The sequence below is a fragment of the Arenibacter flavimaris genome, from assembly GCF_030291335.1.
GTDB lineage: Bacteria > Bacteroidota > Bacteroidia > Flavobacteriales > Flavobacteriaceae > Arenibacter.
This window is the reverse complement of record NZ_JASWIM010000014.1, coordinates 1-57,671: the sequence shown is the minus strand read 5'-3', so window position 1 is coordinate 57,671 and position 57,671 is coordinate 1. Positions and strand designations below refer to the sequence as shown.

At 41.1% G+C, this 57,671-nt stretch carries 37 protein-coding genes (1 of these 37 running past the window's edge); 4 read left to right on the top strand and 33 right to left on the bottom strand.

Annotated elements, in window-relative coordinates; genetic code table 11:
- From xylA to QSE00_RS12075, 26 genes are all read right to left on the bottom strand, one after another.
- Nucleotides 1-1,253, bottom strand: the 5' portion of a protein-coding gene (gene xylA / locus QSE00_RS12200; protein WP_110357021.1) for a xylose isomerase. 73 nt of this gene lie to the left of the window's left edge; only the first 1,253 of its 1,326 coding nucleotides appear in the window; its start codon is at nucleotides 1,251-1,253; its stop codon lies beyond the left edge, outside the window.
- Nucleotides 1,254-1,263: 10 nt separating this feature from the next.
- Complete coding sequence (locus QSE00_RS12195) at nucleotides 1,264-2,742, bottom strand: xylulokinase (protein ID WP_286106186.1); 1,479 nt, start codon at nucleotides 2,740-2,742, stop codon at nucleotides 1,264-1,266.
- 295 nt (nucleotides 2,743-3,037) lie between these two features.
- A complete protein-coding gene (locus tag QSE00_RS12190; RefSeq protein ID WP_110357022.1) occupies nucleotides 3,038-3,622 on the bottom strand; it encodes a precorrin-2 dehydrogenase/sirohydrochlorin ferrochelatase family protein in 585 nt (194 codons plus the stop codon).
- A gap of 364 nt (nucleotides 3,623-3,986) precedes the next feature.
- Nucleotides 3,987-5,189 carry a glutamate-5-semialdehyde dehydrogenase gene (locus QSE00_RS12185; RefSeq protein WP_286106185.1) on the bottom strand — a complete coding sequence of 401 codons (1,203 nt, stop codon included), beginning with the start codon at nucleotides 5,187-5,189 and terminating at the stop codon, nucleotides 3,987-3,989.
- A 25-nt stretch (nucleotides 5,190-5,214) separates the two neighbouring features.
- Nucleotides 5,215-5,985 (bottom strand): glutamate 5-kinase, encoded by a 771-nt coding sequence (gene proB, locus QSE00_RS12180; RefSeq protein ID WP_110357024.1) that lies wholly within the window; start codon nucleotides 5,983-5,985, stop codon nucleotides 5,215-5,217.
- Nucleotides 5,986-5,988: 3 nt separating this feature from the next.
- Complete coding sequence (gene proC, locus QSE00_RS12175; protein ID WP_286106184.1) at nucleotides 5,989-6,795, bottom strand: pyrroline-5-carboxylate reductase; 807 nt, start codon at nucleotides 6,793-6,795, stop codon at nucleotides 5,989-5,991.
- A gap of 374 nt (nucleotides 6,796-7,169) precedes the next feature.
- On the bottom strand, nucleotides 7,170-7,727 hold the full coding sequence (locus tag QSE00_RS12170; protein ID WP_110357026.1) for a helix-turn-helix domain-containing protein: 558 nt from the start codon (nucleotides 7,725-7,727) through the stop codon (nucleotides 7,170-7,172).
- 417 nt (nucleotides 7,728-8,144) lie between these two features.
- Complete coding sequence (locus QSE00_RS12165) at nucleotides 8,145-9,149, bottom strand: metallophosphoesterase family protein (RefSeq protein WP_286106183.1); 1,005 nt, start codon at nucleotides 9,147-9,149, stop codon at nucleotides 8,145-8,147.
- Nucleotides 9,150-9,173: 24 nt separating this feature from the next.
- Nucleotides 9,174-10,448: an NAD(P)/FAD-dependent oxidoreductase gene (locus QSE00_RS12160; protein WP_286106182.1), complete on the bottom strand. Its 1,275-nt coding sequence runs from the start codon at nucleotides 10,446-10,448 to the stop codon at nucleotides 9,174-9,176.
- Nucleotides 10,449-10,491: 43 nt separating this feature from the next.
- Entirely contained in the window at nucleotides 10,492-11,436 is a 945-nt protein-coding gene (locus QSE00_RS12155) for an alkaline phosphatase (RefSeq protein ID WP_286106181.1), read from the bottom strand.
- Between the two features lie 71 nt (nucleotides 11,437-11,507).
- Nucleotides 11,508-12,752 carry an MFS transporter gene (locus tag QSE00_RS12150; protein ID WP_220020915.1) on the bottom strand — a complete coding sequence of 415 codons (1,245 nt, stop codon included), beginning with the start codon at nucleotides 12,750-12,752 and terminating at the stop codon, nucleotides 11,508-11,510.
- Nucleotides 12,753-13,832: a zinc-binding dehydrogenase gene (locus tag QSE00_RS12145; RefSeq protein WP_286106180.1), complete on the bottom strand. Its 1,080-nt coding sequence runs from the start codon at nucleotides 13,830-13,832 to the stop codon at nucleotides 12,753-12,755.
- A gap of 169 nt (nucleotides 13,833-14,001) precedes the next feature.
- Complete coding sequence (locus tag QSE00_RS12140; RefSeq protein ID WP_286106179.1) at nucleotides 14,002-15,264, bottom strand: MFS transporter; 1,263 nt, start codon at nucleotides 15,262-15,264, stop codon at nucleotides 14,002-14,004.
- Nucleotides 15,265-15,472: 208 nt separating this feature from the next.
- Nucleotides 15,473-16,582 (bottom strand): 2-aminoethylphosphonate aminotransferase, encoded by a 1,110-nt coding sequence (locus QSE00_RS12135; protein WP_286106178.1) that lies wholly within the window; start codon nucleotides 16,580-16,582, stop codon nucleotides 15,473-15,475.
- Nucleotides 16,583-16,643: 61 nt separating this feature from the next.
- Nucleotides 16,644-18,071, bottom strand: a complete 1,428-nt coding sequence (locus QSE00_RS12130; RefSeq protein ID WP_286106177.1) for an aldehyde dehydrogenase family protein — start codon at nucleotides 18,069-18,071, stop codon at nucleotides 16,644-16,646.
- An 18-nt stretch (nucleotides 18,072-18,089) separates the two neighbouring features.
- A complete protein-coding gene (phnA, locus tag QSE00_RS12125; RefSeq protein WP_110357034.1) occupies nucleotides 18,090-19,307 on the bottom strand; it encodes a phosphonoacetate hydrolase in 1,218 nt (405 codons plus the stop codon).
- A gap of 318 nt (nucleotides 19,308-19,625) precedes the next feature.
- The gene (locus QSE00_RS12120) at nucleotides 19,626-20,936 is read right to left on the bottom strand and encodes a TRAP transporter large permease (protein WP_181422903.1); all 1,311 of its coding nucleotides are present in this window, start codon (nucleotides 20,934-20,936) and stop codon (nucleotides 19,626-19,628) included.
- Nucleotides 20,926-21,414: a TRAP transporter small permease gene (locus QSE00_RS12115; protein ID WP_110357035.1), complete on the bottom strand. Its 489-nt coding sequence runs from the start codon at nucleotides 21,412-21,414 to the stop codon at nucleotides 20,926-20,928. The genes QSE00_RS12120 and QSE00_RS12115 overlap by 11 nt, the downstream gene beginning before the upstream one ends.
- The gene (locus tag QSE00_RS12110) at nucleotides 21,414-22,409 is read right to left on the bottom strand and encodes a TRAP transporter substrate-binding protein (protein WP_286106176.1); all 996 of its coding nucleotides are present in this window, start codon (nucleotides 22,407-22,409) and stop codon (nucleotides 21,414-21,416) included. The genes QSE00_RS12115 and QSE00_RS12110 overlap by 1 nt, the downstream gene beginning before the upstream one ends.
- Nucleotides 22,410-22,581: 172 nt before the next feature.
- A complete protein-coding gene (gene uxuA / locus QSE00_RS12105) occupies nucleotides 22,582-23,775 on the bottom strand; it encodes a mannonate dehydratase (protein WP_286106175.1) in 1,194 nt (397 codons plus the stop codon).
- A gap of 219 nt (nucleotides 23,776-23,994) precedes the next feature.
- A complete protein-coding gene (locus QSE00_RS12100) occupies nucleotides 23,995-24,813 on the bottom strand; it encodes an SDR family oxidoreductase (protein WP_286106174.1) in 819 nt (272 codons plus the stop codon).
- A 168-nt stretch (nucleotides 24,814-24,981) separates the two neighbouring features.
- Nucleotides 24,982-26,358, bottom strand: coding sequence for a putative oxidoreductase C-terminal domain-containing protein (locus tag QSE00_RS12095; protein ID WP_286106173.1), 1,377 nt, complete (start codon nucleotides 26,356-26,358; stop codon nucleotides 24,982-24,984).
- 101 nt (nucleotides 26,359-26,459) lie between these two features.
- Complete coding sequence (locus QSE00_RS12090; protein WP_286106172.1) at nucleotides 26,460-27,836, bottom strand: Gfo/Idh/MocA family protein; 1,377 nt, start codon at nucleotides 27,834-27,836, stop codon at nucleotides 26,460-26,462.
- Nucleotides 27,837-27,906: 70 nt separating this feature from the next.
- The gene (locus QSE00_RS12085; protein ID WP_286106171.1) at nucleotides 27,907-29,133 is read right to left on the bottom strand and encodes a DUF6807 domain-containing protein; all 1,227 of its coding nucleotides are present in this window, start codon (nucleotides 29,131-29,133) and stop codon (nucleotides 27,907-27,909) included.
- Nucleotides 29,134-29,189: 56 nt separating this feature from the next.
- Nucleotides 29,190-31,040: a RagB/SusD family nutrient uptake outer membrane protein gene (locus QSE00_RS12080; protein WP_286106170.1), complete on the bottom strand. Its 1,851-nt coding sequence runs from the start codon at nucleotides 31,038-31,040 to the stop codon at nucleotides 29,190-29,192.
- A 13-nt stretch (nucleotides 31,041-31,053) separates the two neighbouring features.
- Nucleotides 31,054-34,194, bottom strand: a complete 3,141-nt coding sequence (locus QSE00_RS12075; RefSeq protein ID WP_286106169.1) for a SusC/RagA family TonB-linked outer membrane protein — start codon at nucleotides 34,192-34,194, stop codon at nucleotides 31,054-31,056.
- Nucleotides 34,195-34,469: 275 nt separating this feature from the next.
- Here QSE00_RS12075 and QSE00_RS12070 point away from each other — a divergent pair, with 275 nt between their 5' ends.
- On the top strand, nucleotides 34,470-35,483 hold the full coding sequence (locus QSE00_RS12070; RefSeq protein ID WP_110357043.1) for a LacI family DNA-binding transcriptional regulator: 1,014 nt from the start codon (nucleotides 34,470-34,472) through the stop codon (nucleotides 35,481-35,483).
- Between the two features lie 12 nt (nucleotides 35,484-35,495).
- Nucleotides 35,496-36,413 (top strand): ThuA domain-containing protein, encoded by a 918-nt coding sequence (locus tag QSE00_RS12065; RefSeq protein ID WP_286106168.1) that lies wholly within the window; start codon nucleotides 35,496-35,498, stop codon nucleotides 36,411-36,413.
- Between the two features lie 113 nt (nucleotides 36,414-36,526).
- Here the strand turns inward: QSE00_RS12065 and uxaC are convergent, their stop codons facing one another.
- The 5 genes from uxaC to QSE00_RS12040 form a co-directional block, all read right to left on the bottom strand.
- Complete coding sequence (gene uxaC, locus QSE00_RS12060) at nucleotides 36,527-37,933, bottom strand: glucuronate isomerase (protein WP_286106167.1); 1,407 nt, start codon at nucleotides 37,931-37,933, stop codon at nucleotides 36,527-36,529.
- A gap of 71 nt (nucleotides 37,934-38,004) precedes the next feature.
- On the bottom strand, nucleotides 38,005-40,239 hold the full coding sequence (locus QSE00_RS12055) for a DUF7133 domain-containing protein (protein WP_286106166.1): 2,235 nt from the start codon (nucleotides 40,237-40,239) through the stop codon (nucleotides 38,005-38,007).
- Nucleotides 40,240-40,482: 243 nt separating this feature from the next.
- Nucleotides 40,483-40,878 carry a response regulator gene (locus QSE00_RS12050; protein ID WP_286106165.1) on the bottom strand — a complete coding sequence of 132 codons (396 nt, stop codon included), beginning with the start codon at nucleotides 40,876-40,878 and terminating at the stop codon, nucleotides 40,483-40,485.
- Between the two features lie 196 nt (nucleotides 40,879-41,074).
- A complete protein-coding gene (locus QSE00_RS12045) occupies nucleotides 41,075-44,089 on the bottom strand; it encodes a PAS domain S-box protein (RefSeq protein WP_286106164.1) in 3,015 nt (1,004 codons plus the stop codon).
- A gap of 531 nt (nucleotides 44,090-44,620) precedes the next feature.
- Nucleotides 44,621-47,167, bottom strand: coding sequence for a phosphoenolpyruvate carboxylase (locus tag QSE00_RS12040; protein WP_286106163.1), 2,547 nt, complete (start codon nucleotides 47,165-47,167; stop codon nucleotides 44,621-44,623).
- Nucleotides 47,168-47,781: 614 nt separating this feature from the next.
- On the opposite strand from QSE00_RS12040, the gene QSE00_RS12035 reads away from it, so the two are divergent.
- Nucleotides 47,782-49,689, top strand: a complete 1,908-nt coding sequence (locus tag QSE00_RS12035) for a tetratricopeptide repeat protein (RefSeq protein WP_286106162.1) — start codon at nucleotides 47,782-47,784, stop codon at nucleotides 49,687-49,689.
- 345 nt (nucleotides 49,690-50,034) lie between these two features.
- Here QSE00_RS12035 and QSE00_RS12030 read toward each other — a convergent pair whose 3' ends face one another.
- Together QSE00_RS12030 and QSE00_RS12025 are read right to left on the bottom strand one after the other, a co-directional pair.
- A complete protein-coding gene (locus QSE00_RS12030) occupies nucleotides 50,035-51,576 on the bottom strand; it encodes a RagB/SusD family nutrient uptake outer membrane protein (protein ID WP_286106161.1) in 1,542 nt (513 codons plus the stop codon).
- A 25-nt stretch (nucleotides 51,577-51,601) separates the two neighbouring features.
- A complete protein-coding gene (locus tag QSE00_RS12025) occupies nucleotides 51,602-54,748 on the bottom strand; it encodes a SusC/RagA family TonB-linked outer membrane protein (RefSeq protein WP_286106160.1) in 3,147 nt (1,048 codons plus the stop codon).
- 469 nt (nucleotides 54,749-55,217) lie between these two features.
- Here QSE00_RS12025 and QSE00_RS12020 point away from each other — a divergent pair, with 469 nt between their 5' ends.
- The gene (locus QSE00_RS12020) at nucleotides 55,218-57,479 is read left to right on the top strand and encodes a GH92 family glycosyl hydrolase (RefSeq protein WP_286106159.1); all 2,262 of its coding nucleotides are present in this window, start codon (nucleotides 55,218-55,220) and stop codon (nucleotides 57,477-57,479) included.
- Nucleotides 57,480-57,671: the final 192 nt, after the last annotated feature.

The following is a 57,671-nucleotide window of genomic DNA, read 5'->3' as shown; positions in this document are numbered from 1 at the left end:
TGGGCTATTTTGTAAAGGGCTTCCAGATTCAATTTACCATTCTCAAAGTCCTTCCCTTTCCCTGAATCGAAGGAGCTATATCTTTCCTCTAGCATTTTTCCATAGGCAGAGGAAGAAATAATCCTATCCGCCGTAATCAAAGCACGGGCGAAGGTGTCGGCCCCTCCGATATGGGCATGGAAAACATCATCCAAATCAGTGGAATTCCTTCTTATTTTGGCATCAAAGTTTACACCACCACCTTGCAGTCCACCAGCTTTAAGGAATACCAACATTGCCTCGGTAGTTTCCTGTATATTGTTTGGGAACTGATCGGTATCCCACCCATTTTGGTAATCCCCCCTATTGGCATCTATACTTCCCAACATTCCGGCTTTGGCCGCTACTGCCAATTCGTGTTGAAAAGTATGTTGGGCCAAGGTAGCATGATTTACCTCTATGTTTATTTTAAAATCTTTCTCCAATCCGTATTCACGCAGGAATCCTATAGCAGTTGCTGTGTCAAAGTCGTATTGATGCTTGGAAGGTTCCATAGGTTTGGGTTCTATAAAAAAGGTTCCCTTAAAACCTTGGGCCCTTGCATAATCCCTTGCCATCCCCAAGAATTGCGCCATATGATCCAACTCACGTCCCATATCGGTATTTAAAAGGGACATATAACCTTCCCTTCCGCCCCAGAAAACATAATTCTCGCCACCAAGGGCAATAGTTGCATCCAAGGCCAGTTTAATCTGTCCCCCTGCCCTGGCCACTACATTAAAATCAGGGTTGGTAGCCGCACCGTTCATATAACGGGGATTGGAGAAACAATTGGCGGTTCCCCACAATAATTTAATTCCAGAATTTGCTTTTTTCTCCTTCAGGTAATCGGTTATTATAGATAATCGTTTCTCTGATTCGGCAAAAGTGGCTCCTTCCTGTATAAGATCGAAATCATGGAAACAGAAATAATCGAATCCCATTTTACTGATAAACTCAAAAGCTGCATCTGCCTTGTCCTTTGCCGCCTGTACTGGATCGGAGGACTGGTCCCATGCAAAATTCTGGGTTCCTGGGCCAAACGGATCCGCTCCCTGCCCACAGAAGGTATGCCAATAGGCTATGGCAAACTTAAAATGCTCCCGCATGGTTTTCCCAGCAACCACTTGTTCTGGATTGTAATATTTGAAAGCCAAAGGATTATCAGATTCCTTCCCCTCAAATTTAATGTCCCCAATTCCCTTAAAGTATTCTTTGTTTCCAATTATTGCCATCTCTATTTTGTTATTTAATGATTAGTTCCAATTCTTTTTTCCAATTTTCATAGGCCAATTGATAAGCACTTTTATCGCTCAAAGGCTTAAAGGTCCTTACATGGTCGTTATTGGTGATATAGGTTCCAAATTTTTCAAAACCTCCTTCATTGATACCGGCGGCCCTTGCTGCGCCAATGGCCCCAGTGGTATTGTAAATCTCAATGTCCTGCGACACCAAGGTGGATATAGTATTTGAAAAAATGTCCGATCTAAACAGATTATCGTTCCCGGCACGCATTACTCCAATGTTTATGCCGTCGGACTTCAGGATTTCCATCCCATAGACAAAGGATAAGGCTATCCCTTCCAAAGCTGCCCTACAAACATGTGCCTTGGTGTGATTATTCAGGTTGATGTTGACCAGCCTGGTTCCAATATCCATATTGTTAAGCATACGCTCTGCCCCATTTCCAAACGGAATTAGACATACCCCGTCCGAACCTACAGGAATACCCGAAGCCAGGGAATTCATTTCCTCATAGGAATCCACATCCAGATTATTCAAAAGCCAGCGATATTGAATTCCGGCACCATTGATATTCAGCAACTTTCCTACTCTTGGCGTCTGTTTGCTATAATTAACATGGGCAAAATTGTTAACCCTGGTACTTTCCTTACCCGATAAACTATCCGTAACCGCATAGACCACCCCAGAGGTACCTCCCGTAGCAGCGACTTCTCCGGGATTAAAAACATTAAGAGCCAAGGCATTATTGGGCTGGTCACCCGCCCTATACAGTATTGGTGTACCAATTGCCAAGCCACTTTCTCGGGCCCCTTTGGCATCTACTTTGGACTGAAGTCCAAAAGTATTCACAATATCCGGAATAAAAGACTTGGGAATACCATAATGCCCTAGGAGCAGGTCTGCTACCGCATCTTCCTTGAAATCCCAAAGGGTACCCTCTGACAACCCGGAAATAGTGGTATTTAAAACATTGGAAAAACGAAAGGCTATATAGTCTCCTGGCAGCATTAATTTATCGGCGGCCCGGTAAAGTTCCGGTTCGTTTTCCTTTACCCATTTCAATTTGGAAGCTGTAAAGTTTGCAGGGGAATTCAATAAATGGGCCTTGCAAATGTCCTCCCCAATGTCGTCATAAGCCTTCCTTCCTATTTCCACTGCACGACTATCGCACCAAATAATGGATTTCCTTACCGGCTCGCCCAGTTTATCCACCAATACCAGTCCGTGCATCTGATAGGCAATGCCCACTCCCTCTATTTGATTTTCCGCTACACCGTACTTTTGCTTAATTTTCTTTATGCCCCTACATACGTATCCCCACCATTCCTTGGGATCTTGTTCTGCCCAACCATTTTTCAAGGCCAGCATTTCCATTTCCGTTTCCGGTTCCTGAACAACCCCAACACTTTTCCCTGTGGCCACTTCCACCAAAGCCACCTTAATTGAAGAGCTTCCAATATCCAATCCCAAATAATACATATGCCTTAAATTTTTATGGGATAAATTCCCAATATGAAAATTCTCGAAGAACCAATCAAATATATTAAAATCTATATCACGATAAGCATTTTGGGGTATAGGGCATAAAAAAATACAAGCAAAGTAAGCATCCAATAGCAAATCAAAATACACATAAGCATCTGAAAATTAAATAAATACATGCTTTTGGTATATTTACGAAACTTTTCGAAAACGCTTTCGTAGAATTAGGCACCTATATCTTTAGGCCGTCCTAAAAGAGACTACGATATATGGCCATAACCCTTGTTTTAATCTACTTCTCTTTCTTGCTAACCAGACCTTTGGTAAACTCGTTCAAGGTCTCCACTTTTTCCTCAAAATCCCCTTTTATGGTTTTTCGGAATTCGTTTAGATTTTTAACCAGATCATCTATATTCTCCGGAATTACATCTTCAAAAAACTGTCTTAGGCGTTTTGCGGTAGTAGGCGATTTCCCATTGGTAGATATGGCCACCTTTACATTGCCCTTGGTAACGATACCTCCCATATAAAAGTCGCAAAAAGGTGGATTATCGGCTACATTTACAAGTAAGTGCTTTTCCCTGCAGTCGTGATAAATCTGTTCGTTTACGGCCACTTTATCCGTTGTGGCAATAACCATATGACGCCCTTCCAAATAACTCTTCCTATAGCTATCCTGCGTTATTTTTACCTGATACTTTTTGGCAAGTTCCAAGGTTGCATCCAAGAATTCGGGTGCCACCATTTCTACTTGGGCATTGGGGCTGGACTTAAGCATGAACGTTAGTTTTTCCAAACCAACATTGCCACCCCCCACTATTAAAATATTGAGCTGGGATACCTTTAAAAAAACAGGATATAATTCATTCCTTTCCATAATGACTCTTGTTTTGTTCCACTACACATACGCGTTACAACAATTGCCTTTCCTTAAAGGATATCACCATTTATCCAAAAAAAACAATCCATTCAAAGATAAGGCACAAAATGCTAGGCCCTCTTTCATTTTGGCTAGATTTTTTCCATACACCATCTCCTTTATGACAATTCTATGGAAAATGGTGCCCACCTTTTTATGGCCATGACAAAAAACACTACTTATAACGCCCTAGCCCCTAATAATAGCTAGGACTTGTTGTGATAAATAACTGTTTTCTAACCTATAGTGACCGTCCTTGTAAACCCGTAAAAACTTGCCTTTGGAACAGCACAGTTGCCCGTTCCTTTAAGGGCCTATGAAATTAAGACATTCTTACTTGCCCATCTCCGTATATGTAATACTTGTTGGTTACCAACTGCTCCAGTCCCAGCGGCCCCCTATGGTGCAGCTTGTCCGTACTGATTGCCAATTCGGCACCAACTCCCATTTGTCCACCATCCGTAAACCTGGTCGAGGCATTGTGGTATACTGCGGCAGTATCCACCTGATTCATGAATTCCATGGCCAGCTCCTTATTCTGGGTCATAATGGTCGCGGAATGCCCTCCGGAATAGTTATTTATCTTTTGTACCGCTGATTCCAAATCATCAACCGCTCCAATAACACATTTCATGGCGAGGAATTCTTCATACCAAATAGACTCGGTTTTAATGGTAGTATTTGCGGGTAGTACCTCGGCCACTTTCCTATCGACCACAACGGTGACCCCATGGTTATTCAGGATAGTATTGAGCTCTGTTAACTTGTTGTAATAGTCATCCATTTTAGTATGGATCAGGATTTTATCAAGGGCATTACAGGCCGATATCTTTTGGGTCTTTGCATTTAAGATTACCTCCATACTTTGTGCCCAATCCGCTTCCTTGTCCACAAAGAGAAAATTATTGCCTCTTCCACTGACCAGTACTGCGCATTTGGCATGTTCCTTTACAAAAGCTATTAAACGCTCCCCGCCTCGTGGAACGATCAGGTCTAACTTCTCGGAAGGATTCCTCAAAAACTCTTGGGTCTCTTCCCTGTTCATATGAAGTAATTGTATCCACTGCGTATCCAAACCATTTTCCTCTAGTGCCAGGTGCCAACATTTCTCCAAAATAACATTACTGTGAACCGCTTCCTTTCCTCCCTTCAACAAAATTTTATTATTGGCTTTGAAGGCCAAAACAGCGGCTTCTATGATAACATCCGGCCTGGATTCGTAAATGATCATTATAGTCCCAAAAGGCGCCGTTTTATTTTCAATTTTCAAACCGTTTTCCAAGGCCTGTTCCGATTTTATTCTGCCCACTGGATCCTGCTGTTGTAGCACTTCTTGGATAGCCACAATCATTTCGTCCACCTTTTTATCATCCACAACAAGCCTATCGTACATAGCCCTGTCCCCTTTTTCGAAAAGTTTAAGGTCTTTCCGATTGGCGGCAATTATGCGGTTCCTATTGCTATCCAATATTCGCATCATGGATCTCAATACTTTATTTTTAATATCTGTATTTAACAATTTCATTCTTTCTATTTTTAGCTTACTTATATTATGCGGAAATCTTGGTTCCCACACTCTTCCCTTCCACAATATCCAGTATAACCCGTTTTCTTTTGCCATTGGCAATATAAGTCGGGATATTCTTGGAGGCGGTCTGTTTGGCAATATTCAACTTGGAGCCCATTCCACCTCTCCCTTCAGCTTCACCTTTATCTATGGTCTTTATATACTTTTCAACATTCTGGTCCACGCTCACATTCTTTATTACCTCAGTATCTTTATCATCAGGATGTCCTGTAAATAATCCATCCGTGTCCGTAAGGATAATCAATTTATCGGCTTTGGTAAGTTCTGCTACTAGACTTGCCAACTCGTCATTGTCCGAAAACATGGATTTGGTCAAGGAAACAGCATCATCCTCATTGGCAATTGGCACCACACCCTCTGACAAAAGGCCTTCATAGCAATTGATCATATTATCCCTGTGGTTTCCAGGGTTAAAGTCCCTTTTGGTTGCCAACACTTGGGCGCATTTCATTCCATAATCCTGAAATATATTGTAGTAATGCCGCATCATTCTTGGTTGTCCTATAGCCGAATACACCTGTCTCCTTGTGGCCTTATCCGTAATATGGCTCTCTCCCATCACTTCCATACCGGCAATAACCGATCCCGACGAAACCAAAACCGACATTATATTCCGTTCATACAATTCCGCTATCTGTTGTACCAGGTGATCAAGAACAGGTTTTACGATCCTATTGTCCTTATTGGTCATTACATTGGTACCTACTTTAATAACTACTCTTTGTTTATACATATTCTATTTATCTTGTCCCAATTCAACAGCGCGATTAAAAGCAGAGTACGCGGCCTCCTTAATAAGCTCCTTAACGTTATTATCGTCCATGGAATCCAATGCCGCCCTTGTTGTACCCCCTTTGGATGCCACCCTTTCCATCCATGAATTGGGGGAAAGATCGGATTGATTGAACAAATCCACAGCACCTTCAAAGGTCTGGCTAACCAACATTTTACTGTCATTACCAGAAAAGCCCATTTTTAAAGCTGCTTCCATCATACTTTGCATAAAATAAAAAACATAGGCCGGGCCGCTACCCGAAATACCTGTGGAAGCATCTATGAATTTTTCCGAGCTTACCAAAATCGATTTCCCTGTTGTATCCAATAAATTTTCTATGGTCAATAATTCTATTCTTGACACCTCCTTGGAAGCCGTATATGAGGTGACCCCTTTCCCTATCTGAGCAGGTAAATTTGGCATAGCCCGGACTATTTTTTGAAGCCCCAATTGGTCTTGAATGGACTTTATAGTGACTCCGGCCATAATTGAAATAACGATTTGCCCCTTATTGACCAAGTGTGTCATCTTCTTAAATAAGTCCCCGCTATGGCACGGTTTAACGGCAATAAAAATTAGATCGGCCTTGGGCACACATCCCTCCAAATTTTCATGTACTTCAAAATGTGCAATCTTTTTTAAGGACAAGGTCTTTTCCTGGGAACTGTCCAAGATCATTAAATTTTTTTTCTTTAATAATTTTGATTTTGACATGGACTCCGCGTAGGTCAATCCCATATTCCCTGCCCCAATTACTAATACTTTCATGTATTGTTTTTAAGTTTATACTTTAATTTACAACCCTATTCGCACAAGAACCGTGCGATATGCCCATTGCCATTATAGAGTTTATCTGTAGACCTCACCTTAGAATAGAAAAAACTTATACTAAAGCCCTACCCCTTGCTATGACAGGATTTGGGATTTTAATGAAATAATAGAAAATTATAGGTTTTGGCCCATTGCCAAAAGAGGAACCTGACAAAATAGTGTCAAATTGGATAAATAAGTTGCAATCCCAACTCAAAATTGATATAAGTAAAAGCCATCACCTACTGGCCACTGTATTCTGGTTGTAAAATATGAAAGTAGGATTGAGGTCAGGACCTGTCCAGGAGCATCTAGCCTGCCAGCAATACCCTTTAATGCAGGAAGTAAATTTTCAACATGGTAGCCTGTTCATTGAACTCATTGGATACACCATGGGGTATAGAGCCATCAAAATATAGAAGATCCCCTTTTTCCAAAAGCACCTTGTCTTTTTTGAGCAAATAGTTCACCTTGCCTCCAAGTACATAGATCAGTTCATTGGCATTGGTGGAAATTGGCTTTCTATACGCACCGGCTGCAACACTAACAATATATACCCTTATACTACTATCCGAAGAGGAACTGGACAACAGGTGCGTATACTCAAGGTTAACGGAATCTTCCCGGTCTTCCTTGGTCCCCGTTCCATTTTTGATTACTATATAATCCCCGGTAACATTAGAGGAAAGGTCCAGCTCTGACAAATCTATACTCAGGGTCTGCATTATTTTTAAAAGCACTGGGAGGGACGGAGTAGTCCTTAAATTTTCAATTTTAGAAATAAGCCCAGCACTAACACCAGTCCTTTTTGCCACTTGTTGAAGGGTCAAGTCCCGTTTTTGACGGGCCAATTTCAATTGTCGCCCTATATTGATAAGAATGTCATCCATTTAGCTACTATTGGTCATGTGTTGCAAAGGCTTGCTGCACAGACATTATTACAGCAAAAATAGACATTTATTTTAATTGAAATAAACTAAAACCTCAGTATGATTTAAATGGAGCTTTATACTTAGGCAATCGATTGGATAAATTACTATTTAAAAGTCTCCAGTCTATATAAAAGGTATAAACCTCAGGGCAGGCCTGCCTTTGTCGGCAGACAGGCCTGTCTGTCCATAAAGGCAGGTCCTGAACCCAATAATAGGAATCGACCCTATGGTCGAGGTATTGAACCTAGATCCCGCCGATTAAGGCGGGATTAGTTCAACTTGCAATTTTAAGTGCGTCTTACTGACTTCTCAAAATTGAGTTTCACTAATAAAATGGGTAAATATACGTTCTCCTTAAAAGACCGTGCTTTACCATTACCCTTTCTGATTAAAATCTACCGTTCTATCGCTGATGGACGCAGAAAGCCTAGGGGCATCGGGATGATTCTTTTCGGAAGGGGTGGGATGCACAAACTGACTTTGCCTCCCTTCAATTGAAATTTGACCGGAGGGATCCAAAGTTAAAAATGCAAATATGGAATCCTTGTACATGGCCCTACTGCCGTCGGAGCCATAACCCTCCCCCACATAAAAATAGGAAGCGCTGTTCATTTGAAAATAATGCACCTTGTTTATAAAACTGTGATCATCCACATGATGGTGCCCACAGAAACAAGCTATTACTTTTTGATAGTCCGTTCTATTGTTGGCATCATCAATAACCTTTCTAACTGCAAACCTGCTGGGAGAGGACCACCCATCCCAAATCTCATCAAAAGCCTGATGGGAAAAAATTATTGTCTGTTTATCCGTTTTTTCCAAATCCTCTTTTAACCATTCTATTTGTTCAGGGTTGACCAAACTTCTATTTTGTTGTTCTATATAAAAATTGGCATTGCCGTAATCCTCGTAGTTCCCTTCCTTCTTAATAAAATTTCCATCCATAACCACAAAGTGAAAGTCGCCCTTATCAAAGGAATAGTAGTTCTTCTCCATCCCAAAAAAATCCATGGCATCTTTCTTGGTAACCTTGTCCATATCATGGTTTCCCAACACATGATATTTTTCCCCCTTGTAGGTGTTCCAAAGATCCATACACTCTTGGGCTTCTTCCGTTGCATAGCAAAAATCCCCACCTTGAATTATAAAGTCCAATTCGCGGGAAGAAGCTTCCTTTATAAAAACCTCCAATCGCTCCAAGGCATCTGAACAATAGCCATGGTGGATATCGGTTATAAAACCTATATTGACCTTCTTTTTTTTGGTCATTTCCAATTTTGGTACGAAGGCATAAGCCCCAATATTACCTAACCCAAAGGCCAAGGTTCCCATGCCCATCTTGGCCATAAACCTACGACGTCCCCTTTCTTTATTTTGCATGTTGTTCTATCTTAATTACTTAACTTAACCACTTACTTTGTTAGATCTCGAAGATGCGCATTTGTTGAGCCATTCTTCACTAAAGGGATCTATATCTCCAAACCGCGAAATTTCAAACGCTGAGAAATCCAAAGGATTGGGTCTCCCCGATGCCATTTCGGCAATTCCAAGCCCTACCCCACCGGCAACAGAAATTCCGGCACCACAACATCCTGAGGCCACCAGGAAACCCTTGGTTCCTGGGACATCTCCCAAAACCAATTGGGAGTCTGGAGTATAGCCCGAAAATCCTGCCACGTAATATTTGATCCCCATATCATAAATAGCAGGAAAGAAACGTGCGAGTCGCTCTCCATTTTCAAAAAGATCCTCCATGCCTTCATCGGCACTAAAAACGAAATCGGAAATATCCCTGGGCACATCTTTTGGGGAAGCAACCAACGATTTCCCCTCGCGTATCCCAAACAGCAGCCCCCCTCCTTCAGGTCGGGCATAGGCCTGGGCGTCCGGTAACAGGACCATGGGTGAATTTGCGGGAAATATATCGGCCCGTTCCGTTATCCAATACTGACTTCGTACCGGGGCCATGGGAAGTCCCACCCCCATTTCCTTCGCGAGCAAGGGCGCCCAAACACCCGCTGCATCCACAACGGTTTCTGCCATTATTACAGCTTCCGAAGTCTTTACCCCTTTTACTGTTCCCCCATCATGAATAAGTCCAATGACTTCAACACCCAAACGAATTTTAGCCCCTCTATTTTTGGCACACCTGGCAAAGAAAGTCCCCAACATATAGGGATCACAATAGGCCTCATTGGGAACAAATCCAATTTTCAAAGCCTCGTCCACCTTCAGCCAAGGGGTTTTATTTTGGGCCTCCTCTTTGGTTAGATAGTAGGCTTCCTGGTTGTATTCCTTGGCGATTTCCATAAGTTTCGCCAAATCCCTCACCTTGGACTCACTGGCTGCCACATGCATCATACCTACCTCCTTAAAGTCCAATGTCTCCCCCAACTCTACTTCCATCTCTTTGGCTACTTTAAAGGTCTCTATTGTAAGCGGAATATAGGCACGCTTGGAACGCACCATGGTCATTAAGGCAGCTGCCCTACTGGTTGCCGCATTATTCAATTCATTGCGCTCCAAGAGCACTACTTGTTTTTCTGGATTATTTTTGGTGTAATAATAGGCAATGGCACAACCGAATATCCCTCCTCCAATTATCACTAAATCGAACTTTTCAACGGACCTACCCTTCATTAAACTTCTGTATTTTAAATAATTTTCTAAAGCCATCATAAGGCACCCTGCCTTAAAAAAATAAAATGTGCATTTGTATTCCCTATGGTTCCTGGGTTTCGAAAATGGACATGGGCACTTCCCCGGTCCATGAAAGCGGAACATTGCCACAACCAAAAAGATAAGCTATGGTAGTGGCCGTATTAACGGAATTATTGGGTTCCTTTAAAGATTGTCCTTTTTTTATTCCAGGTCCCGTTATGGCCCAAGGCACTTCCAATTCTTGCGGGGTGATTCCCCCATGACCTTTTTCGGGCACTCCTCCGTGATCCGTAAAAAACATAAAATGTGTATCCTCGTATAGTCCTTCTTCCTTTAGTCTATTTATAAACTCTCCAATTTGCACATCCACTTCTTCAATGGAAGTAATATATTCCGGGGACATCCAACCATGATTATGGCCCGCATGATCTGTATGCACGGAGTAAAGAAAAACCATGGTAGGGTCCGACTTGTTATTGACGATAAAATCGAATGCCTTTCCATAATTATTTTGATATTCATCATTCTCCTCAAAACTTAATTCATCTATATAGCGCGGGTTGAACGAATTGATCAATTCGGCCCAATTGTAAAAGAAAGCTGTCTTTACATCTGGAACGCCTTCCTTCAAAATTTTGAAAATAGAAGGATAATACCCCTCCTCATCGGTCTCTATGGCCGGCAGGGTCACATTCTGCAATTCCCAACTGTTACTCAATACTCCATGTTGTTCAGGGCCGCTTCCAGTAAGATGGGAAGTCCAATTGGGCAGGGTCACCGAAGGCATCACATTTCTGGTGGTCAAGGACAGCACCCCATCTGCCATAAGCGCATCCAAATTTGGGTGTTTTGCCGTTCTATAGCCATCCACACTTATACCGTCCAGGCCTATGGCGATAACACGCTTCGTCTGAACCCTATTTTCCGGGGCTTTTTTGGCCGTATCACAACTGCCCAATAACCAAATTAAACTCCAATAAACGATCAAATTCCGTTTCCTAATCATATTTTATAGTATTTAATTTAAGTTGATAATTATACATTGCTACACGGATATAGGCGGTTACAATTTTAATATCAGCGCCTCACAAATAAGATTATCAGAGCACTAAAAAAACACATCACCGCAGTTACCACAAAAACTATGTTTTGCTCTCCGGTAACATCTATCATATATCCTATAAAGGGCTCACCGGCCCCTGCAAAGGCATAGGCAAAAGTGTTCATAACCCCTACACCTGTTCCCGACCTTTTAATTCCCAACAAATCCGGACTCAGGGGCCAATAACAAGATTGTGGGCCATATACTAAAAAACCGGCCGAAAACATCAGCACCAAGCCCCCAAGTAAATTATCTTTCGGCACCAGATAAACCATTAAAATGACCAGACCTGCCAACCCCATTGATAGCGCTATAGGTTTGGATCTATTGGAATTAAAGACCCTATCCGATAATTGTCCAAAAAAAATAGTCCCCAAGGCCATCCCCACTGGAAGAGCCAACGCAATCCACAAATTGGTGTTTTCATTTAATTTTGTGCCCAAATAATAAAGGGGTACCCAAACCAGAAGCCCGTATCTTGCCATATTTTGAAAACCGATAGAGATACATGCCAATATGAATTTGTTGTTGCAAAGAACCTTTTGGTAACGTTCCAAAGAACTTTCATTTTCTTTGGGCAAAACCAGTGGCATGTCATCCTCCACGGGTTTAAAACCAGCATCTTCCGGTTTATCGCGAACCACGAAATAAAAAACACCACAGCCCAAAAGAAGTAACAATACCGGTAATCTAAAAAGCCACCGCCAATCCACTTCATACGTGTCCAACATTATTATGGACAACAAATAAATGAGTACCGAGGAGCAACCAGCTGCAAACACATAAAAACCAAAAGCTTTTCCTCTTTCCTTCCCTCCCCACCAATTAGCTACCATGCGGCTCCCTGGAGCCCAGCCCAATGATTGTGAAAAACCATTCAAGGCCCAGAATACTACGATCATCCAATAGGCAGTTGCAAAACTTGTGGCCCAGTTCATTAGTACTGAAAGTAAGCCCCCTATCACCATCATCCGGCGTGCACCAAACTTATCGGCCAAATTACCGTTAATAAATTGTCCTATTCCATAAGCCCAAAGCATGGCGGCACCGGCCCAGCCAATATATTGTTTTGCCACATTGAATTCTAGGGATATACCCTGGATTGCCCACCCGAAATTCTGTCTACCGGTATAGTAAAATAGGTAGCAGAACATAACTGCAAATAACATTTTCCATTGGTACCTTCGGAAATTTTGATTTGTATTTTCTATGGGATTCATTTATGCTTTTGGTTTTACCGAGACCCTAAACCAACGTTGTTTTTTTGCCTCTAATACGGCCTCCTCTATACTTTCTAAGTCAAAGGGCGGACTCACAAGTTCATCAAAAGGGAAGTTCCTATGATTTCGTTCCAAAAAGTGAATAGCTTCTTCCAAATGCCATGGTGCATAATTGTGAATACCATTTACGGCGAGACATTTTCTAATAATTTGTTCGGCCGTGACCTTCAATTCGGAATCCGGATGTACCAAGCCTACCAGGATGTATTGCCCACCTGGTCTTAATAGACTTATTCCCTGGGGAATCAATTCCTTAACTCCGGCAACCTCAAAAATGGCGTCCGCCCCATCTCCAAGCCTGTCCAATAAAAATGACGTCGCCTTATGCATATCCCGTCCATCCACAGGGTGGGCTCCAAATTTTCCTATTATTTCAAATCGATTCAAATTGATATCCAAACAATATATCTCGTCAACGCCCTTTTCCTTTAGAAGTGCACAGGCATAGACCCCTAATAGCCCACCACCCTGCACTACTACTTTTTTAGGCATATTTTTTAATTGGGACACGGCATTTACCATTGTTGCAAGAGCGCAATTGGCAGGCGCGGCCATAGGGTTATCGACGACCTCCGGAACCTTCACCAAATGTGTACCCCGTCTAATATGGATGATGTTGGAATAACAGCCATTTAAGCCACTACCCTTGTTAATGGATGCGTGGCCATACTTAAAAAGTTCTTTGCATTTTTCGGGGAGTCCATAATCGGTACATGCAGCACATTTCCCGCAACTATCTGCAATGGTCCAAGTTACCCGATCTCCTACGGCAAACCCAGTGCGGTCTTTAATTTCAACAATTTCCCCAACTGCCTCATGACCTAGTATACAGGGAACATCTTCCCTTCTTTTTCCTTCAATGGTATGCAGGTCGGATCCACAAATGGTAGCCAAAACAATTTTCACCAAAGCTTCGCCCTCGTTCAACTCAATTGCCAGTTGTTTTTGTTCAAAGCCAAAAGGTTTCCCCGTTCCGTGAAAAACTTGAAATTTGGAATTAAAAAGTTTAGCCTTTAACATAATAAGAAACAAATTTGACATCTAAAAATAGGAACCTTTGGTGTCCTTCAAGTACTAAATAATTACCTATACATTAACATTGGGTGCCATAAGCGCTGGCAATAAATAAAACCGCATTATCAATATTACCTACTGATTCCCAAAATATTGAAACGTAGCATATCCCTATCTAATCCGAACTTTGCTGATTCCACTTTAAAGCTGCCAATCCCCCACCAATGAACGACATGATAACAAAAAAGTAGAATAGACTGTTCCAACCGTAATATTCATTGATGGCTACCACAATAAAACCGGAGAACATCTGTCCCACAGACCCCATTCCATTGATGATACCAGCAGCCATTGCAGCACCCTTGGTACCCCCAACATCCATAGAACCAGCCGTACAGATCAGGGAATCCGGTCCGTAGGTCGCTATCCCTATAAGGGCAATACTGATAACGGTCGCTATTTTCCCATAAGGAACCATATACGGATGGGCAAGGCAGGCAAGCCCTAAGCCTATCATCATAAGGGATACGGTACTAAACCTATTGGAGTTAAAAATTTTATCCGAACTATAGCCTGCTAAAATAACCCCAAAAAAACCAATCAATTCGTATACCGAAGACATATAACCAGCATCGCTGACCCCATAGTGCAAGGCTTTTTCCAAATAAACGGGCAACCAAAAAAGAAAGGCATATCTGGTCATCTTTAGGATCATATAGCAACTGGAATATATCCAGAGGGAACTATTTCTTAACAACACGCCCAAAATCTTCAGTTTCTCTACCTTGGCCCCCCCTTCAAATTCGTACTTATTTTCAACTATTTTGGGTAGGCCAACATCCTCTGGGTTGTTTCTGGTAAACAGAAGGTATAAAAAGGCAATAACAAAGAGTATCAGGGAAGGGAAAATAAACCCCCTTTTCCAACCCAGTTCCGAAAGGAACTCCATATCAAAAGCCGCATAGGTGGCAAAGATAGTAGCCAGAAAGCCCCCTGTAACATAGCATGTAGACCACCAGGACATTACTATACCACGCTCGGTCCGCCTGAACCAAGGGGTCATATTCTTTATCAAACCACTCCAGCCAGTAGATTGTCCATAGCCATTAAGCGCTATAAGAAAAACAATTACCCCTGCAGAAAATGTCATGCCAAGAAACAAGTTACCAATGGCGGCTAGAAACAATCCAACCGTGACCACTTTCCTAGGCCCAAATGTATCGGACAGGTATCCATTAACAAATTGCCCAATGGTGTATATTAAACTGTAAACAAAAATAATAGAAGCATAGTCCGAGTTGTCCAGCCCCAAATCCTGTTCCATGGAACTCCAGGTGACCGATAAATTTTTCCTACCAAAATAAAACCCCGCATAGGCGAGCCAAGTAAGAACAAATATTCTTTTCCTCCAATATTTCTGGTCTGTGGTTAAACTCATGGTTGGTTGTGGTTCTTTAATTCAACTTAAAATTCAGAAAACTATGTCTAAAAAATTATATAGTTGATATATACCACCTATGTCTTAAAACAGTTGGTGGCACTTAAATTACAGTATGTGATAGTTATTCTATTGTTACTATACTCAGATCAAATAACAAATAGCAGCTATGCATATTAATGCAAAGACTACCAATTATTACAAATCATTATTTCAAAAAACCTATTTGAATAAGATATTCCTCCAATACTTTTAGAAAGTCCTCCATATCCCTATAATCTATCTGCCCTATATTGGATATCCTAAAGGTATCATAATTATTCACCTTACCCGGATATATGGTAAACCCTCTTTCGAAGAAAAAATCGTGCATCTCATCAAAATCATATCTATCATTCTTAGGTTCAATGATGGAAGTTATTATTTTGGAGTGGTGTTCCCGGTCTATCAAATATTCCAATCCCATTTTACCTATTCCGCTGAGGAGAGTTTCCCAAGATTTGGCATATCTGGCATAACGTTTTTCAATAGTTTCCTCCTTGGTTTCCAAAATGGCCTGTTTTAAGGCATAAAAGGTTTGTACAGGAGGGGTAAATCGTGTTTGGTGGGTCTTTTCAAAATAGGCATACTGCGCATATAAATTTAAATACAGGTTCCTCATGGGAATGGACTCTGTTGCCAACAGGGCTTTTTTATTGCATATAGCAAATCCAATTCCTGCCATTCCCTGAATATTCTTATTGGAGCTAGCTGCCAAATAATCAATGTTCATAGCTTTCATGTCTACCGGAATAGCAGCAAAACCACTCATGGAATCCACTATAAAACCAATACCGTAATTGGCGCATAATTTCCCAACAGCTGTAATGTCATTCAAGAGTCCTGTTGTGGTCTCATGATGTATCATAGCCAAATGTGTCAATCCCTTTTCAGCCTTAACAACCTCCTCCAGCGCCTTTAAATCTATAGGGACTATGGATGAAGATTCAAAAACAACCATATCCATCGTATATATTTTGGCAATCTGGCACATACGTTTGCCATAGGCTCCATTATCTATTATAAGAATACGGCCATTGTCCGGGACTACGGAACTCAATATGGCCTCAACCGTGGCCGTTCCGGAACCTCCGAACAAAACAGTGGCATAATCCTTTGGATCTCCCACAAATTTGGTTATCTCAGTAGCACAGTATTCCATAAGATCCCCAAACTCCTTTTCCCTTGGACAAATATCGGTAACTACCTGGGCCAATTTTACGGAATCGGTGGTAGTTGCCGGACCAGGATTGAGCAACACATTTCTTTTTATTTGCATTTGGTATTTTTCTATTAAAATATTAGAATTACTTCAATTGATTTAAATTTAGGATACCTCCTTAGGCAATGTCCCATGGCAGGGAATAGGTCTTGACATAGGTATATCCTTTCATGGTCTCAATAACACCTTCCTTATACCCCAAGCCGGAATCCTTCACACCTCCAAAGGGTGTCCATTCCAAGCGGTAACTCGGTGCCTCGTTTACATTTACGGTACCTGTATCCAATTCGGTAATAACCCTTTGAATGGAAGGCCAGTGATTGCTCACCACACCGCCGGAAAGGCCATAAGGCGTATCATTGGCAATGTCTATGGCCTCATCCAAAGTTTTGAACCTAATTATAGGCGCTACGGGCCCGAAGGTCTCCTTGGCCACTACTTCGTGGGCATTTTGTACATGGTCCAAAACCGTTGGGGCATAAAGGGCACCATCGCGTTTATGACCGGCCAATAGCACTGCTCCATTATCAATGGCATTCTGGACTCTAAATTCCATCTCCTTGGCGGATTCTTCGGTAATAACCGTCCCCATATCATTTTGGGCATCATAGGGGTCCCCGTATTTCAAGGCCTTGACCCTGGCCGTTAATTTAGCGGCATAAGCATCCGCTATGCTTTCGTGAACCAAGATCCTTCTAATAGCGGTACAACGCTGAGCCGAATTTTTAAAGGTTCCGGACATGGTCACTTCCACTGCCTCTTCTATGTCGGCATCTTCCAGAACCAATAAGGCGGAACTACCTCCCAGCTCCAAAACCAATTTTTTATACCCCGCCTTGGAGGCAATAATTTTTCCTACCCTACTACCACCGGTAAAGGAAACCATGGTTATTTCCGGATGTATGGTCATCATTTCCGCTGTTGCCTGCACGTCTGCTCCATTGATGACATTCAACATATTGGGTGGCAGGCCACAGTCTAAGGCCAATTGTGCAAAATAATAGGCAGATAGAGGGGTTTTTTCAGACGGTTTCAAGACCACCGTATTGTTGGTGGCGATGGCCGGAGCTATTTTATGCACCACCTGGTTCATAGGATGGTTAAAAGGCGTTATACAACTAATAAGCCCCAGGGGAACACGCGTGGTATAGATCCTTCTTGGTTTGCCATTTTTGGAAACATCACAGGGAAATACCTGGGAGTCATCATCCAAAGCCTTCATGGCCGAAAATCGCAGTACATCGGAAACCCTACTGGCTTCATAACGTGTATCCTTTAAACAAAGTCCGGTCTCATCGGTAATCATTTTACTCACCTCATCGACCCGTTCCTCCAATGCATTTGCAATCTTGTTCAGTATGTCGTACCGTTCATAACGGGTAAGGTTAATTTTGGTATTCTTCGTATCCGTCAATACCTTGTCCAAGGTTTTTGTATCCAAGGACGCCACCCTACCAACCTGCTTTTTGGTGTATGGATTATAAATATCTATCCATTCGCCACTTGTAACCTGTTTTCCATTGATTATACTTCCAAATTCGATCATAGTTGTGTTTTAAATAGTTTAGTTGGAGAATCCATTGCTCAAGAAGTGGAACAAATCGAAGTTCCTACTAGTACCTGATGCCAATTTATCACTGTATTCCGCGTTCAGTTTTTTATTGAATATCATGGGCACTACTTGACAGTGCTCTCCTCCATGTGAACGCAGACCTTCCTTCACCTTATCCAATTCATGCCAATCCGGGGTCCTACCAATGGTAGTGGCCGAATCTGCCAATACCACCAAATCCCCGATTCTATCACCTGGAAGTTCATATTCCTCAACGGCCTGGGCGTTGGTAAGTACCTTTTCTATTCCGTCCAAGGAAAGCAAATAGTCCTTGGCCGCTTGTAATTGGGATTTATCCTCCAAATACAGCGTACCATAACCTCCTAGGGCCCCGTGGTGCACCACATAAGGATCCGTGATGGGCAGGATTACCCTTGATCTTATATCTTGGGCATCCAAAAGCTGTTCTATAAACTGCACCTTTGGACTGCCATCCGGATTGGTCTTGGCCTGCATACCATGATCGGCGGTTACCCCGATAATGGCACCCAACTTGTCCAATTCCCCCAACCAAAGATCTATTTTGGATAAGAAATCGTTCGCATCCGCACTTCCTGGAGCATATTTATGTTGCACAAAATCGGTTGTTGTCAAATACATGACATCAAAATGTTCCCGTTTCAAAAGTTTGGCCCCAGCTTCAATGCAATAAACCGAAATATAGGGATCATAGATACCTGGTCTTTCCTTGCCCATCAATCCTTGCTCCACGTTTTCAATACCGTTTTCCTCCAAAGTTGCCTGATTGGCAAATTCTGCCGAAAAGCAGATACCCTCCAAATTGTGAGCCAGCATTTTTCGCAACTTATCCTTGGCTGTAACCACAGCCACCTTTCTTCCGTTTTTACTTAACTCTGATAAAATAGTGGGAACCTTTAGATACTTTGGGTCGTTCATCATTACCTCTTCCTGAAGTTCGGTATCCCAATAAAAATTGCCACAAATTCCGTTAACCTTTGGAGTAACCCCAGTAACGATGGCCATATTGTTCGGATTTGTAAAGGATGGTATCACACTTTTTACCATTCCCATAGAACCTTCCTTTATAAACCTTTGTAAATTGGGCATTACCTCCTTGGCCGCTTCATAATAAGGATAAGATGTTCCATCCATACATATTCCAATAATGGTCTGCTTTTGCTCAGGGTAATTTCTGTCGTTAATCTTCATGTCTTAAAATATCTTTGAGTTTCTCACTAATTTTGCACTAAAGTACAAAATTTTTACTAATAGGATAATTTTAGTTACAAAAAATGAATGTCATTTTGCCAAGTACAGGAGGAGTATAATTATGAAACAAAAATCAGCCTAATATCCTTGGAATTATTCGATCTAAGATTATTTTATTGTTAGCTAAACACTAAATTCTTTAAATCAACAATCCGCTCTTTCACTAAAAGAAGGATGGTCCTGGACCAATTAGACATAAAAAAATCCCTATTTCATTTTGGAAATAAGGATTTGAAAAATTCAAAATACCGTTAAACCTTAGTCGATCAACCCAAAAACCCTTGGCAACCATAAAGAGAGCTCCGGCACATAGGTCAGGATCAATAATACGGCGGTCATTGCCGCCAATAAGGGCAATAAGGGCTTGATCACTTTTGTGACCGGAACTTTGGCAACACCGCTACCAACAAACAGGAGCGTCCCTACGGGAGGGGTACATACGCCTATACATAAGTTGAGAACGATTACCATTCCAAACTGTACAGGGTGCATCCCCAATGCCATAACCACAGGCAAAAATATAGGGGTGAAAATTAATACTGCCGGGGTCATATCCATAAAGGTACCCACAACCAGAAGGGTAATATTTATAAACAATAGTACCAACAAGGGATTCTTAACAGATTCCAGAAGGAAGCCCGTAAGCGATTGCGGAATGGATTCAAAAGAGAACAACCAGGACATGGCCATGGAGGTAGAAATCAAGAACATAACAATAGCGGTTGTTTTGGCACTGCGGAGAAGGATTGGCCTGAAATCGGCAAACTTCAGCTCCTTATTCACAAATCCGAGCAAAACAGCATACACCACGGCAATGGCCGCCGCTTCGGTGGCGGTAAAAATTCCTGCCACAATTCCACCAACTACAATAACCAACAAGGTTAAACTCAAAATGGCATTCTTAAAATCATGGAACAACTTTTTAAAACTTACCCTTTCTTCCTTGGGCAATCCCTTTTTTCTGGCATAAAAATAGACCATTAACATAATGGCAAGGCCTACCAAAATACCAGGTATATATCCTGCAATAAAGAGGGCAGCCACCGATGCCGTGCCTCCACTGGCCAGGGCGAAAATTATTAATACGTTACTGGGCGGTATCAATAGACCGGTGGTTGAGGAACTAATGTTTACGGCAGCACTAAATTCCCTAGGGTAACCATCATTAGCCATTTTTTCCGTAAGTGTACTTCCAATGGCCGATGCTGCTGCAATGGCGGAACCTGAAATGGCCCCGAACAACATAGCGGAGATTATATTAACATAGGCCAGGCCCCCGGGCAAACTGCCAATAAGTGATTTGGCAAAATCTATCAAGCGGTTTGCAATACCACCACGGTTCATTATTTCCCCGGCCAATATAAAGAAGGGAATGGCCAATAAGGCAAAATTATCTATACCTGTCGTCATTCTTTGACTTACCGTAGTGGTAGCAGGCATATACGCTATATTGATCAGAAGGGTAATCGTTGTAGAGATACCAATAGCATAAGCAACAGGCACCCCATAGGCCAACAAGCCCATAAAACTAATAAACAATACTAGGATACTTATGGTTTCAATACTCATTGTTATTGGCGTTAAAGGTTATTTTAATGTGATAAACGGAAAAGAAAATGATTATTAGGCCACAAATAGGCACTATAGCGTAAACATAGCCAAGCGGCACCAATAATGCAGGGGACAACTGGCCCAACTTTAAGGTGGTATATACCAAATTACCTCCACCAATAACCATAATGACCAAGGCAAAAATAGCCATCACAACCTGAATTATCCTATGTCTCCTTTTTTGTTTGTCTGCCGGAAGTTTGGACAATAAAAAGTCCATGGACAGATGTCCTTCCTTTTGTCCATTGATATAGGCAGCACCCAAAACCGTTAACCAGATCAATGAAAACCTGGCAAACTCCTCCGTGAACGAGCTTGACTGTCCCACCACATATCGGGAAACCACCTGCCAAACCACATCGAGCACCAATAAACTAAAAATTAGAACCAGCAACCCTTCTATGGCCTTATTCAATATTCTGTACGTCGTATGCATTATTGATTGTTAATTTGGTCGATTATTTTTTTCATTTTTGGATCCTCCATCAAATCCTCTAAAATAGATTTTGTTTTTTCTACGAAGGGACTTTTATCTGGATGATAGATTTGTACATTGGCCTTTTCCAAAATTTCCATGCCTTCCTCTACGGTTTCCTGCCAATATATTTTTTGTTTTTTTACGCTGTCATCTGCCGCATCTTGTAACCAACCCTTTTCTATATCGCTCAAAGTATCCCAAAACTTGGTGCCTACTACCACAACATCCGGAACCATACTGTGCTGATCTAAGGTATAAAATTTACAGACTTCGTAGTGATTGGAGGTTACAAATGAAGGAACATTGTTCTCGGCACCATCTACCACTCGTTGCTGTAATGCGGTATAAAGCTCACCATACGCCATTGGGGTAGCAGAGCCACCTAGGCCGTTTACCATGTTCACGGCCATTTGGTCGTTCATTACCCTAATCTTCTTGCCCTTTAAATCCTCCGGAGTCTTAATAAATCCATCCAAGGTATAGAAACTTCTACTTCCCGCATCATAAAAACAGAGGCCACGGAGCAAATATTCGCTGCCCCCTTCCAGTAGTTCCTTGCCTATAGGTCCTTCCAATACCCTGAACATATGATCGCTGTCCTTAAATAAATAAGGAACACCCAAAACCCTATATTCCGGAGAAAAGCTGGACATAGAGGCGGCACTTACCTTGGTCATGGCAACACTACCTATCTGCAATAATTCCAAGACCTCCCTTTCCGTACCCAACTGTCCATCGGGAAATATCTTGATCTGCAACTTTCCGCCCGATTTTTCCTGTAGAGCCTCTTGCATGGCCAATATACCCTTATGGACCGGATGGGTTATTGGCAGGGAATGGGCAAAGAACAAGGTCTTGTGGTCTGTAATATCCGAGCAAGAATAAAAGCTTAAACATGCCAAGACACCAATCGTAATAATTAATTTTCCCAAAAGGGGTTTATAAACCTGCATATACATTTTTTTACTTGGTCGTTAACGTTAACGCTATTTATCTTTAGATTTCATTTCCAAAGCTTAAAAATACTCTATTTTTTAAATTTTACAACAACTCGGCACAATATTAGCAATTTACCTGCGTCTTCATCAACAATTACATCCATATTTTACAAATTTACCAATCTAGTTAGAGCAGCATTTCCCTAATACCCTTTTCCAGGCCATAGAGTTCGGACATCCCAATAGCCCTTCCAATTAGTGAATACCCTGAGTAAAATTCGTCTTTCCTTTTTTTGTCATCCAACAAAACGTGTCCGTGATCTGGCCTAATAGGAATGGCCACCTCTCCAACACCACTTTCATGTCTCCTCCACTGCTCTTTAACAATCTCCAGCATTAGCTTGGGCATAGGTATGGATCCATCCAAATGGGCAGCTTCATAAAATTTACCGTCGTCTTCCCTTGAAACATTTCTTAAATGTAAAAAATGAATATGTGGCCCAAAATCCCTTATAATTTTAAGAAGGTCGTTGGAGCTTACCGCACCCAAAGACCCTGAACAGAACGTTAATCCATTACTTGGCGATGGAATGCAATCCAGAATATATTTTAAATCCCCATAGGTGGAGGCAATACGGGGAATACCAAAAACAGGGAATGGCGGATCATCCGGATGCAGTGCCATTTTTAGACCCAGCTTTTCGGCCTCTGGAACGACCGCTTTTAAAAAATAAGCCAAATTTTCCCTGAGCACGGGCTTTTCTATCCTACTTACCTCCTCCAAAGTGGACCTGAAATCCGAAAGGGGAATGGCCTCTTTAGAACCCGGCATACCCGCCAAGACGGCACTTTTTAACCGCTCCCGCCCTTTCTTATCCAGGGTATTGTAATAGTGTTTGGCCTTTTCAATCATTGCCTCTCCATAGACTTCTGCCGCCCTCTCCCTTTCTAGGATGAACAAATCAAAAGCGGCAATGGCAACAGGATCGTATAACAAACTAATGGCCCCGGTGGGAAGCTCAAAATTTAAATTGGTACGGGTCCAATCTATCAACTGCATAAAATTATAGCAGACCACCTTAATGTTGTTTTCTGCCAAATTCTTAAGGGTCTGAATATAATTTTGGATATAGACATCCCTTTCCGGCATACCGTATTTGATAGCCTTGTGTATATTGACACTTTCTACCACGGACCATTCCAAGCCATTGGCCTCAATTTCCCGTTGGACCCCCCTTATAACTTCAGAGGACCAAACTTCACCAATAGGCACAGCGTGGCATGCCGTAACAACACCCTCCACCCCTAGTTCCTTTATATCTCCTAAGGACACTCCAAACTTAGGCCCGAACCACCTAAGCGTTCTCTTTAAATGTTTCAATAATAAGCGATATTAATAAGTTATTACTTGGTAATGATGTGGACTAACCTAAAGTGATTGGATTACCCTTAACATAACAACCATAATTCTCACAGCAATTCCCCCACATGTCCATATTACCCCTTAACCTCTTTAGGGAATCTTATGACAAACTCTCTGACCAGGCCAATTTTATCAGCCATTGAAGTATTATATTGTAATGCTATGAAATTTCAAAAATTATACCCCAGAGAAGGAACTAAAACCTCCGTCAATATCATAAATGGTGCCTGTAACAAAAGATGAAGCGTCACTCAAGAGATAATGTACCATTCCGTTAAGTTCAGAGGCATCTCCAAAACGACCCATAGGTGTATTGGTAATAATTTTCTCTCCCCTATCCGTGAAGGATCCGTCTTCATTGGTCAAAAGTCTTCTATTCTGATTTCCAATGAAAAACCCAGGTGCAATGGCATTCACTCTTATCTTATCACTAAATTTTGAGGCCAGCTCATGGGCCATCCACTTGGTAAAAATATCCACTCCCGCCTTGGCCATGGAATAGCCCAACACTCGTGAAATGGTCTGTTTGGCTGCCATGGAAGATATATTTACTATAGATCCAAAGCCTTGCTTTGCCATAATTTCACTTAAAACTATGGTTGGAATTACGGTCCCGAACAAATTTATATCCACCACTTTTTGAGTATCTCCATGCTCAATATCGTAAATAGTCTGATCTGGTTTTAATGTAGCCCCGGGAATGTTTCCTCCTGCCAAATTTACCAGCCCGTCCAACCGCTTAAACTTGGTGATTATAGTGTTCTTCAACTCGGTCAATTGCCTTTCATCCATCACATCCAGAACGAACAAATGGGCACTATTGGCTGTAATAGCATTTAACTCTTTGCATTTCTCCTCCAACTTATCCAAAGATCTGCCCAATAACAACACCTTGGCCCCATTTTCCACAAGATACTCGGCAATGGAACCTCCCAAGGTTCCGGTTGCACCAGATAAGGCATATATTTTATTTTCTATCGAAAAAAGTTTACTCATCAATTTAAATTTTATTATTCTACTTCAGCGAGACCCAAAGATAATACAAGGAAACAATAATGGACATAATAAAAAGGATTTGCCCTAAACCGACAATCGCAGAGGTTAGCACTGATTAAAAAATCCGCATTAGTATAACCATAAAATGAAGCCAAATACACTTTGGTCTTAATTTTTAGCCATTTTATAGCCTTCAATGGTCGTGTAATATTTGGTAATCATATTGGGTATCTCCCAGTTTGGCAATTTACCCTCGTCCAAATACCGTAAATAATTTTGGGTCACTTGGGCAAAGTGTGCCTCATGACCAATCTTAAACTCGTCTGGGATAATAATTTTCCAAATATTCGCTGACACTTTCTCAGCTTCGGTACCGGGAAATTTAGGGCCTATGGAGTGCTCCAGGGCATCTGTTATTAGCTTGTCAAAATTGGCCTCTCCTTTGGATTGAACATACAAGGTAGGCTTATAACTTTCTTCCTTACCCTGTTTAATTATGAGGTCGCTTTTGGTACCCCGCATTATGCTGTAATGGGTATCCCCGGTACCTTCGGGAGCCTCATAATTCCAGATTACGGAAACCTTGGCGTACTTTCCCTTAATCTTGTAAATCATTTCGCCATTGCAATACACCTTAAGTTTGTCACCATCCATATCTTTTTTAAGATAATCGGGAAAACTATCCAATCCGGTCACTCTTGTAAATTCATCCAACGTAAGCACAGTTGGCCATCGCTTGGCACTTACCATTTCTATGTCTGAACGATCTATAATCTGTTCCGGAAAAAGTTCCCATTGCACCAAATCGACCAAGTGGGTGGTTACATCCACTATTCCTTCCCCTTCTTCATTCACATCAAAAAACCATGCCGGTCTTACCAATGGCTGGCCAGAAACATACTTGAAAAAGTGATGAACACTCTCTTTAATAATAGCCGGTTCCTCAGGACTTCCTTCCAACACTTGGCCAAACACCTCCGGTAACATGGAAAACTGTCTTTGCATACCGGTAGTAACCTCAAAACGCTCTGTCATTATATCGTAGATCATCACCCCTTTTTCCTCGGCAATTTTAAAAGCCTCTTCCAGTTTCTGGAACCCTTCCGGATTAATCACCAATGGCTTATCCGCATAAACGTTCAACCCAGCTTTTACAGCGGCCAAAATATAGTCTATCTTCTTGGAATTTTTCCCGGCCACCACCATAACGTTACCAGGTTTTTTGGCAATCATCCTTTCCAAATAATCTTCCCCAAAATAACTATTCACCTTCCAATGGGTAGGGTTTTCCGATCTTGAATTATAGGATTCTATTTTACTTAAAAAATCGTTTACCTCTGGCCCCTCGGGCGCAAAAACGTAAATGGTGGAATCTACCGCATTATACATTGTTTTTTGGACCAAAGCAGCATGAAAATGCCCTGGATCCAAAGTCATTAAACTTACTTTGTCCGGAGTACTATTGGCAATTGGATTCACTTCTTCTTTTTTTTGACCACAACTAAGAAACAATACCAAAAGAAAGGTCGATATACTATACTTCATTTATTGGTTTTTTTGCGAATAATGACAAACCCCTCCTTAGTTCAAATTATTATGACCAAAAGAGGGATTATTTTTTCATCATTCAATATACAACATGTTTATTATATCTTAACATAGTCCGTACCATAAGGCTTTCTCTGTACCCTGTGCAACATAGCGTTGGCCTCATCGTCATTGATAAACATCTCCTTCTCGTTGTCCCATTCCAATTTTCTATCAAATTGCATGGCAATGTCACTGATCAAACAAGTTACACAGGCCTTGTGTCCTTTTTCAATAGGTGAAATAGGTGCCTTACGTGTTTTAATGCAGTCCAACCAATTCCCGTGCTGATCATCTATCTTCTCCAAATGGGTCTCGTTCTCACCGATAACCGATTCCAAAATCTTGGGATCGGAAGCATTTAGGGCTTTACTACTCTTTTCTTGATCTACAGGGTCGGAAGCCGAAGCCGTATAAGCACCTCGGGATACAAAGATCCAACCATCGGTACCTTCATAACGTATTCCGTTGGTATAACCACCACTGGTATAGACCGTAATTCCATTGTCGTATTCGTGTTTCACAAAGAAATCCCCATGTACATTCCACAGACCCGATTTAGGGAATTCCGCCAAAGCCTCTACTGATTTTGGCCCCGTTAGTTCGGTATCCATTCCCCATGCCGCGGAATCATAATGGTGTTGTCCCCAACCTGTGATCATTCCTGCACCGTAACTTCTTAGGCGAAGCCACCCCGGCCTACTATAACCCTGTTGCGGGTGCACACCAATTTCGGTATAAGGCACCTCTGGGGTCGACCCCAACCACATATCAAAATTTAAATTTTTAGGTACCGGCATGGCAGGTGCTTCCGGTCCTGCAGGATCTCCGGGAAGTCCGACCTTAACCGTATGTATTTTACCAATACGACCATTTCTGACCAGCTCGGCAGCCACCCGAAATTGGGGCATGGCTCTTTGCTGTGTTCCAACCTGAAGTATAACGCCCGTTTTTTGTACGGCCTCACGCAACTGTTGGCCTTCCCTCACGGTTAAGGATGTAGGTTTTTGCAGATAAATATCCTTTCCTGCCAATGCTGCCTCCATTGCAGGCTGGGAGTGCCAATGGTCGGGTGTACTGATAACCACAGCATCTATATCCTTATTGAGTAACATTTCCCTATAGTCATCGTAGATTTTGGTATCCATGTATTTTTCCTTCCCCGTTTTCTCCTTGTAGAACTTATCTACCAAAACCTTGGCATCGGCAGCCCTATTGGAATCCAGATCACATACGGCGATGTAACGGGATTGGTCAAATCTGATGGTATCGCGAATATCATGGTCACGGGCAATTCGACCACAACCAATTTGCCCTATATTAATCTTATTGCTCGGTGCGTTCTTTCCAAATACACTTGCTGGAACTATAGTTGGAAAGCCAACTACGGCCGCAGTGGTCAATAAGGAGTTATTAATGAATTTTCTTCTTTGCATTTTTTTTGATTTTAATTTAATTCACAAATTATTTGGTTAAAAACTTGGGTGTTTTCCCCTGTTCCCATATTTAATTCTTAACAATTTTGGGCATCTCCGCAAAACTCTTCCAATAGGATTCCGCTTCCTCAGCTGTAAGTTTACCATCAAAAACCACCATCCTATATTTTAATCGATAGTCCTTATTGGGCTCTATTTTCCATTCCTCGTGACGAATAGGACAGAATTCAAAAAACATATCCCCCCTGCCCCCATTTCCATCAATAGGCCATATACGCATTGGCTCTGGGTGGGACCTATTTTCCGGATAACTTAAAAACAGTACACCATTGGTTCCCTTGCCGTTGGAGGATTCCCCAGTGACCATACACCAGCGGGCGTTGGTGCCATCTGCGGTGAGACGATCGTTGCCTTCCGAGGTAAGCACTGTACAATTATCCTTATGCCAACGCTCGGTAAACCTCATCCCTAACCCCCCTCCATAGCGATAGGCTTCAAAAAGAATACCATTCTCCAAAGGGGAAGTAAAACTAGTAGTGTAATCTACCATATACCTATCCGGGCGATCCAAGTCCCACACCTTCACGTCCAAATCTTCGTTCAAGGCTATTCGATTATCCTCGGTAGCTTGTAGGTTAATATGTTCTTGACGGGCATTGAAGCCCCCATATACATCTCCGGAATAAGTATCATTAAAAGCCTTAAAAAGTACGGTACCTTGGCGTTCCACCAAATTCCAGAAGTCCACCCTCTCCCCTTCAATCCGGGTATGTGTCCAAGGACCCCATATGCCATAATGATGGTAATGATCAGGAGGTTGAATACGGCTTAGCGTATCTCCCGATGGAGTAAGCATAGGATGGAGGTATCCGGATTTCCGAAAGATGGAATCCACACCTTCTGGAGGGTAGGTCATTCCATACCTATAGGTGAGCAAGGGAACGGAACCCTTTGACAATTGGAGGTTTCCATTTCTTTTATCCACATTAACCCCTTCTAAACCATGGCCCTTAGCCTCTTCCTTTACTATTTCATAAGAACTGGTATTGTTAGGCGTATGAACAAACCATAGTCTTTTCCGATCATTATCAATCTGAAAAGGTATCTGTTTACCATTATTCATCAATACCAAATTACTTTGGCCGTCCATTCCTCCCAACCCCAAAGTATCCATTTTTAAAGATACTGGGGAGGCTTGTAAAATGCCATCCTTCTCCGCTATTCTAAACCTATATGATTCATTGTGGTTACATGACTGTATCAGCAATAAAACATAAACAAGAAATACATACTTCATTTAAAACAGGTTTAAAGGATGGAATTTACAAAAAACAAATTAACTCACTACAACTATTATTCTTCAGGTATGGTCGTCAGTGGCGGGATATTATTTTCCGCCCCTGGATAACCTTCGTTTTGATTTATCACTCCCTGTGTATTGGCATTGATTGCCGAAGCGGGGATGGGCCATAGCACATGATAGGGACTCATGGTATATTCATCTCCGTGAATGGTTTTAACCCCCTTATTGTAAAAATCGGTCACTTCCATGATACGATCATACCAAAAATTATCGGTAGAGAAGTTATCCAAACTATAGGTCTTACCATTATAGGCAGCTTTGCCAGTCTTGGCAAAAATATAAGCGATACGTGTCAGTTCGGTTTTTCTTCCCTCCTCGTAGTACAGTTCCCTTGCCCGCTCATCCAAGATATAGGCAATATCCACATCTGCCGCAGTAATTTCATCGGCCTCGGCCCTTCTTCTTACCACATTGATATCTTCTGCCGCTGCGCCTAAATTTCCTTTCCAGAAATAGGCCTCGGCCCTTAACAAATAAGTTTCAGCCACCCTATACACATACCAATCGCCGTGACCTCCTGCAGGTTTCACATTTAAGGGATCCGGAACAAAAAATTTGTAATGTGGAAAGCCGTACCAATTCCTTATGGTATCTGAACAAAGTGGGGTTCCATTTGGTAAATAAAGCTCCAAATTCTTTCCGTAATATGAGTTTCCTGAACTTTGTAGGCTAGGCGCATTGTACACTAAATCTTCCATATCGTACCAATTGCCCAGCTTATGGCGTTGATCGTTATTTGCACCTTTCCAAATCTCCTTGGTACTATAATGAGTACCCCTATTTCTGCCAATACCCCTACCTATTGCAGTGACCTGATCGATATCTATTCCCGGGGCATCGGACATTCCATTCTGGCCATCAGGAGTATTGATAAAACGCCACCAAAGTGGAACGGCTTGCCTTTGTATACTGGTACCGCCTGAATAGTCTCCATTGTCCTCATACCCCAATCTATCTATAACCAACAATATTCCCTCGGTATTACCGGAAATACTTTTGTTTTCCACACGGTGCAGATCCCAGGTCACATCCTTTTCTGGGTTATCGGCATCAATACCAAACCTGTCCGTTGTTAGGGTGTGGGTTCCGCCATTGATTATTTGTGATGAAGAGGCTATTGCTTCATCAAAATCGCCCAAGGCAAGATTAACTTTTGTCAACAGATGCAAGACTGCATCCTTATTGATATCGCCATTGTTGGCCACTGCATTCACCATAGGCACTGCCATATTGAGGTCCTCCTGCATTTTTCTGAGGATCGTCTCCCTTGCTGTAGTAACAAAATCCAAGCGTGCCGAGGTGATCTCCTCCAATATTAAGGGAACATCCCCAAATTGCTGGGTCAACCTATAATACCTGTAGGCCCTATGAAACAGAGCACGTCCCATAATATCATTTTTCTGCGCATCACTCTCAAAGGTGGCATCATTCAATCTACCAATTACGGTATTGGCATATTTTATGCCTTTATAGAATTCTTCCCAAAACCAACCAATCCTATTGGCATCAGCACTATTGAGCCTAGCATCGGGCAAGATCAGCAAGTTTAAATCCTGGGCAGGACCTGATTTGTCCGTAGTTCCTTCTACCGAGACCTCGGAAAAGATATTTTCCGTAATCATGGGGGCGCCATCTCCGTAAAACTCAGCCCTTAAATTTCTCATTGCCTGTGACAAAAGACTATTGAGCCCTTCTGGCGTATCCAAGGCATTACTGGGCGTAAAGAACGATTGCGGATCTGCATCCAAGAATTCTTCCTCACAACCCGTAAAGGCCAAAGACAGAATTAGGATAAAGCTAAAAAAGGCTTTTCTATAATTATATATAATTTTTCTCATCATTATTATTTTTTTATTAAAGACTTAAATCGATTCCAAAGGTGAAAAACCTAGGTGTTGGCAAACTTGCATCGGTATCAAAATCACCATCATCACCTAATATCCTACCTTCTATATTGGTAGGCTCCGGGTCATAAAAGTCCCAATGAGGTGCATAAACCGCCACATTTCTAACATTGGCATACAACCTAAGACTTTGCAAAGACAACTTTTCAAGAAGGGGCTTTGGAAATCTATAAGCCAATGTAATATTACTCAACCTAATAAACGAAGCATCACGCCAAATGGTAAAGCTTGAACTTCCGTCACTTGAAAACAATCTGGCATAATCATTTATAGGATTGTCAGGTGTCCAATAGGGTGTTTGGATGGAGTTGGTCCTATCTATAAAACCGTTTCTGTTTTTGGCTTCATTAAATACCCTTTTTTGACCCCAATTGGAATAGACCTCAAAAGAAAAATCAAAATTCTTTAGCATCGTGAACCTATTGGACATGGCCCAACTAAACCTAGGTGATCTATGTCCCTGAAAAACATTGTCCTCCACGGTAAAGTCCCCACTATTATCCACATCCCTAATTTTCCAATCCCCGGGAAAAACACCGTATTCGGCAGCTTCAGCAGCCTCATTTGTCTGCCAAATCCCTATGGCTTCCTGGCCCCAGATAACGTCGGTGGCCTGACCTATAAAACGCTGATTGGTAATGTCATCCAATTCGTTCCCATTTTCATCAAGATCGCCATATAACTTCCTGATTTTATTTCTGTTCAAAGAGAAATTAAAATTGGTATTCCACTGAAAATTTTCCCTATTGATGTTTTGGGTAGCCAAGGTGAATTCCAGACCTTTATTTTCAATTTCCCCCAAATTGGTGGTTACATTGTTGAAACCTATAATATTCGGCAATTGTCTGGTTACAATTAAATCGTTGGTAATATTTTGGTAAGCCTCAATAGACCCCTCAACCACTCCGTTGGCCAGACTGAAGTCCAACCCTAAATTGGTAGCCTTGGTACGCTCCCACCTAAGCGCATTGTTTTCTTGGGTTCCATTGTCAAAAGTAGGCACGGTAATAACATTACCCCCGGCATCCACATTCAAATATTTGTTCGCATTAAGCTTGGACAATGCAGTAAACCTTCCAATATCCCTGTTCCCATTTTCCCCATAGGACAATCTAAGCTTAAGGAAATCAATAAATTCTGAATTAAAAAAAGATTCGTTGGAAATGGTCCAAGCCCCTGCTATGGAAGGAAAATATGCCCGTTTATTATTGGCCCCAAAAGCAGAGTAACCATCCCTACGCATGGTCATCGTTAAAAGATAACGGGAGTCATAATTATAATTCAATCGCGTCATCATGGCATCCCCTGTACTGGTCACATCTTCACTCTCGGCGATCTGAACCGTTCCCAATTCCAAGGCACTGTAACCCAGGGCATCACTAGGCTCAAAGGTATTGGCCCTGGCACGGGTTTCATAACTTTGAAACTTCTCACCATACACCAAAAACATTAAATTAAAGGAGTGTTTGTCCACTGTCTTGTCCCAGCGTAAAATGTTATCCAACTGCCATTCATTGATCTTGGTCACTTTCCTTTCCGCCGAGCCCACTACGTTTTGTGGACTGGCCGCTAAGGCATGGTTATAATATTCCTGAAATTCCAAGCGATTGGTATACCCTATTTCATAGGAGAAACCCAGAGGCAACTTAAGCTTGGCATACACCCTGGAGTTAAAGGTATGGTCCAAATCTATACGGTCGTTAAATTTTTGAGCCAAAAATGCGTTAACGGCCCCTGCCCCATTGTCGTCCTGAGGACTTAAGCGAATATTTCCCTCATCATCAAATTCGGAACCCCAGGGGGAAGATCTTTCTATCTGACCCCGGTCGGCTGCAATAAAACCTTCATTACGTTTGGCAAATTGGGTATTCATTCCAACGGTCAACCAATCGGTAATTTTAGCATCCAGATTTAATCGAGATCGCAAGGCTTCGAATTTCTCTCCATCAAAAATGCCTTCATTGGAGGTTCTGCCAATGGACCAATAATAATTTAATCCCCCCTTACGTCCGGAGATACTGGTATTGATATCGTTACGAAATCCGGTCTGCATTATCCTATCATACCAATTGATACTATTTCCTGCCAAGTAATTTTCGATTTCCACATCCTGGAACCCAATTCTATTTAACCAGGCCCTGGTTGGGTCACCGGCAGATCCATCATAGGCCAACCATTGATCCAAGGTTACACCGGACGGCAAGTTATTGGGATCGTCATACCTACCTGGATTGTCAATAGTGTTTTGCGGGTTGATACTTTTAAATACATCGGTTCTCCAGTCTACATACCCCTGGGCATCGTATGGCCGCTCCTTATAAGCATCTGTTGCCATACCCACACTGGTGTTGATATTAATGGTAGGCTTATCACTTGTACCTCGTTTTGTGGTGACCAAAATAACACCACTTGCCCCCCTTGCCCCGTAAACAGCGGCAGAACTGGCATCCTTCATAACATCAAGTTTATCTATATCTGAGGGCGCAATATCTGAAAGGTCCCCATTATAGATCATTCCGTCCACTACTATTAATGGACTAGAACCGGCACTAAGACTGTTGTTTCCTAGAATTCGGATTTGACTGGTACCTTTGGGGGAGGCGGAAAGCCCAATACTAAGGCCGGCCACATTCCCTCTCAATACATCGGTCACCGAGTTGGTAGATTGGTCCGAAAGAGCGGCGGCATCAACTTGGGATATAGCCCCGGTTAAATCCTTCTTTTTTACCGCCCCATACCCCACCAATACCACCTCATCCAAGGTAGAAGCAGTAGATTGCATAGTAACATTGATTTGGGCGCTACCATTAACAGGTATTTGCTGTTCCTCGAAACCAATATAACTAATCGTTAATATGGCATTTTGGCTGGCCACCTCAAAACTAAAGTTGCCATCAAAATCGGACACTACCCCATTGGTAGTCCCTTTTTCAACAATTGACGCTCCTGGTAGCGGAACGCCAAACTCATCCACGACGGTCCCCGAAACGGTGAAACCATCTTGCCCATAAACGGACATTGAAAATAATGTACAGAGAAGCGTTAGAAGTAATAACGCCCTGCACCTAACTTTTTTTAATGAATTTCTCATACATAAATGTTTAAAGTTGGTTAGTTATTGAATTTTAACCATGACCGGAAAACCCAATCATGGTTGCATTTTGAACAAATCTATATAATTGCAACTTATTACGCAACCGATTGCACTAATAAATTGATGTTTTATAACCACATAATTATTTTTTGTTTAATAAATCATATAATTAATATGTAATTCCACATTATTTATAACTACCATTCATTTATACTTTAATAATAAAATTTTATTTGTAATATTGTTGCATAGTTTGCGCAACAACAATTAATATGGACAAAAGAATTACAATTTACGATTTGGCAAAAACCTTGGGTGTTTCTGCCGGAACCGTAAGCAGGAGTCTGAACGACCATCCGTCCATAAGTCAAAAAACCAAGGATCGCGTAATCTTTATGGCAAATGAACTGGGCTACAAAACCAATAAATTTGCTGTAAACCTTAGCAAACAGAAATCCAATACCATAGGTGTTATTGTCCCTAAGCTCAATTCCATTTTTATGTCCACTGTTTTGGCGGGGATAGAAAAAGTGGCCAATGAGGCCGGTTACAACCTGATTATTAGCCAGTCTTTGGAGTCTATGGAAAAAGAAAAATTAAATGCAAAAACACTTTACGATAGTGGAGTTGATGCCCTTTTGGTATCCTTGGCCTATGACACTACGGACTTTGTACACTTTGCAAATTATATTAAAAACAAAATACCGCTGATATTTATTGACAGGGTTCACAATTTACCAAATTGTTCCACTATTATAATCGATAACAAATCAGCTGGATTTGAGGCTACAGAACATTTGATAGCACAGGGCTGCAAAAATCTGCTACATATTAGTGGCAATCTAAAGCGTAATGTTTACTCCGAGCGACTGAAAGGATTTCAGGAAGCGCTGGCCAAACACAATTTAAAATTTAAAGATGCCAATTTACTGGAATCCGATCTTGCCCCCAGCAGTGTTAAAGAAGTTATTGCGCACATCAAGAGTGTTGACATTCCCATTGATGGATTGTTTGTAGCCAACGACACCTTTGCCGCCCATTGTATTAAGGAACTAAAAAAAGAGAAATACAATATCCCCAGTGATATAAAAATTATTGGATTTAATAATGACCCTATCTCGGAACTGGTCACGCCTGCCCTAAGCACTATTAATTATCCTGGATACGAATTAGGTGTTTTGGCGGGACAAAGTGTTATTAGCCATTTAAATGGGGGTATAGACTTACATCCCGCAAATTCAATTACCCTAAGACATAAATTGATTATAAGAGAATCTACACTTTAACAAATATCTACAATGAACAAAACAATTTACAGCTTGCTTACCTTCCTTTTTGTTGGAACAGTTTTCGCCCAAGGATTAGAAGAATTTCCCATTACAGAACAATGGCTTTCCAAAATTGAATCCCTTGCTCCTTCTGCACCTAGAATTCCTGCAGAAACGAAAAAAATATTGGTTTTTTCACAGCACACGGGATTCTATCATTGGACCATTCCCCACAACGACGAAATGCTGAAAATTCTGGGTAGAAAATCTGGGGCCTTTGAGGTCATCATTGCACACGACATAGACAGTTTTGACAAAAAGAATTTAAAGCAATACGATGCCGTAATCTTGAACAACTCCAATCCGGCCGGACCTAAACGGGACTTGTTCTGGGACCTACTAAAGAAGAACACTACCTTGAACGACAATACCATAGCCAAGATGGCGGCCGAATATGAAAAGAATTTGATGGATTATGTTGCAAAGGGCGGAGGTCTAATGATTCTGCACGGTGCAATCACCGTACAAAACAATTCCAAGGAATTCAGCAGGTTGGTAGGTGGAAGCTTTGACTACCACCCCAAACAACAGGAAATGCATTTAAAGGAGGTGAACCGAAACCATCCCATGGTACAGGCCTTTAAAGGAAAGGGCTTTACCCACGTGGATGAACCCTATTTCTTTAACAATGCCTATTCCGATTATAATTTTAGACCCTTACTGTACATTGAAGCTGATAAATTGGAAGGTGTTAAAAAAGAAGTTACGGACAATACCATCTACGTTTCTTGGATAAAGCGGCATGGTAAAGGAAGGGTGTTTTACAGCTCTCCTTCCCATAACGCCCAAAGCATGAATCATCCGGAATTGCTTCAATTCTTTTTGGATGGTATGCAATACGTTGTGGGCGACTTAAAATGTGATGATAGCCCTATAGGAAAACCATGATCCAACATCCTATCAAGATTATATCATCCCAAAAAAAATGCGCATCCCAAAGAGATGCGCATTTTTAATTTTATTCCAGAAATAATGACCTTAAACAAACACTTTAAAGAGTGCTATTTATTAAAATCAAAAAAGTTTTTAGCGTTATAATAGGATATATCGGAGACAATTTTCCCTAGTAATCTTTCATCATTGGGCAACTCCCCGTTTACCACGTCATTCCCTATAAGGTTGCATAATATCCTTCTAAAGTATTCGTGTCTCGGAAACGACAAAAAGCTCCTGGAGTCGGTCAGCATCCCTACAAAGCAACTTAAAAGCCCCATATTGGATAGCGCATTCATTTGTTTTTCCATACCGTCTTTCTGATCCAAAAACCACCAACCGGAGCCAAACTGCACCTTCCCCTTAACACTGCCATCGTTAAAATTCCCTACCATGGTAGCTATTACTTCATTATCGGAGGGATTAAGATTGTAGATTATGGTCTTGGCCAATTGATCTGTTCCATCCAATTCATTCAAGAAGCCGCTCAATGCACGAGCCTGCGAAAAATCACCTATGGAATCGAAGCCCGTATCTGGACCCAATTTGGACAATAACCTTTTATTATTGTCCCGAATGGCCCCTATGTGGAATTGTTGCACCCACCCTTTTTTATGATAACTCTTCCCCAAGAACAACAGCACCTGTGCCTTAAAATATTGCACTTCTTCCATAGAAAGTGATTTGCCGTCCATAACTTTTTTAAAGAGACCTTCCACATCATAAGTACCTTCTTCGAAATAATACAATTGTTCCAATCCATGATCGGCCAGCCTACCCCCCTGTTCATGGAAATAGTCGATACGATTTTCCAAAGCAGCCAACAAATCCTTGTAAGCCCTAATATGGATATTGGAAGCCTGGCCCAATTTTTCCATATAGGCTACATAAGTACTCCCCTGTTCTATGGCAAATGTCTTATCTGGACGGAAAGTTGGAAAAACTTTTGGAGATAACCCTTTCTGTTTAATGCTTTTATGAAATTGAAGGGAATCTATGGATTCGTCGGTAGTACAAAGCGACTCCACCTTTTGTTGTTGCAACAACCCTAGGGTGTGATGGGAGTTTTGCTGCAGTATTGATGAAGTGCGCTCATATATTTCCTCCGCATTATCCGGCCCCAACAATTCCTGTATACCAAAGTAACGCTGAAGTTCCATATGGGTCCAATGGTACAAAGGGTTTCTTACTGTATAGGGCACTGTCTCCGCCCATTTGAGAAACTTTTCCTTATCCGTAGCATTTCCGGTTATATAATGTTCATTTATTCCAAAAGCACGCATGGCACGCCATTTATAATGATCCCCGGCCAACCAGGCTTGACTTATATTTTCAAAAACCCGGTTCCCATCAATTTCTTGGGGCGGCAGGTGATTGTGATAGTCAATTATAGGCAACTCTTTGGCATAATTGTGATATAAGGTTTTGGCAAAGTCGCTTTGCAATAGGAAATCATCATTTATAAAAGTCTTCATCTTACTAACGAATTTAATTTTAATACTTAAACTACCTACTTTGTCATTGAATGCGGACCAGCGGTCCAAGCTTATTTCCCAACCTGCTCAAACAATTCCTTTTCGGTATATTCCATACCGTCTTTAGGCGTTACATTCCTTAATTCTTTTATTTTTTCCGGTTTCAAACCTTTAGGATGAACTGAAAATGCATTGGTCACATAGGATATTATATCCGATATATCCTTGTCGGAAAGATTCTTGTTATACTTAAGGCCTGGCATTTGATGGTTCTCATCATATACTTCCCCCTTAATATTCAGAGGCCCCTTTAGGCCATGGAGAATAATGAGCCCCAATTGTTCCAAATGCGTAGAAATATATTCCGAGCCTACCAAAGGTGGTGCCAATCCTCGGATACCTTCTCCACTGGACGAATGACATGAGGCACATATTTGACGGAACAAAATAGCTCCATTGGTCCTAGAATCCGCTCTTGCAATTTTTGTTGAATAAATATAATTCGGCTTATCATTGCCCTTCCTTTCCACACTCTCATATGTTAGCCTGGCAAGGTCCGAATCCTTAAGGTCTTCCTGTTGTCCCAGTTGGGTACCAAGAGTTGAAAGAACATCTTCCGATCCGCTGACAATGGCCTCCTGGTAAATTTTATTGTCACTGTATTTATTGGCCAAATCGTACATTAAGGGAAAAAAGACTGCTTCATCGTATTTGGCCCAAATTCCCAATGTAGTTGACAGGTACAGATCCAACATGGGCTCATCCCTGTACATCACCCCTTTAAAGAGTTCCTTGGCCTTGGACACATTATTTTTAGATGCAAAATCCTCCATTAAAACAATAGCATGGGACGATGCTTCCGGGCTTCCATTTTGAACGATGTTGAATAAGAAATCGAAGGACAGGGCATTGAGTCCCTTCAACACATAAAGGGCGTGTAATTGCGCCAAAGGACTTTCATTGTCCAAAGCCATTTCCTTTAATGCCGGCAAGTTTTCCTGATTATTTTTCTGAATCAAATACTGCTGGGCCCTATCACGCACCCATCCATTGGGATCCTTCAAGGATGCGACCAATTGGGCCCCTGAAAAAGTCTCCAGATCAGGAATGCTCCTCGCTGATTTGTCTTTGCTTCTAATCCTCAAGATCCTACCATAGTCCAGTATGGTATCCAATTTCTTCTGTGCCGATAATTTTTTCAAATACGGGCTCAAAAATGCATAATGTTGTATTACACCGCGATGCATATCCACAACATACATATTCCCATCGGGCCCTGTTGCCAAGTTCACCGGACGGAACCCTTCATCCGTAGAAGCCAAAAACTCCTTGCCCTGCCAAGCTTGCTTGGCCTCAACCCGATCTCCATGAAAAGACAGGACATTTCTTTTGATCAAATTGACTTCCGGAACACATACAAAAACATTCTGATCGTAATCCTCAGGAAACATCCCGCCCCTATATACCAATGGACCACAGGCAGCAGTAACATTCACCAATAAACTATCCTGGTTTAAAACCCCTTCTTCATATCCCCGGTTTACTGAGGCCGCATGAAGTGGATAAACACGTTGATCCTTGGTCAATGCCTCATCCACCCCTTTTTGGGGAATAAAATACTTGTTCCTGATCAATCTATTGGGCAAAATATGATCGCCCAATAATTGAGTGGAATTATTGTTGTAATAAAGCCTTCCGAAATTATCATGGGAAATTCCCCACTGCCCTCTTTGGGTAGTAGGTTCCTTTTTCCACACGCCATTCTTACGCTGATATCTAAAATTGGATTTGGCATTATAGATCCAGTTATCCATATTCATCATTAATCCATTGGGCTGATGTTCAGGATTACCTACGGTAGCGTAAAGCGAATCTACAAGTACCCGGTTAACCGGTTTATCATTCTCAATTTCCACAAACCACAAGTTAGGGGATTCCGCATACAAAAGCCCCCCATACACCAAAGCCAAAGCTCTAGGCATCACCAAACTATCCAAAAAGGTTTTGGCGTGGTCCATAATTCCATCTTCATCAAGATCCTCAAGAATTTTAATGGATCCACTTGGCAAATCTTCCCCATCCCCTTCCAAATTGAGCATAAATCCAGTCATTTCAGCGACCCAAATCCGTCCCTTGGAATCGAAATCTATTGCGACAGGTGCTGTTAAAAGGGGTTCGGACGCCACCAGTTCCAGTTCAAAACCTTCTTCCAACCTATAATCCTCAAAGGAAATCCGAGGTTCCTGGAAGGAAGGTTTACATGCAATAACAATAAGCGAAAGGAAAAAACAAAATGATAATCTCATTAATATTGGTAGTTTGTATTCTGAAAGTCTGACAAGGGCACTAAATTAATACAGAGGCTTTTAAAATACTAATGGATTAATATATATTTGGCAAAAAACAGACCATCAGCACAATACGTTATATTTTTGGAGAGTATTACAGTTATTGCACCATAGAAACCACGACTAAAGTCATCGGCATACAAAGTATGCCTTGCCTCTTGAAGGAGCAGTGGGTTTTGAGGTTGGAAGGCATGCCTCCCCCTAGCCTTCAATTTCTTGGGCCAGTTCCCTAATTTTGACATCCGTCAAAGGTTTAGCTATAAAACCATTGACCGTGTTATATTTACTGGCGCGTTCCATATCCCTGGAATCTACAGATGAACTTAAAATATAGATTTTAACGTCTTTTTTTCCGGACAATTTACCAAACTCTTCCAAAAACTCCCAGCCGTCCATAATGGGCATGTTCAAATCCAAGAAAATAACCTCCGGCAACCCTTGTTCCGATTCTATTAGGGGGATTATTAGGTCCAGAGCTTCTTTTCCGTTTTGACAGATAAGAAAATCAGAGGCAAAATCATTATTCCTTAAAAGAATTTTAGAGCCAAAAATAAATATGGGATCATCATCAATTATGCAAATCGTATTAGTCGTCATTCCAGTGTCTATGGTTTATTAATGCTCTTAAAAAACCCAAATCTTCTTACTCTATAGAATTGGTTAACTACTAATATAATTGATTTTTATCAATTTATTACCTTTAATTGATGTTAACAAATTGGCATCTGTTAAATATTACGACTTTCATGTTTTGACAAAATCACAATTACAGAACAACAAAATGGATTACATCTTACAAAACAATTCTAAAATATGTTGTGAATTTTGTACCCTGGTTTAATGTGCTTTCCACTTCGATCCACCCCCCCATGGCTTCGATTTGATTCTTACTGATAAAAAGTCCGATACCCCGTGCTTCAGGGTGATTGTGAAATGTTTTGTACATCCCAAAAAGCTTGGAGCCATGTCTGTCGAGATCGATTCCAAGTCCGTTATCCGCAAAACTTAAAAAAGCATATTCCCCCTTTCTTCCACTGGTTATGTTCAACTCCGGCAATCGTTCGGGAGATTGATACTTGATAGCGTTTGTAATAAGGTTTAGAATAATACTTTCCAAATAGGCATGCACCGCCAATACATTGATATTGGCATCTACCGCCAAATGTATTGTAGCACCATTTTTCTTGACCAACGGACCAACTATCTTCATGGCATTCTGCACCCTTTTTAGTAAATTTTGGGAAGTTAAGGTAGAACTCACTTTTGAATTTATCTCCACAATCTCGCTTAGCTGGTGGATAGTTTCGTTCATATTATCCGAAACCAGTTTAATTTTGCGATAATATTCATTTTCAACTATTCTGGGATCCTCTTGCAAGACAAGGTCCAAAAGCATCGTAATATTGCTTGTGTGCGATCTTAAGTTATGGGAAACAATATGGGCAAAGTTGATTAGACGATTGTTGTGCTCCGTCAAATTCTCGGTCAACTGCTTCTTATCGGAGATATCCTGGATTTGGGCCACGAAATGTATAAGTTCGCCCTTGTCATTCTTTACGGCCGCTACGGCCTCATAAATCCAAATATAGCTTCCGTTCCTATGCCTACAGCGCTTCTCAGCTCTAAATCCACTCTGTGTAGCAATGGTACTTTCAAACAATTGCCTAGCTCCTTCCAAATCCTCCGGGTGCACAAAATCCAGCACCGTTTTTTCAAGAATCTCCTTTTCCCCATAACCCAATATTTCACAGATTTTTGGATTGGCCTTTCGCAATCTACCATTCAAATCTATGACAAGCATACCTATGGCGACATGTTCAAAGGTTTGTCTTAATTCCTCTTCTTTTAATGCCAAATCCCTAGTCATCCTAGTGGATTCGTCAATATCTTGGAAAAAACCGTATAGCCTAACACATTTTCCATTGACCACCTCCGGGATGCCAATGGTCCTTGACCAAAAAACCTTATTGGTTTTGGTAACTACTTTCAGCTCACGATCAAAACCCTTGCCTTTATCCATGGCCGTCCTTAAAGCCTCAATGATGATTTCGCGATGTTCCCCTTCCTGAAAAAATGAATAGACCTCCTCCAGTGTTGGAACATAATCTTCTGGAACCCCTACCATCTTTTTTATGGTCGGACTCCAGTAAACGGTATTATCCCCTAAATGGAGCTCCCAGATTCCGATTCGCACCGTTTCATTGATGCGCTGCATAATTTCGGCATTATGCGCCAATAACAATTCGTTTTGTTTGCGTTCGGTTATATCTTGAATTTGGGATACGAAATGAATTACCTCCCCCTGATCGTTGTGTATTGCGGACATAGATATGTTTGCCCATATTACCGATCCATTTTTGTGAAAAAACCTATGTTCCAGTCTTATAAACTTATGTATGCCGTGGAACAGTTCCTCAATATATTCCCTATTAATCTTTAAGTCGTCCGGATGGGCAATGTTCACTAGGTCCATTTCCTGCAATTCAGGCTCATCGTACCCAAAGATTTGACAGAAACTCTTGTTCGCCCTTAATAATTTATTTTCATTATTTATCAAGGCCATGCCTATGGCCGAATGATTAAAGGTTTGCCTAAATTGCTCTTCCCTAAATCTAATTTCCAATTGGACCTTTTTAATTTCATCAATGTCCTGTATAAGTCCGTACAGTTTTGCACACTCATTGTCCCTGTGCTCGGAGACCCCGATTACCCTTACCCATTTTAGGTGTCCGTCTACAGTTTTTAATTGTAACTGTTCATCAAATTCCATAGGCTCTTTTAGAGCCTTATCCACTATTAACTTAATACGCTGCCTATGAACACCTTCCGAATAAAAATTCAATCCTTTTTCCCATGTTGGTGCATATTCCCCTGTTACGCCGTGAATTTGTTTGGCAACCTTACTCCAAAATACAGTACCTTCCTTCTGATCAATCTCCCAATAGCCAATTTTTGCCGTTTCACTGGAGCGTTCAAAAAGGTTCTTATATTTTTCCACCAACAGCTCATTGGACTTCCTATGGGTAACGTCATAATGTATGCCGGAAATTATTTCTGGTCGCCCCTCGGCATCTACTTTTGTAATTTCGCCACGACTAAGTATCCAGACCCAGTTACCATCTTTATGGCGCATTCTAAATATCTGTTCTTTGGTCTTTTTCCCGTCTATATGTGCCTTTAGGGTATCTACAAGAATCCCAATATCTTCTTGATGCACAAGGTTCAAAAAACGATCATGGGTAAAAGGTTCCAGCTCTGCCAAGGTATAGCCTATCATCTCTGCCCAGCGTTCATTGTAAATCACCATCCCGGTCTTCAGGTTGCTCTCCCATATTCCTACATTGGCACCCTTGATCACATTTTTATAATAGGTCTTTTTGGCGTTTATATTGATTTCGGTCTGCTTATATTTTTCAATGCTGAGCGCCACCCCTAAAAGGCCGTTGCCATTCCGGGAATCTTCGGACACCGACCTACCCCTAAGATTGAACCATAAGGAATGCCCTTTTACGTGATTCAGTCTTACATCAATATTGAATGGGGATTTGCCTTTTTTGGCTATATGGATTTTATAGGCATTTTGAAAAATCTCCAAGTCGTCGCTATGTATCAATGACAAAAAATCGACTGAAATAGCGTCCTCATCCAACTGTGGGGAATAGCCAAGGAATTGGGCCAGTTTATTATTTACAGCACCATCTTCCGGATTTTTCACATCCCAACGCCATAGACCATCAACACAGCTCTGCTCCACAAAATTGACAAAATCACCTTCCCTCTGCAAAAGATCTCTAAAACCAATTTGCATAGTAGTATTATAGTTTTTAGGCATAAAACTTCCTTAAAATAAATAAATAAACTTCCCTAAACGTTCTCCCCACGCCAAAATTATATTAAAATCATGGCACTGTAGACAAACCAATTTATTTCATTAATGCCTGTACTAGACCAATATGGTCCAAGCACACACTTAGTACCTTAATTCAATTGCAACTAAAAAGGAGAGGGGGGGTACCTTGTAGTCGTAAAATATTCCCTAAAAATTGACCTGAAACTTTGCAGACGCAACTATTTCAGTATCAAATATAAACAAAGATATGCTTACGGCTTACAACATGTAGTAGATTCCTTGTTAAATAGCTTCCTTTCTATGTAATCCCTGTAGGGAAAAACAATAAACCACGAGTAAGGAAGTACATTTTAAACTCCCTATACAAACGTTTTTAAGGGTTGAACCATTTTCCAAAACAATGAAGGGTCAAGAAATAAAGTGGGCACCAATCAAAGATAGTACAATACCATTGTTCTTGACCCCAGACCTATCAATAGATCCAATATATTAGGCAGAATTTCTACTTGCGTTTATATTACCGTACAATGACCTAATTACTATTTTCTCATACAACTCTTTATATTCTGTGTCCTTACTCATTTGTTGAAGGGCAAATTGCTGGATTACCAATAGCGGCAATACTATATTTTCCCTAATTTTAACCGATTCCCTTGAAACCGACTCTTTCTCCATCAAAATTTTGGAATCCGATATAAGCAACAACATTTCTTTGGACAGAAGATATTCCTCGTAAAGAATGTTCCAAAATTCACCATATTCCTTGTCATCTTTCATGTAGCTGGTCAATTCAAAATAACACTTGGCCAAAGACATCATACTATTGAGCATCAGGGCCTTGAACAGCGGCACCTCTTTGAACAACTTTTTCAGTTCCTCCAATCTTCCTTGGTCTTTTAAAATCTTAATAGCCGTTCCAATGCCAAAGTAGCCCGGAACATTCTGTTTAAGCTGACTCCATGAGCCTACAAATGAAATGGCCCTCAAATCCGTGAGTTCCAGTTTTTTCTTATGGCCTCTTTTACCTGGCCTACTCCCAATATTTGCCTTTTGGTAGTATTTTAAAGTACTCTTGTTTTCCAAATAAGCAATAAACTTGTCATGATTCTTTAAAGCATCGTACTTCTCAAAACTTAGATCCGACAACGATTCCAATAATTGTCTTGATTCTTTGGAAATAACATTTTCCTTTCCAAACAAATTATTGGAAAGACCTGCCGTCAACAATTGTTCGGAATTATGGATAAACTGCTCCTTAGTGCCGTAGGTACTGGTTATAGTCTGCCCTTGAATGGTCAGTTGAATTTCATTATTGGCAATATCCTTTGTCTGTGCGGCATAAAATCTATGGGTTTTTCCCCCTCCACGGGCCGGAGGTCCACCACGTCCGTCAAAAAATATAGCCTTTATATTGTTCCGATCGCATACGGCAGATAATTTTTCCTTGGTTTTGAAAATTTCCCAATTTGCTTTCACATATCCACCGTCCTTGGTACCATCTGAAAAGCCGAGCATAATAGTTTGCTTATCATGGCGCTGGGCCAAATGTTTTTTATAAGCGGGAAGGTCGAACAATTCTGTCATTGTATTTTCGGAACTTTCCATGCCTTTCATGGTTTCGAACAGGGGAATAATATCAAAGGTTATCTTATCCGATTCCCAACCACACCATCTAAAGAGTCCATACACAAAAAGTACGGAAAAAATATTCTCGGAATTACTAATAACATATCGGTTACAACCCTCTTCGCCATTTTTCTCCTGAATCCCCCTTAATTGTAGAATATTTTGGATGGTTTCCTTAACGATATCCTCGTCATAATTCTGTACTTGTAGATCTATATCCTTATGGATTAAAATATCTATCAATTCCTGCTTATCCAATTCCCCAATATTCTCCGAAATTAATCCGTTCGCCTTTAGGATAGCCTCTACCACCTGGGTGTGAACACTATGGTCTTGCCTAATATCCAAGGTGGCAAAATGTGTCCTGAAGATCTTAACCTTATCTATAAGATGATCCAAATCCTTTAGATAGAGCTTATGGTATTTACCAATTAGCGCCGACCTTATCTCAAGAAGGGGTTCAATAATTTCATCATAGCGCATAACCGTATTGGCATCGAACATAGTGTTGTACAAGCGCCCCCTTAAATTGGAAATCACGTCCTGTAGGTCCCTAAAGGTCAGTTTTTGCTGTAAGTTTTTTACATCGTGATAATAACATTTCATTAGGGTAATTCGCAACTCATCGGCTACGTCTTTGGTAATACTGGAGGTTACAAAAGGATTCCCATCCCTATCCCCTCCTGGCCAAAATCCCAATTTCATGATATTGTGATTGTTGAAATCCATGTCGCCAATATTATCCTTGATATAAGCATAAAGCTCCCCAACAGCATCATAATATACATTCCTTAGAATATAAATTATGTTTTTTGCCTCATCCAAGGGTGTTGGCTTTTTGGCATTGATCAAGGAGGTGAGACCCAATTGTTGTAGCACCAGATCAATATCATTGATTTTGTTCTCCAAAATAAGGTTCCTTAAATTTCCTATGATATCCAGGACGGCCGGAGTATAAAACTGGGTAGGGTGGGCCGTTAAAACGATTCGGGCACTAAAGGTCGACAGTTTTTCCGATATCTGGTCCCAACTTTTATTCTTGTCCACCAATTGAAAATAATCACCAATAGTAAGGGAACTACTGTGCTTCTGGAGCTGTGGAAAAGCAGCGTCCTCAACGCTATCATACAATACTACCTGTCTTTCAACATACTGAATAATTCTGAACATAAAATCTATCCTGTCCTTTTCCGAATCAATATTGGCATAGTTCTGAAAAAAGGCATCCAAAATTTCTTGGGGATTTTTCCCGGATTTCAATCCCGTTTCGGCCTGATGCAGCAATAATGGTATTAGCATTCCTACATTTTCAATATTTCGATAGGGCAAATTAAGGAACAGGCTATTATAAATATTGAACTTGTTCTGTACCGATTTTTTAAACTCGTCTAATCTCTCTGATTGAAGCATACATCTTTAATTACATTCTACATAATCATCGTTCCAATATTATGGGAACATGAATTTCAAGCAATAAATATCGGCATATTTTTAGATTTGAAGGTGGAATAATGTGCCAAACATCAAAATTTAATGGGGACACCTCATAATCAATAGACTTGACAACAATAATTTTAAACACGGAATGTAAGGAGGTACATTTACATTGTAATCATTAAAAGTAATTTTTTCATTTTCATATAGTGTTCTCGTAAAAGAGCTTTGTCTTACCGGCAAGGCTCTTTTTAGTTTGGCCCTATGGAAAACCCAACATATTAAAACGGAAGGCATACAAAAAGATTTCTGCTCCTTACCTCCCCAATACTTCCTGCCTCGTGCCAATAAAATGGCAAGCAATGCAAACCTTTGCACAATTAACACAAACCTATCTTAATATTTACATTATATTTAAATATCTATTCATATATTTAACAATACTATATTGCATATGATCAAGGGCCCCAATCTATTATAGGCTATGTAGGCACCACTCTTGAGGTGGTCTCCACAAATAAGACAAATTTGTAATCAGGGTCTCCCAAAATCAAAATCCCCAAAGGCAATTGGTATAAAAAAAACAAACCATGAATAACTTAACCAAAACCTCATTCCCGATTATTTTCTTTTTATTATTCAATCCCTTAAACGCAAAAGAAACCTCAAAAGATTCTGTAGACTTTTATTTAAATGCAGTTCATAATCTTGTGCACAATAAGAATGACTTCAAGGAAAATTTTTTGGATATTGAATTTTTACTCGATAAAAATAAGAATGCCCAAGGTAAAGAAAAGGTGCTGACCTTATTAAATCTATTCACCGTCTACATCTATAAATCCGCCGAACTGGCCAACACTTACAACGAAAAGGCCATGTTGCTTTCGGAGAAATTGGCATTTAAGGAAGGAACTCTCAAGGCAAACTATAACAGGGCCTATTTTTTGTTCGTCCTCGGTGATTTTGAGGAGTCCATGAAAAAGGTCCTTGAGGTTCAGAAAGTAGTTGGCCCTAGCGCCTACCCCGAGATTTACGCCGATATTTCAACCTTAAAATCATACATCCATTCAGAAAGGGGGGAGTATGACAAGGCTTTGGAAACCGGTCTAAGACTTTTGGATAGTGCAGAAAAAAGCAAAAACGACTATCTTTTAATGAAGGCCAATTCCGCATTATCCCATTATTATTTAAGAATTGAGAACTATTCCAAATCCCTTAGTTATTGCCTAGAAGGCCTACACTACATACTTAAACTTAAAAAAACGCAATATATATACCCGAAAATAGATGAAATTGCCCGCATGACGGCAAAATTGAACGATCCCAAGGGGGCCCTTAAAATTTATGCCTTTTTTCTGGAAATAGAAAAACAACTGCCCCCCGCAGGTAGCTATATATTGGCATCGGTACATAGCAATATGGCCAATATTTATATGTCCGTTGGAGAACACGAAAAGGCATTGACACACATTTCCAAAGCCTTGGAAATTAATTTCAAAAATAATTATCTTTTTAGGATACCAAGGGCACTTACCGTACAGGCCGAATTGTATTTGCAGATCAAGGACACTGCACAAGCCATATCCAATTATGAAAAAAGCATTGAAGCTGCAGAAAACATTGATGCTTTTGATGTTGTAAAGCGAAATAGTTATGTTTTGGGCCAACTATATGAGAAAACCCACCAACTTTCCAAGTCGGACGATTATAAATCCTTGTACAAAGCCATAAACGATTCATTGTTCACCAATGAAAAGGAGCAAAAAATCATTATTCTGGAGACCAAAAGAAAAATAAAGGAGGTTTTGCAGAATAAAAAAATACTGGAATTGGAAAACAAAGCCCAAAAAGCAAAATTCAGGGCCATTATCATGGTTCTCGCTTTACTATTTATTATCAGTACTATTTCCTTGTATTCCTATCTGAAGGTAAGGAAGAAAAACAGGCTGCTCTTGCTAAGAACGATCGATCTGGCAGAAATTCAGCTAAGGATGAGCGAAAAGATCAATGGATTTCAACATATGGAAACCCAATGGTCCATTGAAAGAAAAAGCGCCGATATCCCTAAAACACAGCCTAGATTGGATAAGGATATCAAGAATATTATTTTGACCAAATTGGAAAAACTGGAAAAGGAAAACTTTTTCTTGGACCCGAATTGTAATTTACACCAACTTTCCGAACAACTAAAAACCAACCCCAAATACCTTTCCCAAGTTATAAATCAGGAAAAAAAATCCAATTTCAACAATTACATCAACGAATTAAGAATAAACTACTTACTCCCCCTACTACTGAAGAATATAGAATTCAGGAACAGCAAATTAAGTTACATAGCCTTTTCCCTGGGTTACAACAATCTAAACACCTTTAATGCGGCTTTTAAAAAGAGATTGGGCATTCTTCCGTCCAACTTTATAAATGAACTTAATAACGCCTTTGAAGTTAAAAGCAAATCTCCAGCGCTACCTTCCTATAAACTAAAAAAGATTGGATAGAACTCCATTATTTCAGTTTTAACCTTTCTTATTGCTTTTATCACCCTACATTGCCAAAGCTACTGCCCTCCACTAACAGTCCCCTAGGATAGGAACCGGTAACGCAATATAATCGTTATAAACACTCCAGGGAGATCCAAATAAACAGACTGTCAAAATTATTTCCATTACCATAAAGGATCTCTGGGGATAAGGCTTAACAGTCCTAATATAACCAACCCAAAACGCGCAAAAACAAAAAGGCAGCACCCACAACGGGTACTGCCTTTTAAAATTACTAAACTAATTAACTCAAACAAAAATTTTAATCCATATAAACAAAGGATTTAATCCTTTAAAAGGCTATTAATTATAACCGGGATTTTGAGGTGTTAAATTTGGATTGTTGATCATTTCCTGTTCCGGAAGAGGAAACAACAAATGTTTCTCTTGCAGTGCCTGGTCCGAACTAAGGTTAACATGTCCTACAAAATCATCAAATGTCCCTGTTTCGCTATTCAGGACTTTTCTTAGGCGCACCATGTCGAACCAAGTAATCTGTTCGTAGCACAGCTCATGCCACCTTTCCTTCCAAACCGCCTCCCTCAAGGAAGCTTGGGTAAAGGCTCCTAGTAAAGGAGTTGTCAACTCTGCACGATCCCTTATCCTGGTCAGGGCATCAACTGCGTCTTGATTTGGACCCGTGGCCTCATTGGCCGCTTCGGCATAGATCAATAATACCTCAGCAAAGCGAATAATAGGCATGTTCAAATTGTCCTTGGCAGTCCCTGGAACGCCAAATGTACCATTGGCAATAACATTAAAGTGCTTAAAAACATAAGGTGCACCTAAATCAAATAGGTCACCACTACCATTGGTATAATAGCTGCTATAGAACCAACCTTCACGGTCTACCGCCCTAAGATCACCGACCTCATAAGAGTTATAAAACTCGATTTCCGGTACAGTACTACCCGTTCCAGATGGCCCCCTATAGGTTACAGGTTGGAAATTGGGAAACATATTGCCCATGGGGTTTCCTGCTACTTCATCATTGTATTGCAGGCTAAAGACATGTTCTACCATATTGCCCAAAGTTTCATCGTGTACTTCCGCGTAGGTATCAAATAGGTCCAAGGGTCCTGCATTATCTATAACCTCTTTGGCCTTACTGGCCGCATCGGCATAGCGTGCCGTTTCGTTAAGTGGATGTCCGGCCATGGTAAGATATACCTTTGCCAACAAGGACTTAACCGCAGCCTGGGAAACCCTACCACTCTCATCCGTCCAGGACAGGCCTGCACTTTCTGCAGCCACTAGATCAGCTACGATCTGGTCGTATACCGCCTTTTGAGGACTACGGGTAGGATTAAAGTCTTCTGAAGTGGCACTCTGTGGCAAAGTAATCAGAGGAACATCGCCCCATAACCTAACGGCGTAAAAATAGCCCCAAGCCCTAAAAAATCGTGCCTCTCCCAAAACTTTGTTTTTCTGGGCCTCATCCATTTCTATGTTAGGCACATTTTCAAGTACCAAATTGGCATTGGCGATAAGTTTGTAAACTCCTCGCCACCAATTCCTGACATGCAAAGTATTTGCATCATAGGAGAGGGAATATAGGTTGTTCAAATCCGAATTCTGGGCGGTTTGGGTGGTAGAAGTACCTGTTGGGGCTTCCAACAATTGCCAGTTGGAGGAAAAAATCCCCGCACCATCACCTACAAACCTAGCATCCGCATAAACGGCCGCAATTGCCGATTCCGCATGTTTGGCCGTGGTGTAAAAACTGTCCGGAGTTAGATTTGATGGATCGGATTCATCCAAAAAATCGGAACAACCCACTGTTGTCAGCAACATTAGCGAACAGAGGTAAAACTTTCCAATGTGTTTAGTTATATCAAATTTCATAATATCTTATTTTAAATTTTGTTAATTACAGACCAACTTGCAGACCAATTACAAAGGTTGTCGATTTTGGATATTCATGCCACTTCATTCCCTGTGAGAAGACATTGTTGCCCTCACCACCACGAATAGGGGTTACCTCGGGATCTCCAAGTAGTTCATCATTTACCAATAAAAAGAAATTTTGTGCCGAAGCGTACAATCTCAATTTATTCAAATGCATACGCTCAACCAAGTTTTGATCAAAAGTATATCCTAACATAATGTTTCTACCACGTACAAAGGAACCATCCTTTACCCAATGTGAATCCACGTTGGTTACATAACCGGCACGTGTATCCCTAACCTGGGCTATCATGGTATCTTGATTATCTGGGGTCCATGCATCCAAAACTGTGGTATAGCTATTGGCAAGAGCCTGTCTGTCCTCACTGGAATGCAAGTTCATATCCATTACATCATTACCCCAGGAATATTGCAGTTCCAAGGTGAAATCCAAGTTCTTATAGGAAACATAGTTGGTTAGCGTTCCCCATGCAGTTGGGTATCCGTTTCCTATAATGGACCTATCCTCATCGTTAATTATATAATCTCCATTAAAATCCTTGTATTTTATATCTCCGGGTAAAATGGTTAGTCCGTTTCTATAACTTACAAATTTAGCGGCTTCAGCGGCCTCATCCGTACCCCAAGTTCCCAAACGGGTAAGTCCCCAGAAGGCGCCTACAGGTTCACCAACTCTAATAATACTGGTTTCGTTGGTTATCCCTGGTCCACCTACACCAAAAATATCCGAGGGTGTGGCCAAGGAAAGCACTTTGTTCCTGTTCATAGAAATATTGAAGCTAGTATTCCAGGTTACGTCCGGGGTCATAATATTCTTTGTAGATAGCCCAAATTCAAAACCTTTGTTCTGCATGGATCCCACATTTCTTCTTATGGTTGCATAACCACTGGATTGTGGAACAGGGGCATCCAAGAGCATATCGGTGGTTTTCCTGTAGTAATAATCCGCTTCCAGGCTAATTCTATTGTCAAATAGACCCAATTCCAGTCCAACATCGTATTGCGCAGTCTTCTCCCATTTCAAATCAGGGTTCGCCAGACGATTTAAGCCTGTACCACCAACACGACTATCACTCCATATGGCAGCATAATTGGAACTCAAGAGGGATAAGGAGGAATAGGGTGGTATTTCGGAGTTTCCTGTAACCCCATAACTTGTTCTAAGTTTAAGGTTGGAAATCAGCGAATTGTCTACCAAAAAATCCTCGTCCGAAATCCTCCAGGCAATAGCTGCCGAGGGGAAGAAGGAAAACTTGTTATTGTCACCAAATTTAGATGAACCATCGGCCCTACCTGTTACCGTAAACAGGTACTTTCCATAGAGGTTGTAATTCAAACGTCCAAAATAGGAGTTAAGGGCTTCCCTGTCTGCAAAGGACTGTACCGCAATATTGTCCGATCCTGCACCTAAGTTATTATATTTAAAGAAATCGGTAGGAAAATTTCTAGAATCTGCGTTGACATAGAACTGGTTGGACTGTTGCCATGATACTCCCAATAAAGCGGTCAATGAATTGTTTTCATTAATCTCCTTATTATAGGTCAAGTAGTTTTCAATAGACCAAAAAGTTTGTTTTTCATTACTCGCCTGAGCTCTAGCAACCGCATTATTATCCAAGACACTGTTGCGGAATTCATTGTTCTCCTGGGTAAGGATATTGGCACCGATTACAGTCCTCATTTCCAATTCCTTGGTTAAATTAAGATTGGTATAAAAACTTCCGGCCGTAGTCTGGGTATTTAAAATGTACTCGTTATTCTCTAACCAGTTCACCGAATTTCGGGTACCTTCAGCATAGGGATAATCCCTGTTATTGGCATATAGACCTTCCAATGGCCCCCCAGTATGTTTAGGACCAGGATAAAAAGGATAATCCTCTACCATTCTACGTGGCACCTGATCATTGGTATCTGCCAAATTCTCTGTCTGATTGTTATAACTCAAGGATCCCCCAATCTTTAGCCAGGTCTTAATCTGATCATCAATGGAAAATCTTCCGGAATAACGTTTTAAGTAGGTATTCTTAAGAAGACCCTGATCATCCCTAATACCAAGGGAGATGGCATATGTGGTTCTTTCATTACCGCCTGAAAAACCCAACTGATGGTTTTGCGACAACTTATGCTGCACCACTTCTTTGGACCAATCGGTATCATAAATTGCATTGCCCTCGCTATCGAACAAATAGGCAACATTGGGATTGGCTCTTTTAAGTCTTGGCTCATATTGGGCATAATTTCCGGCTGCCCAACCAGCAGGATCAAATTTTTGGGTGTTTTCCCAAGAAAGTTGTTCTATCATGGCATACTGCTCGGAATTTAAAACCTTAGCCCTGTTGGGGCCAAATTGGTTTACGCTATACTCTACATCATAGGTAACCCTTCCCTGTCCGGCACGACCTCTTTTAGTGGTTACCAAAATAACTCCGTTAGCACCACGGGCTCCATATATGGCAGTGGAAGAAGCATCTTTCAACACCTCGATGGATACCACATCGTTAGGGTTTAAATAATCTATGGCCGAACTAAAATTAGCCTGGTTACCTTGAGGCAACTGAACCCCATCTATAACATATAAGGGGTTGTTGGAAGAGTTAATAGAACTAAAGCCCCTTACCCGAATGTTGGATTTACCTCCTGGCCGACCCGAGTTGGTATTTACCTGTACCCCGGCAATCTTACCTGATAAGGCCTGATTTAAGGATGTGGCAGGACGTTCTTGAAGTTGATCGGCATCTACTTGACCTACTGCACCGGTAAGATCCGATTTTCGCTGGCTACCATAACCAATTAATACCACTTCTTCCAATTCGCTGGCATCTTCCTCCATAACAGCGTTAATTATAGATTTGCCTCCCACAGGTATTTCCATGGTCTTGAAACCTATATAACTGAAAACTAAAGTGGCATTACTACTTACATTGTCCAAGGAGTAATTACCGTCAAAATCCGTTTGGGTTCCATTGGTAGTACCTTTTACCAATACATTTGCCCCAGGCAAGGGTCCGGATGCATCCGAAACACTTCCTGTCACCGTTTGTGCCCCCACCAGTCCGAAACATAAAAATGCTCCTACTAGCAATAGGCATTTACCTAGTGTAATCTTCATAAATAATTTATTTTAGTTAGTTAATTGTTTTTAACTGCATATCCAGCCTAGTTATAAGCTTAAAACATACATCCGTTAAATATATCTTAAGGAAAATGGAATGTTGCGGATTACGAAAAAAAGAACTCTAAAATTCATGAATTTTAGAGTTCTTCCCTGAAATTTATCAAGTATTCCTAATCCTGACCCATATCTCCATGGTCAAGGTCATCTAAATAAAACAACTGATTACGGCTATAAAAGCGGGTACTTCCCATTTCCATGCCCCTACTTCATTTTATGCCCCATCCTTCTCATCCATTCTTGAAACAATCAAAAACGACCGCAACAGGTTCAACAAGTATGCAAACCTTTGCACAACAAATATTTCCCTATCTTTCCCATTATCAATAATTTATTGTTTTTTTGATTAGCACCCTCATATGAATATTAACGATAACCCATAGGTTTAAGCTTATTTATCTTTTGCATGAAAACGAGTAAAGAATTCCTGTACACAGTTACAACGCTATTATTTTGGATGACGTTCTTACCGGCCCAAAACAAAATGGAAGTTGATTATGTTAATCCACTAATAGGAACCCCATCAGCTGGTTTTATGGAAGGTAGGGATGGCGGTGGCACCATGCCCTGTGTAGGAACCCCTTTTGCCATGACGAATTTTGTGGCCCAGACACGGGAAAATAAGATCAGCGAAATGCCCTATGTCTATGAAGACAATACCATACAAGGATTTATGGCCACTCACCAGCCAACGGTTTGGATGGGCGATTATGGCTACGTATCCGTAATGCCACAAGTTGGGAAATTAAAGCTACTTCCCAAAGACCGGGCCATGCCCTTTAGCCATAAGGACGAACTATCCAAACCCAATTATTACAGCGTTTCCATGGGGGATAAGGGGCAAAAAATTAAAGGGGAAATAGCGGCTGCATCCCGCTGCGGCATTTTTCAATTCACATTTCCCAAGTCCGATGAATCCCATATCGTTATCCAGGGCATTAATATTACCGAGAACAAAAAGGCGTTTCACGGCTATATCCAAATAGATGAAAACAAAAGGGAAATTACCGGTTACAACCCGGAACGGATGTCTTCCCATTTGGGCCCTGAACTCAAAAACTTTAAGGGATATTTCATAATTCAATTTGACAAATCCTTCGAGCGATACGGAACTTGGAATTCATTTAGGACGGAGCCCGATATTACAGAAATGGGCAAAGAGCAGACCGGTGCCAGAATGGGCGGTTACATAAGTTTTAAAACGGAAAAAAATGAAAAGGTAAAAGTTAAAATTGCCACTTCCTTTATAAGCCTGGAACAGGCCCGAGAAAACCTATCCAAGGAAATACCGGATTGGGACTTTAATAAAGTAGTGGAAAATACCCGGGATATTTGGCAAGAAAATTTATCCAGAATTCAGGTAAACGGAGCAACGGAAGATCAAAAAAGTATTTTCTACACTGCCTTGTTCCACACCATGTTGTTTCCCAGGGAGTTTTCAGAATACGGACGCTATTACAGTCCGTTCGACGACAAGGTCCATGAAGGGGTTTCGTATAACGACTACTCCCTCTGGGATACTTTTAGGGCCCTGCATCCGCTTCTACATTTTACAAATCCCGAACGGGTAAGCCCCATGATACAATCCTTATTACAAATGTACCAAGAGGGAGGATGGCTTCCAAAATGGCCTAATCCCACTTATACCAACATCATGACCGGGACCCATGCAGACGCTGTAATTGCAGATGCCTATATAAAGGGCTTTAGGGATTACGACCTTGATCTGGCTTATGAAGCCGTCAGAAAAAATGCCATGCACCCACCCTATAGGGACACGGAAAAGCCTTGGGGAGATCGGGATGAAGGTACTTTATATGAAGCAAGGGGCGGACTCACCTATTACCACTCCCTGGGATATGTTGCGGCAGATAAAACGCGGGAATCCGTAACACGGACCATTGAATTTGGCATAGATGATTACAGCATTGCCCAAATGGCAATGGATATGGGTAAAACGGAAGATTATGAGCGATTAATGGGGTGGAGCAAAAACTACAAAAACCTTTATAATAAAGAGACTGGCTTTCTAAATGCGCGACTATATAATGGCGATTGGGACAAAAACGTACAGGAAGGTTTTACCGAAGGGGGCCGATGGACTTATTTATTTGGTGCTATGCACGATATTGAAGGAAGTATTGAACTCTTTGGGGGAAAGGAGAAATATGCCGCTAAATTAAATGAAAATTTTGATGGACTACATTACCGTCATGATAATGAGCCGGGGCATCATTACGCCTACTTGTTCAATTATGCAGGGCAGCCATGGAAGACCCAGGAGCTTATCCGCAAGCATACCTCAACCATCAATTATAGAAATCACCCTCTAGGGATCAACGGGAATGATGATTGTGGGCAAATGTCAGCCTGGTATGTTTTTGGAGTTATGGGATTTTATCCGGTTACTCCCGGAACGGAAATATTTGCCATTGGGGCACCTCAATTTCCAGAATTCAAGCTTAGCCTACAAAAGAACGGAGAACCAAAATCTTTTAGGATCATAGCAAAAAACCTGTCCGAGGAGAATATGTACATTCAATCCTTAAAATTGGATGGAAAGGTATTGGATGAACCCTTTATTACCTATACCCAAATAATGAATGGCGATGTCCTTGAATTTGAAATGGGAAAAAGCCCCAATCCCACTGCCTTCAAAAACAATTAGAATGGAGTGACGTTAATTTGGGACCTTCTGAATGATTCCAAAATAGAATAAACGGATGGATGAATTATTAAGGCACTTTCAGGAGTTAGCTTAATTTTGTAGAACACATAGAATATTAACTGCCCTTAGATTTTATTTAGGGTCATTTTTTTATGCCCGATCATGATTTTTGGACAGGAGGTATGCTCTTGG

What these genes read in the sequence shown, in the direction of transcription:
- QSE00_RS12195 (WP_286106186.1), bottom strand. Translation starts at nt 2,742, where the DNA reads ATGTATTATTTGGGATTGGATATTGGAAGCTCTTCAATTAAGGTGGCT.
- QSE00_RS12190 (WP_110357022.1), bottom strand. Translation starts at nt 3,622, where the DNA reads ATGGAAAGGAATGAATTATATCCTGTTTTTTTAAAGGTATCCCAGCTC.
- QSE00_RS12185 (WP_286106185.1), bottom strand. Translation starts at nt 5,189, where the DNA reads ATGAAATTGTTAAATACAGATATTAAAAATAAAGTATTGAGATCCATG.
- proB (WP_110357024.1), bottom strand. Translation starts at nt 5,985, where the DNA reads ATGTATAAACAAAGAGTAGTTATTAAAGTAGGTACCAATGTAATGACC.
- proC (WP_286106184.1), bottom strand. Translation starts at nt 6,795, where the DNA reads ATGAAAGTATTAGTAATTGGGGCAGGGAATATGGGATTGACCTACGCG.
- QSE00_RS12170 (WP_110357026.1), bottom strand. Translation starts at nt 7,727, where the DNA reads ATGGATGACATTCTTATCAATATAGGGCGACAATTGAAATTGGCCCGT.
- QSE00_RS12165 (WP_286106183.1), bottom strand. Translation starts at nt 9,149, where the DNA reads ATGCAAAATAAAGAAAGGGGACGTCGTAGGTTTATGGCCAAGATGGGC.
- QSE00_RS12160 (WP_286106182.1), bottom strand. Translation starts at nt 10,448, where the DNA reads ATGATGGCTTTAGAAAATTATTTAAAATACAGAAGTTTAATGAAGGGT.
- QSE00_RS12155 (WP_286106181.1), bottom strand. Translation starts at nt 11,436, where the DNA reads ATGATTAGGAAACGGAATTTGATCGTTTATTGGAGTTTAATTTGGTTA.
- QSE00_RS12150 (WP_220020915.1), bottom strand. Translation starts at nt 12,752, where the DNA reads ATGAATCCCATAGAAAATACAAATCAAAATTTCCGAAGGTACCAATGG.
- QSE00_RS12145 (WP_286106180.1), bottom strand. Translation starts at nt 13,832, where the DNA reads ATGTTAAAGGCTAAACTTTTTAATTCCAAATTTCAAGTTTTTCACGGA.
- QSE00_RS12140 (WP_286106179.1), bottom strand. Translation starts at nt 15,264, where the DNA reads ATGAGTTTAACCACAGACCAGAAATATTGGAGGAAAAGAATATTTGTT.
- QSE00_RS12135 (WP_286106178.1), bottom strand. Translation starts at nt 16,582, where the DNA reads ATGCAAATAAAAAGAAATGTGTTGCTCAATCCTGGTCCGGCAACTACC.
- QSE00_RS12130 (WP_286106177.1), bottom strand. Translation starts at nt 18,071, where the DNA reads ATGATCGAATTTGGAAGTATAATCAATGGAAAACAGGTTACAAGTGGC.
- phnA (WP_110357034.1), bottom strand. Translation starts at nt 19,307, where the DNA reads ATGAAGATTAACGACAGAAATTACCCTGAGCAAAAGCAGACCATTATT.
- QSE00_RS12120 (WP_181422903.1), bottom strand. Translation starts at nt 20,936, where the DNA reads ATGAGTATTGAAACCATAAGTATCCTAGTATTGTTTATTAGTTTTATG.
- QSE00_RS12115 (WP_110357035.1), bottom strand. Translation starts at nt 21,414, where the DNA reads ATGCATACGACGTACAGAATATTGAATAAGGCCATAGAAGGGTTGCTG.
- QSE00_RS12110 (WP_286106176.1), bottom strand. Translation starts at nt 22,409, where the DNA reads ATGCAGGTTTATAAACCCCTTTTGGGAAAATTAATTATTACGATTGGT.
- QSE00_RS12100 (WP_286106174.1), bottom strand. Translation starts at nt 24,813, where the DNA reads ATGAGTAAACTTTTTTCGATAGAAAATAAAATATATGCCTTATCTGGT.
- QSE00_RS12095 (WP_286106173.1), bottom strand. Translation starts at nt 26,358, where the DNA reads ATGAAGTATAGTATATCGACCTTTCTTTTGGTATTGTTTCTTAGTTGT.
- QSE00_RS12090 (WP_286106172.1), bottom strand. Translation starts at nt 27,836, where the DNA reads ATGCAAAGAAGAAAATTCATTAATAACTCCTTATTGACCACTGCGGCC.
- QSE00_RS12085 (WP_286106171.1), bottom strand. Translation starts at nt 29,133, where the DNA reads ATGAAGTATGTATTTCTTGTTTATGTTTTATTGCTGATACAGTCATGT.
- QSE00_RS12080 (WP_286106170.1), bottom strand. Translation starts at nt 31,040, where the DNA reads ATGATGAGAAAAATTATATATAATTATAGAAAAGCCTTTTTTAGCTTT.
- QSE00_RS12075 (WP_286106169.1), bottom strand. Translation starts at nt 34,194, where the DNA reads ATGAGAAATTCATTAAAAAAAGTTAGGTGCAGGGCGTTATTACTTCTA.
- QSE00_RS12070 (WP_110357043.1), top strand. Translation starts at nt 34,470, where the DNA reads ATGGACAAAAGAATTACAATTTACGATTTGGCAAAAACCTTGGGTGTT.
- QSE00_RS12065 (WP_286106168.1), top strand. Translation starts at nt 35,496, where the DNA reads ATGAACAAAACAATTTACAGCTTGCTTACCTTCCTTTTTGTTGGAACA.
- uxaC (WP_286106167.1), bottom strand. Translation starts at nt 37,933, where the DNA reads ATGAAGACTTTTATAAATGATGATTTCCTATTGCAAAGCGACTTTGCC.
- QSE00_RS12055 (WP_286106166.1), bottom strand. Translation starts at nt 40,239, where the DNA reads ATGAGATTATCATTTTGTTTTTTCCTTTCGCTTATTGTTATTGCATGT.
- QSE00_RS12050 (WP_286106165.1), bottom strand. Translation starts at nt 40,878, where the DNA reads ATGACGACTAATACGATTTGCATAATTGATGATGATCCCATATTTATT.
- QSE00_RS12045 (WP_286106164.1), bottom strand. Translation starts at nt 44,089, where the DNA reads ATGCAAATTGGTTTTAGAGATCTTTTGCAGAGGGAAGGTGATTTTGTC.
- QSE00_RS12040 (WP_286106163.1), bottom strand. Translation starts at nt 47,167, where the DNA reads ATGCTTCAATCAGAGAGATTAGACGAGTTTAAAAAATCGGTACAGAAC.
- QSE00_RS12035 (WP_286106162.1), top strand. Translation starts at nt 47,782, where the DNA reads ATGAATAACTTAACCAAAACCTCATTCCCGATTATTTTCTTTTTATTA.
- QSE00_RS12030 (WP_286106161.1), bottom strand. Translation starts at nt 51,576, where the DNA reads ATGAAATTTGATATAACTAAACACATTGGAAAGTTTTACCTCTGTTCG.
- QSE00_RS12025 (WP_286106160.1), bottom strand. Translation starts at nt 54,748, where the DNA reads ATGAAGATTACACTAGGTAAATGCCTATTGCTAGTAGGAGCATTTTTA.
- QSE00_RS12020 (WP_286106159.1), top strand. Translation starts at nt 55,218, where the DNA reads ATGAAAACGAGTAAAGAATTCCTGTACACAGTTACAACGCTATTATTT.